This is a genomic window from Nonomuraea sp. NPDC050328 (assembly GCF_044459405.1).
Taxonomy (GTDB): Bacteria; Actinomycetota; Actinomycetes; order Streptosporangiales; family Streptosporangiaceae; genus Nonomuraea.
Genome location: NZ_JBITIW010000001.1, coordinates 1 through 56,164, shown reverse-complemented (window position 1 = coordinate 56,164; position 56,164 = coordinate 1). Strand labels below are relative to the sequence as shown.

Genomic DNA, 56,164 nt, shown 5'->3' with positions numbered 1-56,164 from the left:
GGCGGGCGCTGGCTTCCGGTGAGGTGCCCGGTGGGCCGGGGCGGGTGAGCAACGTCGTCTTCATGGGCATGGGCGAGCCGCTGGCCAACTACAAGGCGGTCATCGGGGCGGTTCGGCGGATGGTGGACCCGGCTCCCGAGGGGCTCGGCATGTCCGCGCGTAACATCACCGTCTCTACCGTCGGCCTCGTCCCGGCCATCGGCAAGCTGGCGGACGAGGGGCTGCCGGTGACGCTGGCGCTCTCGCTGCATGCGCCGGACGACGAGCTGCGGGACACGCTCGTGCCGATCAACACTCGGTGGAAGGTCGCCGAGGTGCTGGACGCGGCCTGGGCGTATGCCGCCAAGACCAAGCGGCGGGTTTCGATCGAGTATGCGCTGATCAAGGACATCAATGATCAGGAGTGGCGGGCTGACCTGCTTGGGAAGTTGATCAAGAACAAGCTGGTGCATGTCAACCTCATCCCGCTCAACCCGACTCCTGGGTCGAAGTGGACGGCTTCCCGGCCGGAGGACGAGCGGGCGTTCGTGCGGCGGCTGGAGTTCCACGGGGTGCCGGTGACGGTCCGGGACACTCGGGGGCGGGAGATCGACGGGGCCTGCGGGCAGCTTGCTGCGGCTGAGTGACCAGGCTGGGGCTGAGCTGCGGCGGATTGTGGCTGCTGGCTTGAGCTGGGCTCTGCCAACCGGGTGGCTCGGTGGTCCGTGCTCGGGGGCTCTCGTGATTCAGGGGAGTCCCTCGGCTGGGATCAGGGGCTGAGGTAGTGGTGGAGGAGGGCTGGTTCGCCGGCGGCGTTGAGCCAGGTCGCGCGGTGGCTGCCGATTCGGCGCCAGCCTAGGCGTTCGTACAGGGTGATGGCGGCCTCGGCTTCGGAGGAGACCTCCAGGCTGAGGGGGCCGGCCGTCGCAGTACGGGCGGTGGTGAGGAGGCGGGCGGCCAGGCCCCTGCCTCGGGCCGCCGGGGTGACGAACAGCCGGATCACCTCAGCGGCGGCCTGAGATGTCGCGGGTCGGTGGTGTGTCTCTGCTGCTTGGGTGGGCTCGGCGTGGCTGCGCATCAGAGCGTCGTAGCTGTGTGCGTGAGTGTCGAGACCGTGCACTTGAGTGGCGTGGCTGGGCGCCTGAGCACCGTGGCTCTGCACCTGGGCGATTTGGCTGGGCACCTGAGTGCCCTGGCTCTGCGCCGGGGCGGTATGGGTGTGCGCCTGAGCGGTGTGGGTGACCCGTGCCTGGCCGCTGTATCCCCTGGGTCCTTCAGCGGCGACCGCGTGGTGCTGCGCCTCCGTGGGTTGGGTTGCGCCCGAGTGGCGGTGTGTCTTCAGGCCCTCGGTGGCTTCGGTGTGGGCCGGGGTGAGGGCGATGTGGCCGAAGATGGTGCCTGACTCTTCCGCGATCCAGGCCGCCGTCAGTTTCGATGGGGTCAGCCAGGCTGCGGGGTCGGCGGGCCAGTCGACGGGGTAGCGGTCGACGGCTTGGACCAGGGCGAGGGCGGCGACGCAGGCGGGAAGGTCCTCGGGGGTTCTGGGGCGGATCCTCACCCGCGTTAGCGTAGGACAACCGGGCCCGGGCGATCACGCGGGGTGGCGGAGGATCTCAGCCCGAGTACGGCGAAGCGAGCCGGCCAGGTGGGTAGACGGGCGCCGTACGGTCAGGGGTGGGTAAGCGGGCGCCGTATGGTCGGGGGCGGGGACGGCGGGAGCCGTACGGCAGTCGGTGTGGTCGGGAGCTGTCCGCCCGCGGCGGGGAACTGGGCGGAGAGCCCGGTTAAGGCAGGGGTCAGGAGCGGGTACGGCGGAGCCAGGTGTACAGGGTGAGGCCCGCGAGGAGCCAGGCCAGTGACAGGGCGCCCAGCCAAGGCATCTGGGTGACCAGGGTGCCGGTGCCGGCGGCCTTCATCCAGGCGGTGAGCGGGACGGTGAGCCAGTAGAGGGCGGTACGGCTGAGGACGAGCATCGCCAGGAACCCGAGCACCAGAGCCATGATCGAGATGGCGGGTGAGGGGAGGATGGCGCGGCTGGTGAGGGCGCCCAGGGTGGTGCCGGTGAGGGCGGCCAGGACGTGCAGGGCGACGCCGGCCCACAGGACCGAGGCGGTGGGGAAGGCGGTCAGGCCGAGGAAGAGGCCCCAGAAGAGCGTGATGGCGGCGAACAGCAGGTTGACGGCGAAGGCGGCGAGGAGGCCGGAGAGTACTTCCCGGCTGCGGCTGCCGACGCTGGTGGCCGAGAGGATGCGCTGGGTGTCGGGCTCGGTGTCGAGCAGGCTGCGGGCGCTCCAGGCGAGGAACGGGATGACCAGGACGGCCGAGTCGGTGAGGGCGGAGGCTTCCTGGCCGGCGGGGGCTCGGGTGGCGTAGGAGATGGCCAGCAGGGCGAAGATCGGGAGCAGGGCCTGGTAGATCCGGTGGGAGCGGATGTAGGCGGCGATGCGGAAGGCGGTCAAGGCCATCAAGGCGGACAGGGCGGTCATGGAGGTCGTGGGGGTCATGGGGGCAGTGGGGGGCATGGCGGTCATGGCTGGCCTTCCTCGGCTTCCTGGGCTTCGAAGCCGGCCTGGCGCATCTGGGTGAGGAAGGCGTCCACCTCGGTGGCGGGGACGGTGACGTGCACGACCTTGGTGGGTGGACTCGACGGCTCCGAGGTGGCGGACGGGGTGGACTCCTTGAGGTGGCCGTCGTGGAGGGACCAGTGGCGGACGGCGGGCAGGTCGTCGAGGCCGCCCTGGTGGTCGCTGAGGATGACGATGGCGCCGCGGGTGCGGGCGGCGGTGATGATGGCGGGGAGTTGTGCTCGGGTGTCGGCGTCTAGGCCGGCGAAGGGTTCGTCGAGGATGAGCAGGCCGGGGTCGGGCATCAGTGCTTGGACCAGGCCGACCTTGTGGGCGCTGCCTTTGGAGAGTTCGGCCAGCCGTACGTCCAGGAGGTCGTCCAGGCCCAGGCGGGTGGCCCAGGGGCGCCAGGCGGGGTTGCCGCGGATGCGGGAGATGTGGGTCAGGTACTGGGTGACGGTGAACGGCTGGTCGACGGGGAAGCGGTCGGGGGCGAAGCCGACCACCCGGGGGCGGTCGGTGACGGTGCCGTGGGTGGGGCGGGTGATGCCGGCCAGGAGGCGGAGCAGGGTGGACTTGCCCGCGCCGTTCGCGCCGACGACCTCGATGACGTCGCCCGGGGCGAGGTCGGCGTCCACGTCTCGCAACACCGCGGGGGCGCGGCGGCGATAGGCGAAGGAGACGTTCGACAGGCGCATGAGGCGTAACGGTATAGGGGCGGCTCGCGGTCAGGCGAGGGAGCGGTCGACTCTAAGGCAGCCGGGCGAGGTGGGTCGGCGGGGGAGCGGTCGGGTCAAGGGCGGCCGGGCGAGGTGGGTCGGCGGGGGAGCGGTCCGGCGACGGGTAGGTGGAGGAGGGGAGAGTGCCTGGAGGGGCCAGGGGGTGGTTGTCAGGGGTGCGGTCAAAGTGTTGCGGACTGTTAAATCGCCTGACATGTAACCGTATTGGCACAACTCACCAGTAGCCTCCCCGCGACCGGGACAATGGCTGGAAAGCGGGAGGAGTCAGGATGTGAATCGCTTTCCGCGTGTCATGGGTCTGCGCTCAGGCTACGAGCCCGCGGAAGTCGACGCCCTCATCGCACGCATCGAGGCCACCCTCGGCCGGGGTACCACGCATCTCCAGCCGGTCACCGCGGATGAGGTGCGCGACGCCACCTTCTCCGTCCGCCGCGGCGGATATCGCGAGATAGCGGTGGATTTCGCGCTGGAGGCCTTCCTGGTGGCGCTGGAGACCAAGCAGCACGCACCGGTACGGCTGGCACTGACCGAGCCCACGGATGAGCTGCGGCGGGAGCAGTGGTTCGAGGCACAGGCGGCCCGGGTCGAGCGGGTGGGGTTCCGGCCGGGGCGGATGGGCGGGGGCTACAACGAGGACGTGGTGGACGCGTTCCTCGACCGGATCGTGGCCACGCTGCGCGGCACGACCGGGCAGCCGGTGACTGCCCAGGAGGTGCGGACGGCGCGGTTCCCCACGGTGATGGTGCGTCCGGGGTACCTGATCAAGGACGTGGACGGGTTCCTGCTGGAGATCGCCGAGGTGGTCGAGAAGCGGTCCCCACGGGTCGCCGCCTGGTGAGCCGCGCCTGGGCGGGGTGACGACGACGGTCAGACCGGGGCGGCGGTGACCTGGGCGGTGTTCTCCTGGCGGTTGCGGATGAGGGCGACGATCGCGGAGGTGACCGGTGCCGCGAGGAAGGCCCCGGTGATGCCGGCGAGCACGCTGCCCAGGGCGATGGCGACCAGGATGACCGCGCCCGGCAACTCCAGGGCCCGGCCGTAGATCTGCGGAGCCAGGACGTGCCCCTCGATCTGCTGCACCGCGATGGTCACCCCGACGACGATGAGCGCCACCACCCAGCCGTGCGCCGCGAAGGCGACCGCGGCGGCGAGCAGCCCGGCCAGGAAGGCACCGACCACCGGCAGGAAGGCGCCGATGAAGGTGAGTACGGCCAGCGGGAGCGCGATGGGCACCTTGAGGATCCACAACGCCAGGCCGATGAAGAAGCCGTCCACCAGCCCGACCAGCGCGACGCCGCGGATGTAGCGGCCGACGACGTCGAAGATGACGTGCCCGCCGTCCCGCACTCGGGGACGGACCCGCACGGGCAGCAGGTCCACGATCCAGGCGAACAGGCGGTCGCCGCCGTGGACGAAGTAGATGGCGAGGATGGCGGCCAGGACGGCGCCGACGAGGATCTCCCCGGCGACCTTGGCCCCGGACAGCGCGCCGGTGGCGATCTGCTCGCCCTGCTTGGTGAGGTACTCGCGGGCCTGGGTGACCATGTTGTTGAGCGTGGTGTCGTCGAGGCCGACCGAGATGGCGACGTTGTGGAGCTGGTCCATGGCGTCGCCGACGCTGTCGCGGAGCTGGGCGATGCCGCTGACCGTGGGCGGCACGAGCAGGGCGATGAACGCGCCGCCGAGCAGGAGGCCGCCCAGGCACACCACCGTGGTGGCCAGGCCCCGGCCCATGCCGCGGGAGCGGAGCCAGCGGGCCGGGGGGAGCAGGAGGGTGGTCAGGAAGACGCCCAGGATGATGGGCAGGGCCACCGTCCGGACGCTCCACAGGAGGTAGAGGATCACCACGACTAGGGCGATCACGCCTAGTGCTCGCCACGCTCTGGTCATGGTCGTCATGGGGCGATCTTTCCCAGGTTGACCTGAGACAACACTCTCCGTAGTCGGTTGGGCACGGGAGGGGAAGGTGTGCGCCGCACAGTCGAGCCCGCCGCTAGAAGAGGCCCAGCCCGTCTCCAAGAACAGGCCCCAAAACAGGCCCGAAGAACAGCCCGCAAGAACAGGTCCCGAAACAGGCCCCGGAAAACAGGCCCCCGAAACGGGCTAGACCGCGGGGAGTTGGTTCTGTTTGGCCGCGTCGTAAGCCGCCCGAAGCTCGCTCCCCTCGGCGATGGGCACGTCCCACCAGGCCTCCGACGACGGCGAGTCCACCGAAGGGTCGGTCCGCACGTACACGACGGTGGGCACGGTGGCCTCCCGCGCGGCGGTGAGGGCCTTGCGCAGCTCCTCCAGCGTCTCGGCCCGGATCACCGAAGCCCCCAGGCTGGCCGCGTTCGCCGCGAGGTCCACCGGCAGCGGCCCGCCGTCGTAGGCCCCGCTGCCGCGGTAGCCGTACGAGGTGCCCAGCCGGCGCGCCCCCACGCTCTCGGACAGACGCCCGATGGAGGCGAAGCCGGAGTTGTCGACCAGCACCACGATGATCTTGATCCCGTCGGCCACCGCGGTGACGAGCTCCTGCGCCATCATCAGGTACGACCCGTCCCCCACCAGCACGAACACCTCGCGCGACGGGTCGGCCAGCTTCACGCCGAGCCCGCCGGCGATCTCGTACCCCATGCAGCTGTAGCCGTACTCCACGTGGTAGCACCCCGGCCCGCTGGGCCGCCAGAGCTTGTGCAGGTCGCCGGGCATCGACCCGGCGGCGCAGACGACCACCCCGTCCTCGCCGGCCGCCGCGTTGACCGCGCCGATGACGGCGGTCTGCGGGAGCGGGCTGTTCTGCATGGGCAGCGGCGGCAGTTCGGCGCGGAAGGGCCCGGAGTCGGTGGTGACGGTGCCGAGGGAGTAGGCGGCCTCGACGGTGTCGTCCCAGCGCCGCACCAGCTCGGCGACGCGGGAGCGGTACTCGGCCGTGGTGCCGCTCCAGCCGGAGCAGGCCTCGTGGAGCTCGGCCAGGCCGGTGCGGGCGTCGGCGACGAGCTGGAGTCCGGTCAGCTTGGCGGCGTCGAAGGCGGCGATGTTGAGGTTGAGGAAGGGCGTGCCGGGCGCGAAGAGGGTGCGGGAGGCGGTGGTGAAGTCGCTGTAGCGGGTGCCGATCCCGATGATCAGGTCCGCGTCGCGGGCGAGCGCGTTGGCCGCCGTGCTGCCGGTCGCGCCGACCGCGCCGGCCGCGAGCGGGTGACCGTACGGCAGGCTGCCCTTGCCCGCCTGCGTCTCGCCGACGGGGATGCCGTACTGCTCGGCGAAGGCGGCCAGCGCCTCGGTGGCCTCGCTGTAGATCACCCCGCCGCCGGCGATGATCAGCGGCCGGGCCGAGCCGCGCAGCAGCGCGACGGCCCGGCGCAGGGTGGTCTCCTCGGGACGCGGCCGGGGGACGGCCCAGACGCGGCGGGCGAAGAGCTCCTCGGTCCAGTCGAACGCCTCGGCCTGCACGTCCTGCGGCAGCGCGAGGGTGACCGCGCCGGTCTCGACCGGGTCGGTGAGCACGCGCATGGCGGCCAGCAGCGCCGACGGCAACTGCTCGGGCCGGTTGATCCGGTCCCAGTACCGCGAGACCGGCCGCAGGGTGTCGTTGACGGAGACGTCGTAGGAGCGGGGGTCCTCCAGCTCCTGCAGCACCGGCCCGGCGGCGCGGGTGGCGAAGATGTCGCCGGGCAGCAGCAGCACCGGAAGCCGGTTGATGGTCGCGCCGGCCGCGCCGGTGACCAGGTTGGTCGCGCCGGGCCCGATCGAGGTGGTGCAGGCCAGCGTGGCCAGCCGGTTGCTGGCCCGGGCGTAGGCGGCGGCGGTGTGGACCATCGCCTGCTCGTTGCGCGCCAGGTAGTACGGCAGGTCGGCGTGGACCGCCAGCGCCTGGCCGAGCCCGGCGACGTTGCCGTGGCCGAAGATGCCGAAGACGCCGCCGAAGAAGGCCCGCTCGGCGCCGTCGCGCTCGGAGTGCTGGGCGGCCAGGAAACGGGTGACCGCCTGAGCCACGGTCAACTTCACGAGGTCCTCCCGAAGGGCAGCCGCGGGTCGATCTCCTGGTCCTGCCAGGTGGCGCGGATCCAGGCGTGGGCCGGGTCGTCGCAGAAGGCCATCGACCTGGCCTCCGCCGGCCCGGCCAGCACGTTGAGGTAGTAGAGGTCATACCCCGGCGCGGCCATGGACGGACCGTGGTAGCCGAACGGCACCAGCACCACGTCCCCGGACCCGACCTCGGCGAGGGTGTCGATGGCCCCGCGTTCGGAGCTGTAGACCCGCTGGTAGCCGGGCCCGCCCTCGAAGTAGTAGATCTCCTCCAGCTCCGCCTCGCACTCGCCAGCGGTGTCGTGCTTGTGCGGCGGGTAGGACGACCAGTTGCCGCCGGGCGTGAGCACCTCGACCGCGACCAGCTTGTCGCACTCGAAGACCTCGGGCGCGCAGAAGTTGTTGACCTGCCGGCTGGCCTGCCCCGCCCCGCGGATCTCGACCGGTACGGCTGCGGCCGGCACGTAGCGCGCGGGCAGGGCGCGGGTGGCCTCCGCGCTGGGGATGGCGATCCGCCCCGAGCCGGTCAGCGTGACCTCCGACCCGATCGGGAGGTAGGCGAAGTCGCTCGGCCCGGCGAAGACCGACTCCCGCCCGGCCAGCTCGAACCGCTCGCCACCGGCGGTGACCGTACAGGATCCGGCCAGCGGCAGCACCAGCGCCTCGGTGGAGCCGGTGGCGAAGCCGACGGGTGAGCCGTCGAGGTCGATCACCCGCAACCCCGAGTAGGTCCAGCCCGCGACCGAGGGGGTGATCTCGACCAGCCAGGGCGGCGCGGCCGCCTTGCCGAGGGGTAGGTAGGTCACAGCGCAGTCTCCCGGACCAGGGTGGCCGCGGCGTCCACCGCGGACACGACGTCGTCGTCTGGAGGGTAGAGCAGGGCCCTGCCCACGACGAGCCCCCGCACGCCCGGAAGGCGCAAGGCTTTGCCCCAGGTGTCCAGGGCGGCCTCCAGGGAGGACGGGTCGCCGCCGAGCAGCAGGGCGGGCAGGGTGGTGGCGGCCATGACCCGTTCCATCTCGGGCAGGGCCGGGATCTTGAGCCAGGTGTAGGCGGAGGTGGCGCCGAGGGACTGGGCGACGCTGATCGCGCGGATGACCGCCTCGGGGGACAGGTCGTTGCGCAGGGCGCCGCCGCTGCGGTGCGACCAGAAGGGTTCGACCAGGGCGAGGAGCTGCCGCCTGGCCAGCGAGGTGACCGCGTGCGCGCACGCCTCCAGGGTCGCGACGGTGGCGGGGTCGCCGGGGTCGATGCGGCAGAGCATCTTGCCGCCGTCGAGGCCGAGCGCGGCCAGGGCGGTGGCGTCGAAGCCGGTGAAGCGGTCGTCGGCCTCGAAGACGCTGCCCGGCAGCCCGCCGCGGTTCATCGAGCCGATGACCACCTTGGAGTCGAGCGCTCCGAGTAAGAGCAGGTCCTCGATCAGGTCGGGGGCGGCCAGGACGCCGTCGACGCCTGGCCTGGACAGGGCCAGCCGGAGGCGGTCGAGCAGTTCGTGCCGGCTGCCCATGGCCAGGGGCCGGTCGCGGACCGCCAGCGCGCCGCGGGCGGGATGGTCGGCCGCGATGAGGAAGAGCCGCTCGCCGGGCACGCCGCGGACGCGGGCGGCGGCGGCCTCGGCGATGAGCTGGGGCCGGCCAGCCCGGATGTCGGTGATCCGCTGGTACCCGCCCCTGGTGATCAGCTCGTCCAACGCGCCTCCCGTGTGATGGATACACATAATGTCATGACATCAGCATGTCCGCTATGTCCGAGATTTCAGCATGACCGAAACCCGCCACGGGTGGAATCGTTTACCGCACACGTAACCGCAGCGTACGCCAAGGCTGCTAGATGGTAACAAGTCTTTACGTCGTCTTCATGTCATGACATTGTGGGCCTGCTAATGCCTCCCATTTCGGACTCCCGGAGGACATGCATGGGAACGCGTAGGTTAGTCGCGGCACTCGCCGCTTCGGGGTTGGCTCTCGCCGCGTGCGGCCAGTCCGGGGGCGCCGGTGGGGGCGGCGACACGATCGAGATCACCATCACCCAGAACGCCATCGCCGGCGGCAAGAACGCCAACGCCGCCGACCACCTCACCAAGTGGGTCATCCCCGAGTTCGAGAAGAAGCACCCGAACGTCAAGGTGAAGTTCCTCCCGAACGGCGTGGACGACGAGCAGTACAAGACCAAGCTCGCCCTGGACCTCAAGTCCGGCAAGGGCGCCGACGTCATCGACATCGACGGCATCTGGGCCGGCGAGTTCGCCGAGGCCGGCTACATCAAGCCGCTGGCCGAGGTGGCGCCCGCCGCCGAGAGCTGGGACGGCTGGGCCCAGATCCCCGAGGCCGTCCAGGGCCTGACCACCTTCAACGGCAAGAAGTACGCCCTGCCGATCGGCACCGACGGCCGGGTCCTCTACTTCAACAAGACGCTGTTCGAGAAGGCCGGCCTGCCCGCCGACTGGCAGCCCAAGAGCTGGCAGGAAGTCCTCGACGCCGGCCAGAAGCTCAAGGACTCCGGCGTGCCGGTGCCCATCCAGATCAACGCCGGCACCGCCATGGGCGAGGCCACGACCATGCAGGGCGTGCTCCCGCTGCTGGCCGGCGCGGGCGGCGAGGTCTACAAGGACGGCAAGTGGAGCGGCGCGACCCAGCCGCTGAAGGACGCGCTCGGCCTCTACCAGAAGATCTACGGCGGCAGCGGCCTCGGCGACCCCAAGCTCCAGCAGGAGGCCAAGGGCCGCGACAAGTCCTTCGCCCAGTTCGCCGAAGGCAAGATCGGCATCCTGATGGAGGGCGACTACTTCTGGCGCGGCGTGGTCAACCCGACCGACGGCGTGGCCAAGATGGCCGACCGTGACACCGTCGTCGGCTACGCCAAGATCCCGGCGATCGAGCCCGGCAAGGGCATCCGGGGCCAGGACTTCGTCAGCATGTCCGGCGGCGCGCTGCGCGCGCTCAACCCCAACACCAAGCACCCGAAGGAGGCCTTCGAGCTCCTCGCCTTCACCCTCTCGCCCGAGGCGCTGAAGCAGGAGACGAAGAACGCCGTGCGCATCACCCCGCGCACCGACGTCAACAAGGAGATCCTCGCCGGCGACCCGTTGCTGAGCTTCATCTCCGAGAACGTGCTGCCGAACACCGCCTACCGCCCGCCGCTCGCGGTCTACCCGCAGGTCTCGGTGGCGCTGCAGGAGGCCAGCGCGGCGGTGATCAACGGCACCCCGCCCGACCAGGCGGCGGCCGAGTACGTCAAGAAGCTCGAGGGACTCGTCGGTGGCGCTGGAAACATCGCGTCCTGACGGCACGAAGACCGAGACCCCGGCCGCGCCGGTGCGTTCCTACAGCACCGACGCGGCCGGGCTCGGCACCCGCCGCGCCCTGGGGTTCGTCGCGCCCGCGCTGGTGCTGATCGCCCTCTTCCTGGTCTTCCCGGCCCTCTGGGTGATCGTCCTGGGCCTGACGAACTACAGCCTCACCGGCGCCGCCGCGGCCGATCCCGGCTTCGTCGGCCTCGACAGCTTCGTGCGCGCCCTGGGCGACGGCCGGTTCTACAACTCCACCTGGCTGACCTTCCAGTTCGTGCTCGGCTCGGCCGTCATCGGCCAGGCGATCCTCGGCTTCACGCTGGCCAAGGTGCTGCAGGGCCGGATCAAGCCGTTCGTCGAGGGCCTGGTCATCCTGGCCTGGATCCTGCCCGGCGCGGTCGTCGCCTTCCTGTGGGTGGCCCTGCTCGACCGCGACAGCGGCTCGCTCAACGCGCTGCTCGGCATCCCCGGCTTCGCCTGGCTGATCGACCACCCGATGTTGTCGATCATCATCTTCAACACCTGGCGTGGCACGGCCTTCTCGATGATGTTGTACGGCGCCGCCCTCGGCAACGTGCCGCCGAGCCAGCTCGAAAGCGCGCGGCTGGCCGGGGCCAGCGGCTGGCAGCAGCTCCGGGACGTGATCTTCCCGCACATCCGCGGGCACATCCTGACCAACCTGCTGCTGATCAGCCTCTGGACCTTCAACGACTTCTCGCCCTTCCTGCTGACCGCGGGCGGCCCGGACGGCAAGTCCGAGGTGCTGGCGGTCTTCGTCTACAAGGTGGCCCTGTCCGGCGGCGACCTGGGGTACGGCGCGGCCGTCTCCACGGTCATCCTGCTGATCAATCTGGTGGTGGCGGTGTTCTACCTGCGTCTGCTCAGGACGAGACGATGACCCGGTTCGTCCTTCGCCGCATCGGCTACTACACCTTCGTCGCGGTGGTGCTCGCCTTCTTCGCACTGCCGCTGCTGTGGCTGCTCACCGCGCCCTTCACCGACACGCCCACCTACCGGGTGGAGTGGCCGGACTTCACCTTCGCCAACTTCGCCACCATCTGGGAGCACCCCTACGCGCTCGGCTCGCTGCTGAACTCGGTGATCCTCGCCGGCGGCACGGCCGTGATCGTCGTCGCGCTCTCCGCGCTGGCCGCATACGCGCTCAGCCGGGTGCGCATCCCCGGCCGCGACGCGTTGCTCTACACGCTGCTGCTGCTGTCCTCGATCATCACCGGGACCGCCGCGATGGTCCCGCTCTTCCAGCTCGCGGTCACCGCCGGGCTGATCGACTCGCAGCTCGGCCTGGTGCTGATCATGACCGGCGGCCTGCTGCCCGCGGCCATCTTCATGCTCAAGGACTTCATGGACACCACGCCCAAGTCCTACGAGGAGTCCGCGCGCGTCTTCGGCGCCTCGCCGCTGCGCATCGTGTGGGATGTGGTGGTGCCCGTCGTCCGGCCCGGCCTGGCCACCATCGCCGTCTGGTCGGTGGCCAACGTCTGGGGCAACTTCCTGATGCCCTACCTGCTGCTGAGCGACGTGGAGAAGCAGCCCGCCGCGGTGATCATGTACACCCTGTACACCGAGGGCGGCTCGCCCAACCTGCGGCTGCTGTCCACCTTCGGGCTGCTCTACTCCGTCCCCGTGGTGCTCATGTACCTGTTCGTCAGCAAGAAGTACGGCTTCCGCTTCCACGGAGGGATCAAACGGTGATCGAGCTCAGAAGCCTGACCAAGGTCTACCCAGGCGGGGTCAAGGCGCTCGACGCCCTCGACCTGGAGGTACGGGACGGCGAGTTCTTCGCCCTGCTCGGGCCGTCGGGCTGCGGCAAGACCACGCTGCTGCGGACCATCGCCGGGCTGGAGACCGCCACCTCCGGGCAGGTCGTGATCGGCGGCCGGGACGTGACCAACGTGCAGCCGGGCGGGCGGGACGTGGCGATGGTCTTCCAGGACTACGCCCTCTTCCCGCACATGGACGTCACCGACAACATCTCCTACCCGCTGCGCATCAAGAAGGTGGCGCGGGCCGTACGGGCGGACAAGGCCCGGGAGGTCGGCGAGCGGCTCGGCCTGGAGCGGCTCATGGACCGCCGGCCCGGCCAGCTCTCCGGCGGCCAGCAGCAGCGCGTCGCGCTGGCCCGCGTGATGGCCACCCAGGCGCAGGCCTTCCTCTTCGACGAGCCGCTGTCCAACCTGGACGCGCGGCTGCGACTGGAGGCCCGCACCTTCCTCAAGAAGCTTCAGCGGGAGCTCGGCGTCACCACCGTCTTCGTCACCCACGACCAGGCCGAGGCGCTGGCCATGGCCGACCGCATGGCGGTCATGGACGCCGGGCACATCCGGCAGATCGGCACGCCGGCCGAGGTCTTCCAGCGGCCCGCCAACACCTTCGTGGCCGCCTTCATCGGCTCCACGCCCATGAACCTGCTCGACGGCGTGGTGCGGGGCGACACCCTGGAGGTGGCCGGCAGCTCCGTGCCCGTGCCCGCCTCCGCCGCCGGCCGGCTCACCGACGGCGAGAAGATCGTGTACGGCGTGCGTCCCGAGTACCTGACCTACTCGGCCGAGCCGGTCCCCGGGGCGCTGCGCGGCGAGGTCGTGCTGACCGAGAGCCTGGGCGCCAGCCATCTGGTCACGCTGGAGGCGGCGGGCGAGACTGTCCAGGTGATCGTGGCCGAAGGCAGCGAGCCGGAGCTCGGCGACCTCGGCCACGCCGTGCCACGGGCCGACCGGTCCCTGGTGTACCGAGACGGGGAGCTGGTGTGAGAGGCCGCTGGACGCTGGACGACCGGCTGGAGCAGATCCTGCGCGAGGTGCCGTTCGAGGTGCCGCCGGGCACCCGCTCGATCACCGTGCGGCTGGCCTACGACCGGTCCAAGGGCGTGCTCGACCTGGGCTGCGGCTCGCCGTACGGCTTCCGCGGCTGGTCGGGCGGCGCGCGCGACGAGTACACGATCACCGCGGAGTGGGCCACTCCCGGCTACCTGCCGGGCGAGCTCGAAGCGGGGGTGTGGCAGGTGTGGCTGCGGCTGCACCGCATCCCGCCGGAGGGCCTGGACTACACCCTCGACATCGACTTCGGCCCGGTCGCCCGACCGGTCGCCGCCCCGGCTCCGCCGATGGAACGGCCGCCGCGCCGCGACATCCCGGACGTCGAGGGGCTGCGCTGGTGGGCGGGCGACTTCCACGCGCACACCGTGCACAGCGACGGCGTGCTGACCGTCCCCGAACTGGCCGCACTGGCCGCCGGGCGCGGGCTCGACTTCCTGGCCGTCACCGACCACAACACCGTCAGCCACCACCCCGAACTGGCCGCCGTCCGCGGGATCACCCTGCTGCCCGGCCAGGAGGTCACCACCGACCGGGGGCACGCCAACGTCTTCGGCGACGTCGGCTGGGTCGACTTCCGCGAGCCCGCCGACCGGTGGGCCGAGCGCGGCCTGATGTCGATCAACCACCCGCTCGGCGGCGACTGCGCCTGGCTGCTGCCCCTGGCCAAGGAGCGGCCCCGGGTCGCCGAGGTCTGGCACTCCGGCTGGTGGGACCGGCGCTGGGGCGCGCCCCTGGCCTGGGCCGAAGCCTGGCGCGACGACGTGATCGCGATCGGCGGCAGCGACTTCCACCGCGAGGGCTCCGACGGGCTGCCCGGCGCGCCGACCACCTGGGTGCTCGCCGAGGACCCGGCCGCCGCCTTCGACGCGGTCCAGGCCGGCCGGACCGCGATCTCCGCAGGTCCCGACGCGCCGCTGCTGCTCCGGCTCGGCGCCGACCTGCTCGCGCTGGACGCCGACGGGCTGGTCCTGGTGCGTCCGGACGGCCGCCGCCAGGTGGTCCGCGGCGAGCGCGTGCACCTGCCGGCCGGGCCGGGACTGCACCGCCTGGAGACCCACGAGAACGAGGTGATGGCGCTGTGCGGCTAGAGACCCAGTGGCTCGTCGCGGGCGCACCGGTCAGCTTCGGCGTCTTCGAGGCGGGCGCCGCGCCGCTGCCCGCCGGTGAGATGGTCGCGATCCTGGCCGGGGCGGGCTACGCCGGCATCGATCTCGGCCCGCCCGGCTACCTCGACCTGGACCGGCTCGACGGGCTGCTGCTGGCCGGCGGCTGGGCGGACGTCCCGGCCGGGGACTTCGCCGACCTCGACGCCGTGCTCGACCTCTTCGACCGCGCCCCGGCCGCTCCGGCGGGCTTCGAACCCCGCCCGACGCTCGGGCCGCCGGGCCTGCCCGCCCGGTTCGCCGCGCCCGGCGGGAACGCGCCAGGACTCGGCCGCGCCGACTGGCCGGCCTTCGCCGCGCAGGTCCAGGCCGCCGCCGACCGGTGCCGCGAGCGCGGCTACGAGCCCGCGCTCCACCACCACCTCGGCCACGCCGTGGAGACCACGGAGGAGATCGACCGCCTGCTTGAGCTGACCGACGTCGGCCTCTGCCTGGACACCGGCCACCTGCTGCTGGCCGGCGGCGACCCGGTCGAGGCGCTGCGCGACTGGGCCGGCCGCATCACCCAGGTACACGTCAAGGACGGCTCCCACCGGCTGCTCGCCGAGGGCGGCACGCTGCGCGAGCTGATGGGCCGCGGCGTCTTCCCGCCGCTCGGCGCCGGTGACCTCGACCTGCCCGGCGTGCTCGGCGCGCTGGACGGCTACCGCGGCTGGATCGTCGTCGAGCAGGACACCCTGCCCGCGCACCGCCCCACCGCCGACATCGCCGCCGACCAGGCGGCGAACCTGAGGAAGCTGAAGGAGCTCGGACTGTGAAGATCGCGCTGATCGGGTGCGGCGCTGTCACCCAGGCGGTCTACGTGCCGTTGTTGTCGCGCCGCCGGGAGCTGTTCGAGGTGAGCGCGGTCTGCGACCTGTCGCCGACGCTCGCCGGGGCGGTGGCCGACCGGCTGGGCGCCGCCGGGCGCTTCACCGACGTGGGCGAGATGCTGGCCGCGGGCGGCTTCGACGCCGTGCTCGTGCTGGCCTCCGGCTCGCACGGCGAGACGGTACGGCAGGCGCTCGACGCGGGGTACGCGGTGCTGTGCGAGAAGCCGCTCTCGCTGACCAGGGCCGAGGCCGCCGCGCTGCCGCCGGACGGGCGGCTGATGGTCGGCTACATGAAGCAGTACGACCCGGCGGTCCTGCGCGCCGAGGCCCTGCTGGACGGGGTGCGGATCCGGTCGGTCGAGGTGACCGTGCTGCACCCGAGCGGCGAGGCGCAGCTCGCCTTCGCCAACCTGGTCCAGGCGCGCGACGCCGACCTCACCCAGGTGCGCAAGGCCGAGGCGGCCCTGCTGGACGCCGCCCTGGGCGCCGACGCCCCGGAAAGCCTGCGCAACCTGTACAACGTCACCCTCGGCTCGATCTGTCACGACCTGTCGTTGCTGCGGCGCTTCACCGGCTCGCCCGAGCGCATCGACCACGTGGCCGCCTGGGGCGAGGCGCCCGGCTCGATCGAGATCTCCGGCACGCTGCCCGGCGACTCCGGGCGGTTCGCCATCCGGTGGCACTACCTGGAGGACTACCCGGCCTACCGGGAGACCGTGGCGATCCACCATGACCAGGGGACGCTGGAGCTGGCCTTCCCCTCGCCCTACCTGATGAACGCGCCCACCGTGCTCACCGTCGTGGCCCCCGGCGAGGCCCGCACCGAGTGGCGGGAGGTCACCGAGGCGTTCGAGACGCAGCTCCTGGCCTTCCACGCCTTCGTCACCACGGGCGAGACGCCGCGCACCGGCAGGGACGGGGCGCTGGAGGACATCGTCACCGCGCAACGCATCGCCGCCCGCTACGCCGTACAGCACGGGTTGCCGCTGGGAGGAGAGGCACGTGAGCTCTGAGATCGTCGTCGTCCCGCACACGCACTGGGACCGCGAGTGGTACGAGCCGTTCCAGCGCTTCCGGCTGCGGCTGGTGGCGCTGCTGGACGAGGTGCTCGACCGGATGGAGCGCGAGCCGGACTACCACTTCACCCTCGACGGGCAGCTCGCCTGCGTGGACGACTACCTGGAGGTCCGGCCGGAGCACCGCGCCCGCATCGAGGCGCTGGTGGCCGAGGGGCGGCTGGCGATCGGGCCGTGGCAGATCCTGCTGGACGAGTTCCTGTGCTCCGGCGAGACCATCGTGCGCAACCTGGAACTCGGCCTCGACCGGGCGGACAAGCTGGGCGGGGCCATGATGGTCGGCTACCTGCCCGACATGTTCGGCCACGCCGCGCAGATGCCGCAGATCCTGCGCCAGGCCGGGCTGGAGCACGCCTGCGTCTACCGGGGCGTGCCGGCCGCGGTGACCACCTCGGCCTTCGCCTGGGTCGCGCCCGACGGCACCGAGATCCGCACCCAGTACCTTCCGGAAGGCGGCTACGGCAACGGCGCGCACCTGTTCGAGGAGCCGTCGAGGCTGGCCGAGCGGGCCGCCGAGTTCACCGAGCGGATGGGCCGCTGGGGACCTGGCCCGTTCCTCGCGATGTACGGGGCCGACCACTCCGCGCCGGTCGCCGGGCTGCCGGCGATGGTGCGCGAGCTCGGCGCCCGCATGGACACCCTGGACGGCTTCATCTCCGGTACCACCGACGGCCTGCCCCGCGTCGAGGGCGAGCTGCGCTCGCACGCCCGCGCCAACATCCTGCCCGGCGTGATCTCCGTCCGGGCGCACGTCAAGCAGGCCATGAGCCGCGCCGAACGCATGGTCGAGCGGTACGCGGAACCGCTGGCCGCGCTCTGGGGCGCCGAGTGGCCCGGCCGCTTCCTCGACATGGCGTGGTGGCGGCTGGTCGACGCCAGCGGCCACGACTCGGTCACCGGCTGCGGCGTCGACGAGACCGCCCAGCAGGTCGCCGCGCGCATCGCCGAGGCCGAGCACCTCGGCCAGGCGGTCCGCGACCTGGTCACCGCCAAGCTGGCCGCCACCGTGCCGGCCGGCGGCGTGCTCGTGCTCAACCCCACCCCCGCGCCCCGGCGCAGCGTCGCCTTCTTCGAGGTGGGCGGCTACGACGGGCTCGGCGTCCCGGCGCAGACCCTGGAGTACGCGCCCACGCTGCTGTTCGACGAGGAGATCGACCCGGCGGTCGCGCTCTCCTTCATCCACGGCACCGAGCTGTACGGCAGGCACGTCACCGGCTGGGAGGTCGAGGACGGCGTGCTCACCTTCACCGTCGCGCGCGAGTCGGCCGTGCCCTTCAACCGCGCCGACCTCGACGGCTCGCTCGACGGCGTCAACCGCGTCCGCATCCTGGCCGAGCCCCGCCGTACCGTCGCCGCGCTCGTGGAGGTGCCCGCGCTGGGCCACCGCGCGCTCGCCCCCGGTGGCGCACCGGCCGGCGACTTCGTGCCGGTCGTGGCGAGCGGGCAGGCCCTCGACAACGGCCTGCTCCGGGTCGAGGTCGCCGAGGACGGCACCCTCACCCTCGTCGCGCCCGGCGTGCGGATCGAGGGCGCGGGCCGCATCGTGGACGGCGGCGACGTGGGCGACACCTACAACCACGCCCCGCCCGCCCACGACCTGCTGGTCGAGCGGCCCGAGTCGGTCGAGGTCGAGCCGGTGTGGTCCGGGCCGGTCGTCGCCGCCCTCGACGTGCGCCGCACCTACCGCTGGCCCGCGCACGGCGGCCACCGCACCGGCGAGCCCGACCCCAGGGCCTGGGCCGACGCGCCCCCCGAGGACGGCCCGCGCGCGGTCGAGGAGACCGTCGTCACCACCCGCGTCGAGCTGCGGGCCGGTGAGCCGTTCGTCCGGCTGGCGGTCGAGTTCGACAACCGCTCCACCGACCACCGGGTCCGCCTGCACGTCCCGCTGCCCGCGCCGGCCACCGGCTCGCTGGCCGAGGGGCAGTTCGCCGTGGTGGAGCGCGGCCTGAGCGCCGAGGGCGGCTGCGGCGAGACCCCGCTGCCCACCTTCCCGGCCTCCGGCTGGGTCGCCGCGGGCGGCGCGGCCGTGCTGCTGGAGCACGTCACCGAGTACGAGGTCACCGGCGGCGAGCTCGCCCTCACCCTGCTGCGCTCGGTCGGCTACCTGTCGCGCAACCGCAACGGCCTGCGGCCGGAACCGGCCGGGCCGCAGCTCCCCACGCCCGCCGCCCAGTCCCGTGGCGTGCGCCGGGTGACCCTCGCGCTCATGCCGTACGGCCCCGCCGTACCCGAAGCGGCCGAGCACTTCCGCCACGACCTGCTCGCCGTCCCCGGCGCCGGCCCGGCCGATCTGCCGCTCCCGGACGAGGCCACCGGCCTGGAGGTGCGCGGCGCGGTCATGACCTCGCTGCGCCGCCGCGACGACTGGCTCGAACTGCGCGCGGTCGCCCACGAGGCCGGCACCGTGCGGGTTGAGGGCGCGTTCACCGAGGCCCGCCGGGCGGACCTGCGCGGACGCCCGGGGGAGCGGATCCCGGTCACCGGCGGGACGGCCGAACTCCCGGCCGGCGCCTGGGAGATCGTGACCGTCCAGCTCCGCTGACTAGCGGGTGCCCCACGAATAGGTCTGCTTGCGAAGCTTGAGGTAGACGAACGACTCGGTGGCCCGCACCGCGGGAATCGCGCGGATCTTGCTGAGGATCTCCAGCAGGTGCGGGTCACCCTCGCAGACCACCTCGACGATGACGTCGAACGAGCCCGCGGTGAGGACGACGTAGTCGATCTCCTCGATCGCCGCGAGCTCGTCGGCGACCGCCTCCAGGTCGCCCTCGCAGTTGATGCCGATCATCGCCTGCCGGGGGAAGCCCAGGGTGAGCGGGTCGGTGACCGCGACGATCTGCATGACCCCGGTCTCCTGCAGCCGCTGCACCCGCTGGCGCACCGCCGCCTCCGACAGGCCGACCGCCTTGCCGATCGCCGCGTACGGCATGCGCCCGTCGCTCTGGAGCTGCTCGACGATCTGCTTGGAAAGGTCGTCGAGCACGACGGATCCCGCGAGAGCGGCGTTCGCGCGGCGGGCCTTCGGCGGGGTAGTCATGGATCACCTTCCGCGAGCGTCTTTGGTGCGACATGTTGTCAGTTCTTCCGGGGGTGTCAAGCGAATTCGTAGCAATTTGATATCTTCACCACGAAATCCCTTGTTCAGAGCTGACGGCTCTGTCAGAGTCGCGGCAATCCAGCCACCCTCACCAGGAGGTCAGATCTTGACCCGTCTGCAGAACTTCATCAACGGTGAGTTCGTGGATGCCAAGAGCGGCCGGTTCTCCGACGTCATCGACCCGTGCACCGGCGAGGCCTATCTCCAGGCTCCCGTGTCCGGGCAGGAGGACGTCGACGCGGCCTACGCCGCCGCGGCCGCCGCTTTCGAGACCTGGGGCGCCACGACCCCGGGCGAGCGCGCGAACCTCCTGCTCAAGGTCGCCGACGCGATCGAGGCCAGGGCCGACGAGATCAACGAGGCGGAGTGCCGCAACACCGGCAAGCCGCGGGCCCGCATGGCCGAGGACGAGACGCCGGTGGCGGCCGACCACTTCCGCTTCTTCGCGGGCGCCGCGCGCACGCTGGAGGGGCCGACGGCCGGGGAGTTCCTGGCCGAGCACACCAGCGTCATCCGGCACGAGCCGATCGGCGTCATCGGCCAGGTCACGCCCTGGAACTACCCGATGATGATGGCCGTGTGGAAGATCGCCCCGGCGCTGGCGGCGGGCAACACCGTCGTCCTGAAGCCGAGCGACACCACCCCGGTCTCCACCGTCAAGCTGGCCGAGATCATCGGCAGCGTGCTGCCGGCCGGCGTCTTCAACGTCGTCACCGGCGACCGCGAGACCGGCGCGCTGGTCGTCAGCCACCCGACCGCGGCGATGGTCGCCATCACCGGCTCGGTCGGCGCGGGCATGGCCGTCGCCAAGAGCGCCGCCGACGACCTCAAGCGGGTCCACCTGGAGCTCGGCGGCAAGGCGCCGGTCGTGGTCTTCGAGGACGTCAAGAACATCGCCGACGTCGCCGAGAAGATCGCCACCGCGGGCCTGTACAACGCCGGCCAGGACTGCACCGCCGCCTGCCGCGTGCTGGTGCACGAGAGCATCCACGACGAGTTCGTGGCCGCCCTCACCCAGGCCGCCGCGGACACCGTCACGGGCGACCTGGGCAACGAGGACGCGCTGTTCGGCCCGCTCAACAACGAGAACCAGCTCGCCCGGGTCAGCGCCTTCTTCGAGCGGCTGCCCGCGCACGCCAAGGTGCTCACCGGCGGCCACCGCGTCGGCGACAAGGGCTACTTCTTCGCTCCCACCGTCGTGGACGGCCTCCAGCAGGACGACGAGATGGTGCAGAACGAGATCTTCGGCCCGGTCATCACCGTGCAGACCTTCTCCGACGAGGCCGACGCCCTGGCCAAGGCCAACGGCGTGCAGTACGGGCTCTCCGGCTCGGTGTGGACCTCCGACCACGGCCGCGCCATGCGCATGTCCAACCGGCTCGACTTCGGCGTCGTCTGGGTGAACACGCACATCCCGTTCGTCAGCGAGATGCCGCACGGCGGCTTCAAGCACTCGGGTTACGGCAAGGACCTGTCGGTCTTCGGCCTGCACGACTACACCCGGGTCAAGCACGTCATGCACTACATCGGGGAATGACCGATACTCGCGACTCAGCACATATGGAGTCTGCATTGCACGCGATCCAGCTTGACGGCGTCGTCAAGGAATACACGTCGCACGGCGAAGTCGTCCAGGCTGTGAAGGGCGTGACGCTGGACATCGCCGAGGGGGAGTTCTTCTCCCTCCTCGGCCCGTCCGGTTGCGGCAAGACCACGACCATGCGGATGATCGCCGGGTTCGAGGAGCCCACGCGCGGCGTGGTGCGGCTCTACGGCCAGGACGTCACCAACGTCCCCCCGAACCGGCGCGACGTGAACATGGTCTTCCAGTCCTACGCGCTCTTCCCGCACATGAGCGTGTGGGACAACGTGGCCTTCGGGCTCAAGCAGAAGAAGGTCCCGGCCGCCGACATCAAGCGGCGCGTCGGGGAGATGCTGGAGATCGTCGACCTGACCGGGCGCGAGAAGCGGCGGCCGCGCGAGATGTCCGGCGGCCAGCAGCAGCGGGTCGCCCTGGCCCGCGCGCTGGTCAACCACCCGCGCGCCCTGCTGCTGGACGAGCCGCTCGGCGCGCTCGACCTCAAGCTCCGGCAGGCGATGCAACTGGAGCTCAAGCGCATCCAGCGCGAGGTGGGCATCACCTTCGTCTACGTCACCCATGACCAGAGCGAGGCGCTCACCATGAGCGACCGCATCGCGGTGATGAAGGACGGCCTGGTCGAGCAGCTCGACTCGCCCAGGGAGATCTACGAGCGGCCCGCCACGGCCTTCGTAGCCGGATTTATTGGGACATCTAATCTTCTGTCCGGGCCGGTGAGCGGGGGCGAGCTCAAGATCGGGAACGGCAGAGTGCTCGTGACCGGGCACGAAGGGGACGTGACGGTCACCGTACGGCCCGAGAAGATCACCATCGGCACCGACGAGCCCGTCTCCGGGCTGAGCGCCGTGCCCGGCCAGGTGGCCGAAGTGGTCTATCTAGGGACGTATAACAGCTACACCGTCCGCCTGGCGGACGGCGCCGAGGTCACGGTGTTCCAGCAGAACGCGGTCGACGCCACGACCACGGCGGAACGGGGCGACTCGGTGTGGCTGTCGTGGCAGCCGCAGCACTCGTACGTAATCAGCACGTGATTGGAACTTGATGGATCCCCTCATGCTTCGCGGGATGACCCAGCCCCGCACCCGGCGAAATGTCCTGAAGCTTGCTGGTTTGTCGGCCGCCGGTCTGGCGCTCGCGGCCTGCGGTGTCCAGGGCCAGAAGGCGCAGAACAGCCCCAAGCCCGAGGCGGTCAAGGACTTCTGGTCCCAGCAGAAGAAGAACGGCAAGGTCGTCTTCGCCAACTGGCCGGAGTACATGCCCGAGGGCCAGGCGCCGCTCAAGCAGTTCCAGCAGGCCACCGGGATCGCCTACGAGTACAAGGAGGTCATCCAGGAGAACGCGGAGTTCTTCGGGAAGGTCCGCCCGGTGCTCCAGGCCGGCCAGTCGCTGGGCTACGACATCGTCGTCATGACCAACGGCGTGCAGCTCCAGCACATGATCGACCTCGGCTTCGTCGTCGAGCTCGACCACAAGCAGCTGCCGAACTTCGCCGCCAACGCGGGGGAGAAGTACAAGAACCGGGCCTACGACCCCGGCAACAAGTACACCGTGCCCTACACCAGCGGCATCACCGGCATCGCGTACAACACCAAGTACGTCAAGGAAGACATCACCAGCATCCAGTCCCTGTTCGACCCCAAGTACAAGGGCCGGGTCGGGATGATGGCCGACGCCCAGGAGATCGGCAACTTCGGCTGCTTCGCCATCGGCGTCGACCCGGAGAAGTCCACCGAGGCCGACTGGAACAAGGCCGGCGAACTGCTGAAGAAGCAGCGTGACGACGGCCTGGTCCGCAAGTACTACGACCAGGGCTACATCGACGCCGTCGCCAAGGGCGACGTCTGGCTGACCATGGCCTGGTCGGGCGACGTCTTCCAGCGCCAGCTCGCCGGCGAGCCGGTCAAGTTCATCGTGCCCCAGGAAGGCGGCACGATCTGGACCGACAACATGCTCATCCCCAAGGGCGCGGCCAACCCCGTCGACGCGCTGATGCTCATGGACCACCTCTACCAGCCGGCGGTCGCCGCCGAGCTGGAGGAGTTCATCCAGTACATCTCCCCGGTCAACGGCGTGGTGGACATCCTCAAGCAGAAGGCCGCCGAGGCGAAGGGCGAGGACAAGGAGGCGCTCGACCTGATGATCGAGAGCCCGCTGATCTTCCCCTCCGAGGAGGACTACGCCAAGCTGCGCTCCTACCGGACGCTGACCACGGCCGAGGAGCAGGTCTACAACCGCGTCTTCCAGTCGATCACGCAGGCCTGACCCATGCGGCGCCGTCTCACCCCCTACCTGCTCGCCCTGCCGGCCTGGCTGTGGCTCGCGATCTTCCTGGTCGTGCCGCTGGCCGCGATGGCCTCCGTCTCCACCCAGACGGGCAACGTCATCGACGGCTTCCAGCAGACCTTCACCTTCGCGAACTACACCGACGCGATCAGCCGCAACAGCCCCCAATTGCTCAGATCCCTGTGGTACGGCGCGGCCGCCACGGTGGCGATGCTGGTGCTGGGCTATCCGGTGGCCTACTGGATCGCCTTCAAGGGCGGCGCCCGCAAGTCCGTCTACCTGTTCCTGCTGCTCCTGCCCTTCTTCGTCTCGTTCGTGCTGCGGACCATCTCCTGGGGATTCCTGCTGGCCGACGACGGCATCCTGTTCGGGACGCTGAAGGGCTGGGGGCTGCTCCCCGCCGACTTCCACGTGCTGGCCACCTCGTTCGCGGTGATCGCGGGGCTGACCTACAACTGGCTGCCCTTCATGATCCTGCCGATCTACGTGGGCCTGGAGCGCGTGGACCCCCGGGTGATCGAGGCCTCCCAGGACCTCTACGCCACGAAGACCACCACCTTCCGCAAGGTCGTGCTCCCGCTCTCGCTGCCGGGCGTCTTCGCCGGCGTGCTGATGACCTTCGTCCCGGCGGTGGCCGACCCGATCAACGCGGCGGTGCTCGGCGGCACCCAGAACACCATGATCGGCAACATCATCCAGACCGAGTACCTGACCAACGCCCAGTACCCGACCGCCTCGGCGCTGTCCTTCACCCTGATGGCCGTGCTGCTGATCGGGATCTTCACCTACGCCAAGGCGCTGGGCACCGAGAACGTGCTGGAGGCGGCGGCCCGATGAAGAACGGCGGCTTCCTCAAGCTCTACACCTGGCTGATCATCATCTGGCTGTCGTCGCCGATCGCGGTGATGGTCCTGTTCGGCTTCAACGACAAGCAGAGCAAGTCCAACACCACCTGGCAGGGCTTCACCCTCAAGTGGTACGGCAAGCTCTTCGAGATCGAAGGCCTCACCGGCGCGCTGGTCAACTCCCTGCTGATCGCGCTGGCCGCCACCGTCGTCACCGTCGTCATCGGCACCATGCTGGGCCTGGCGCTCGGCCGCCACCGCTTCCGCGGGCAGGGCGCGACCAACTTCCTGGTCTTCGCCGCCATCTCCACGCCGGAGCTGGTGATGGGCGCCTCGCTGCTGTCGCTGTTCGTCTCGGCCAACCTGCCGCGCGACGCGGTCACGATCATCATCGCGCACGTGCTGTTCTCGCTGTCGTTCGTGACGGTGACCGTACGGGCGCGGGTGCTGACCCTCGACCCGTCGCTCGAAGAGGCGGCCAAGGACCTCGGCGCCTCGCCGTGGGGCACCTTCCGGCAGGTCACCCTGCCCGCGATCCTGCCCGGCGTGGCCGCCGGAGGCATGCTCGCCTTCGCGTTGTCCATCGACGACTACGTGGTCACCAGCTTCGTCAACGGCTCGACGATGACCTTCCCCCTGTGGATCGTGGGTTCGGTGAAAACCGGCATCCCGCCCCAGGTCAATGTGATGGGGACGCTAATCTTTGGTATCGGGGTGCTGATCGCGGTCGCCAACTCGATCGCGGCTCGGCGCAGGGCCTGACAGCCGGGCCCCAAGGCGGGTCCGTGGATCGCCACGGGCCCTCACCCAGGCAAGGAACAGGGAGGCGAGATCGGATCCAGGCGGGGGGAACCCGCGCGCGGTCAACTGACTGATCGGGCAATCAACGAAAAAACTTTCTTTTACTCACGACAGGGATGTGAGATTTGTGGATCCGCTGAAGGCTCTTGCTGACGCGGAGCGCAAGCCGTACTGGCTGGATGAGGATCCGGCCGAACCCGAGACGTTGCCCCGCTTGTTCGGGCCGACGACCGCCGACCTCGCCGTCATCGGCGGCGGCTTCTCGGGACTGTGGACCGCGCTACTGGCCAAGGAGCGCGACCCGTCGCGCGACGTCGTCCTGCTCGAAGCGCAGACGGTGGGGTGGGCGGCCACGGGCCGCAACGGGGGCTTCTGCCACGCCAGCCTCACCCACGGCCTGGAGAACGGCCTCGAACGCTGGCCGCAGGAGATCGGGCAGCTCTACCGGATGGGCATCCAGAACCTCGACGAGATCGAGGAGACCATCCGCCGCTACGACATCGACTGCTCCTGGGAGCGCACCGGCGAGATGAACGTCGCCACCGAGCCCTGGCAGCTCGACGGCTTCGAAGAGGCGTACACGATAGGGCGCGAACTGGGCATGGACATCTCGCTCCTGAGCGCCGAGGAGGCCAGGGCCGAGGTCAACTCGCCCACCTACCTCGGCGGCCTGTGGGAGCGCGGCGACTGCGCCATGCTCGACCCGGCCCGGCTGGCCTGGGGCCTGCGGCAGGCGTGCCTGTCGCTCGGGGTGCGCATCTACGAGCACTCGGCCGTCCTCGGCCTCGACCGCTCGGCCAACTCACTGGAGCTCACCACCCAGTACGGCAAGGTCCGCGCCGCGCGCGTGGCCCTCGGCACCGGCGTCTTCTCCCCGCTGCTCAAGCGGCTGAAGTACTACGTGGTGCCGGTGTACGACTACGCCCTGATGACCGAGCCGCTCACACCCGAGCAGCGCGCGTCGATCGGCTGGGAACACCGCCAGGGCATGGGGGACAACGCCTACCAGTTCCACTACTACCGGATCGCCGACGACAACAGCATCCTGTGGGGCGGCTACGACGCCGTCTACTACTCCGGTGGCCGGATCAAGTCCGCCTACGACCAGCGCGACGAGACCTTCCGCAAGCTCGCCGGGCACTTCTACGAGACCTTCCCGCAGTTGGAGGACGTGCGCTTCTCCCACCGCTGGGGCGGGGTCATCGACACGTGCAGCCGCTACTCGGCCTTCTACGGCACCGCCTACAACTCCAGGCTGGCCTACGCGGTCGGTTACACGGGCCTGGGCGTGGCCGCGACCCGGTTCGGCGCCAACGTGATGCTCGACCTGCTCGACGGCAAGGAGACCGAGCGCACCCGGCTGCAGATGGTGAGGGAGAAGCCGGTGCCCTTCCCGCCCGAGCCGCTGCGGTCGGCGGCGATCCAGCTCACCCGCTGGTCCATCGCCCAGGCCGACCGCCGGGAGGGCAGGCGCAACCTGTGGCTGCGCACGCTCGACCGGTTCGGGCTCGGATTCGACTCCTGATCCGGGATCGAGGGGTACGGCAGGCGGCTCACCCCGCCTGCCGTACCCCGGCCTAGGGGGTCAGCACCGGTCGAGCGGTCGGCTGGCGGTCACCGGGGAGGGCTCCGGCGGCCGGGGCCGCGGCCGGCTCTCGCGTTCCGGCGACAGGCTGGGCAGCGGGGTCGGCAGCGGCGCCAGCTCACGGACCGGCCCGCCGTACAGCTTGACGTCGGTGGTCTGCACCTTGCCGGGGGCGAGCCTGAGCCCGGCGGCGGTGCGGCGATGGCCGTAGACGTCGCGCACGCGCAGGTCGAAGCGGTCACGGCCGACCCCTTCCGCGGTGACCCAGTAGTTGTCGCTGCCGCGCGTCAGGCCACGCCAGCCGTCGCCGTCGCGCAGCTCGACCGCGCTGATCGGATTGCCGTGGTCGAGCACCTGGATCGCGGTCCAGCCGCGGCTGGAGCCGCTCTTGACGCGGAAGGCCAGCGCCCGGCTGGGGGCCGGGTCGCGGATCTGCCGGTAGGCGATCTTCGCCGTGCCCGTGCTGCGGTCGGTGAGGCGCGCGAAGGCGGCGCTGTTCAGGTCGAGGTCGCCCACCCGGCAGCCGGGACAGCGGTCCACCACCTGGACGCGGACGATGCCGCGCGGCCCGGCGACCGCCAGGTAGGTGCCGCAGGCCAGCGAGCCCGCGTATTCGCCCGACGCCACCGAGGCGTACAGGCCGCCGCGCGCCTGCTCGCCCAGCGAGCAGTTCCCGCTGCCGGTGCCCGGGTGATAGACGTAGGCGTTGCCCGAGCGGGCCGGCGGTTCCGGGTCCGCGCACGCCGAGTCGCGATCGAGCGCGAAGAGCGTCACCGAGACCGCGGTCAGCACCGCCAGCCCGGTCAGCCCGCGCCGGCGCCAGTCGGGCCGTCTGGTGTGATCCCCCATGGACGATACATAGGGGAATCAGATGGCTACGTTACGTACTTTCGCTCAGCAGATTGGAACGCCAGGTTCCGGCCCTGCATGCTGGTGCCCATGAGAGTGGACTTCACGAGCGACGGGATCGGGCTCGCCGGCGAGCTGCGGCTGCCCGAGGGCGAGGGCCCGCACCCGGCGCTGGTCCTGACCGGACCCTTCACCGGCGTGCGCGAGCAGGTCACCGGCCGCTACGCCGAGCTGCTGACCGGCCACGGCTACGCGACGCTGGCCTTCGACCACCGCACCTGGGGCGAGTCGGGCGGCGAGCCGCGCTGCCACGAGGACCCGCAGGGCAAGCTGCACGACCTGCGCGCGGCGGTCTCCTTCCTGCGCGGACGCCCCGAGGTCGACCCGGAGCGGATCGGCGCGGTCGGCATCTGCCTCGGCGCCGGGTACGCGCTGAAGTTCGCCGCCTTCGACCCCCGGGTCAAGGTCTTCGCGGGCATCGCCGGGGCCTACAACAACCCCTACGGCATGCGCGCCGGCATGGACTACCAGGCGGCGTTGCGCGAGTTCACCGAGGTGCTCGAACGCCAGGACCGGGGCGGGCCGGTGGAGTACGTGCCGGCCGTCGCCGAGACGGGCGAGGCGGCCATGCCCGGCGACGAGCCCTACGCCTACTACGGCACCGAGCGCGGGGCCGCGCCCTCCTGGCGCAACCAGGTCACCCGGGCTAGCATCCGCGAGCTCGTCACCATGGACAACATGATGGGCGCCGACTTCCTGTCGCCCAAGCCCGCCCTGATCGTGCACGGCGTGATCGACCGGTTCTGCTCGCCGGAGGGCGCGGAGGAGGCCTTCAAGCGGCTCGACGAGCCCAAGCGCCTGGTCTGGCTGGACGCCCGCCGGCACATCGACCTGTACGACGCCGAGCCGTACGTCACCCAGGCGGTGACCGCGACCGCCGACTTCCTTCGCGAGCACCTCTGAAGTGTGACAAGTCCCCAGGTGGGGAAGTGATCACCTGACCCCCGGAATGAGATCGTTTCGGGGGGTACGGCATGCGTGCTCGGCACGTCGCGGCGTTCGCCGCCTGGTCCGTCGTGGCCACGGCCTGCGGCACCCAACCGGCCACGCCGGTGGGCTTCCTGGTGCGCGAGGTCAAGGCGCCCTGCTTCTGGTCCTACCGCGACGCCGCGGCCGAACGGGCGGCGGCCGCGAAGCTGGCCCGCGACCTCGACCGCTACGTGGCCCGCCAGCCGGGCCGGGTGGTCTTCAGCGCCCACGACCTGGTGACCGGCGCGAGCTTCGGCCACCGGGAGCACGAGAACGGCATGATCACCGCCAGCGGCGCCAAGGTGGACATCCTGAGCGCGCTGATGACACGCCGCGACCGCCTGGCCGGCCACGAGCGCGACCTGGCCGAACGCATGATCCGGGAGAGCGACAACCACGCCGCCGACGCGTTGTGGTGGCGGGTGGGCGGCGGTTCCGGCATGGGCGCCTTCTACCGGCGCGCGGGCCTGCGTGAGACCGTGCCCGGGCCCTCGCGGTTCTGGGGCGGCACCAACACCAGTCCCGCCGACCGGATCCGGCTGCTGAAGCTGCTGGTCAAGGGCGGAGGCGGGCTCACCGGCAGCGATCGCGCGCTGATCCTGTCGCTGATGAGCAAGGTCGCCCGCGACCAGGCGTGGGGCGTGAGCGCCGCGGCCCGGCCGGGCGATCGGGTGGCGCTCAAGAACGGCTGGACGCCCCGGCCCTTCGTGCACCACACCTGGGCGGTCACCAGCTACGGCCGCATCACCGGGCCCGGCCGCGACCTGCTGCTGGCGGTGCAGACCGACCTGCAGCCGGGCGAGGGCCGCGGCATCCAGGCGATCGAGGGCCTGGCCCGGCTGCTCGGCAGCCGCCTGGACGGGCTGCGCCAGCCCCGCACCCGCACCTGCCCCGCCCGCCCCTGACCCTGACCCGGGCAGGCTGGTGCCCCCTGGGTGGCGGGCCACCCGGTGGGCTGGCACCCCCCTGGGTTGCGGCCACCCCCTCCCCAGGTCGGGTCTTTTGGGCGCCCGGGATGACTTCTGTAGACTGATGCGTTGTCCTGATTGACCGCAAGGCGGCCGACGTTTCGGTATCTACCCCGGTCTGTGATCTCACGAGGGGTAGAGATGAAGTCCTATCTGAACGTCCTGCGCACGCCCGGAGCCTGGCGCTTCCTGGTGCCCGCGCTGATCGCCCGGCTGCCGTACGCGATGGTCCAACTGGGCATCCTGCTGCTGGTCGAGTGGTCCACCGGCTCCTACGGCGCGGCCGGCATCGCCTCGGCCGCCGCGGCGGTCGCCCAGGCGCTGGTCGGTCCGCAGACCGGCAAGCTGGCCGACCGGTTCGGCCAGGCTCGGGTGCTGTTCCCGCAGGTGGCGGTGCACGCGCTGGCCTTCGGCTCGCTGCTGGCCCTGGCCGCCGCGCACGCCTCCGTCCCGTTGCTCGTGCTCGCCGCCGCGCTCGCCGGCGCCTCGGTGCCGCAGGTCGGCGCGATGGTCCGGGCCCGCTGGTCGCACACGCTGAGCGGCTCGCCCCTGCTGGGCACCGCCTTCGCGGTGGAGTCCATCACCGACGAGCTGACCTTCACCCTGGCCCCCGTGCTGCTGGTGGCGCTGTCCACCGGCTTCTCGCCCGTGGTGGCGCTGCTGGCCGCCGTGGTGCTGGTGGTGGCCGGCACGGTGATCTTCGCGTCGGTCCGGCTCGGCGCGCCCGAGCCGATGCCGGTCAAGGTGCGCTCCAGCGGCGGCGTGCTGCGCCTGCGCGGCGTCGCCCTGCTCGCCGCCGCCTTCCTGGCGATGGGCTCGGTCTTCGGCAGCCTCCAGGTCGGCATCACCGCCACCGCCGGCGCCCAGGCGGGCACCGTCTACGGCAGCTTCTCCGGCGCCAGCGTCGTCGGTGGCCTGCTCTACGGCCTCATCCGCTGGCGGATCCCCGCCCACGTCCGGCTCGGCGCCGGTCTGCTCCTGCTGGCCGCCGCCACCTCCGCGCTGCTGGTCGCCAACACCGGTGCCCTGCTGTACGGCGGAGCCGCCCTGGCCGGCTTCGTGATCGCCCCCGTGGTGATCACGGGCTACACCATCATCGACGGCCTGGTCCCCGACGAGGTGCGCACCGAGTCCTTCACCTGGCTGAACGGCGCCATCGGCCTGGGCATCGCGACCGGCGCGGCGCTGGCCGGCCAGCTGGTGGACCACTTCGGGCCGTCGGTGGCCTTCGTGGTGCCGCCCGCCATGACCGGCCTGGCCGCCCTGCTGGTGCTGCTGCGCCGCCGCTCGCTAGTGGGACAGCAACTCCTCCGGGATGACCTTGGGCACGCCGCGCAGGCCGAAGTACGCCAGGAGAGCCACGCCGGCCAGGATCGCGGCGGTCACTAGCGCGGTGACGTGCATGCCGTCGACGAACGCCTGCCGCGCCATGGTCAGCAGCGGCCCGGCCTGCTCGGCGGGCAGCGTCGCGGCCACCTCGATCGCGCCGGCCAGCGACTCCCTGGCCGCCTCCGGCCCGGTCATCGCGCTGGTGTAGGCGGTGTTGAGCACCGTGCCGAGCACCGCGATGCCCAGCGCGCCGCCCAGCTCGAAAGAGGTCTCCGAGATCGCCGCCGCGGCCCCGGCCCGCTCGCGGGGCGCGGTCGCCAGCACGTTGTCGTTGTTGACGGTGAAGATGAAGCCGATGCCGATGCCGCCGAGCATCATCGGGCCGACCAGGAGCAGGTAGTTCAGCTCCAGCCCGAGCGTGTAGTAGTAGGCGAAGGAGGCGGCCGCCAGCAGCAGGCCGGCGGCCACCAGGCCGTTGCGGCCCAGCCGGGCGATCAGCACCGGGGCCAGCGCTCCGCCGCCGGCCGCCGCCAGCGCGCCGGGCAGGCTGCCGAGGCCCGCCTGGAGCGGGGACCAGCCGAGCACCATCTGGAAATACCAGACCGAGACCAGGTTCATCGCCATCATCGCGAAGATGGCCAGCAGGTTGGTGGCGATGGAGGCGCTGAAGGCGCGGCGGCGGAACAGGCGCAGCTCGATCAGCGGTTCGGCGAGCCGTACCTGGCGCAGGCAGAACAGCACCAGGGCCACGACGCCGACGACCGCCGCCACCTGGCCGGGGAAGTGGCCGAGGCCGCGGTCGGCGAGCTCCTTGATCGCGTAGATGACGCCCACCACGCCGGTGACCGACAGCAGCACGCTGAGCAGGTCGATCCGGCCCGGACGCGGGTTGCGCGACTCGGGCAGGATCAACGCCCCCGCCACCACCAGCACGGCGGTGACCGGCACGTTGACCAGGAACACCGACCCCCACCAGAAGTGGTCCAGCAACACCCCGCCGATGACCGGCCCGAGCGCGAAGCCGCCGGCGGCCATGCCGCTCCAGATGCCCACGGCCATGGTCCGCTCGCCGGGCTCGGTGAACACGTCGCGCACGATGGAGAGCGTGGACGGCATGATCGTCGCCCCGGCCACCCCGAGCAGCGCGCGGGCGGCGATGAGCAGTTCGGGGTTGGGGGCGTAGGCGGTCACGACGGAGGCCACGCCGAAGGCGACGGTGCCCAGGAGCAACAACTTCTTGCGGCCGATGCGGTCGCCCACGTTGCCCATGGTGATCAGCAGGCCGGCGAGGGCGAAGCCGTAGATGTCGCCGATCCACAGGAGCTGGGTCGAGGTCGCGCCCAGGTCGCCCACCAGCCGGGGGAGCGCTAGATGGAGCACGGTCAGGTCGATGGACAGCAGCAGGGTCGCGGTGCACGCGATGGCCAGGACGGCCCATTTGTTTCGCATGTCCTCAGCGTCGGGCGCACCGCTGACCGGCCGCCTACCGCCCGCTGACCGCCCGCTCACCGTCCTTCCGGAGGCGGAGCAGGGCCAGGGCCTCGGCGGGGGAGAGCTGCGGCAGCCGCGCGGCCAGCTCGGCGTCGCCGCAGGCCTCCACCACCTCGCCGAGCCGCTTCATGGCCAGCACCGCCACGCCCGCGTTGCCCGCCACCCCCCAAGCCAGCACGTCCACGCACCGCCGCAGCGCGGTCCGCGGCTCGCCGTCGGCCAGGTCGGCGCGGGCCAGCGCGAGCTGGGCCCGCTGCTTGAGCTCCTCCGCGCTGTACCAGGCGTCCGGGCACTCGGCCAGCGCCTGCTCCAGCAGCGTCCGACCGGCCTCGCTGTGCCCGGCGGCCAGTTCCACCTCGCCGAGCCCGATGAGCGCCCGGGCCAGGCCGTCGGCCGCGCCGGCCCGCCTGGACAGCTCCACCGACGCCTGGAAGCTCTCGCGCGCCTGCTCCAGCTCACCCAGCAACAGCAGGCAGTCGGCCTTGCGTGCGAGGTACTCGGCCTCGTCCGCCCCCGAGCCGAGCTCCCTGGCCAGCACGCCGCCCCGTTCGGCCAGCCGCAGCGCCTCGGCGTGGTCGCCGCTCTGGAAGGCCAGGTCGCCCAGCCCGGACAGCGCCAGCGTGGTGCCCCAGCGGTCGCCGATCTCGGTGAAGGCGGCCAGCCCCTCGCGCAGGGCCTGCTTGGCCAGCTCGGTCTCGCCCGTGTTGACCCAGACGAAGGCCGGCCCGATGTGGGTGAGCGCGCAGATCCACGGGCTGAGCCCCTCGCGCGGGTAGTTGACCAGGTCGTCCACGACCAGATCGTCCGGCGGCCCGGTGAACATCGACAGGAACATCGACAGGAACTCCACCCGGTACGGGAAGTTCTTGATCGACACCTCGGCCCGCAGCCGCCGCAGGCGCTCGGTCAGCTCGGGCGTCGGCCGGCCGGTCCAGCCCGCGATGAGCACGCACATCGCGTACTCCTCCCACAGGCCCGGAGGCGGCTCGGGGCCGACCAGGCCGAGCAGCTCGCCGACGAGTTCGGCGCTGATCAGCCGGTGCCCGCGCAACCACCAGTAACAGGCCACCGCCGTCACCAGCCGCAGCCCGAACGCCACCTCCCCGGCGGAGATCGCCCAGCCCAGCGCCGCCCGCAGGTCGTCGCTCTCGGCGTCGAGCAGCGCCAGCCACTCCAGTTGCTCGCCCCCGCGCAGGTGCGGATCGGCGCGCTGGGCCAGCTCCAGGTAGAAGGCGGCGTGCGCGCGCCGGGTCGCCTCGACCTCACCGGCCTCGGCCAGGTGCTCGGCGCAGAACGCGCGGATCGTCTCCAGCATCCGGTAGCGGCCGTCCACCTCCGCCACCAGCGACTTGTCCACCAGCGAGTGCAGCAGCTCCTCCGGCAGCCCGCAGACCCGCTCGGCCGCCTCCAGGCTCGCGCCGCCGACGAACACGGTCAGCCGCCTGGCCAGCGCCTGCTCCTCCGGGTCGAGCAGGTCCCAGCTCCACGCCACCACCGCGCGCAACGTCTGGTGCCGGGGCAGGGCGGTACGGCTGCCGCGGGCCAGCAGCCGGAAGCGGTCGTCGAGCCGTCCGGCCAGCTCGCCCAGCGGCAGGGTGCGCAGCCGCGCGGCGGCCAGCTCGATCGCCAGCGGCAGCCCGTCCAGCGCCCGGCAGATCCGCGTCACGTGCTCGACGGTCGCCTCGTCCACCGCGAACTCGGGCCGGACCGCGGCGGCCCGGTCGGCGAACAGCCGCACGGCCGGGTAGGTGAGGGCCTCGGCCGCGGGCAGCCCGGGCGGCGGCGGCTTGAGCGGCGTGACCGGGTGCACGGCCTCGCCGGTGATCGCCAGCGCCTCCCGGCTGGTGGCCAGCACGCGCAGGTCGGGACAGGTGGCCAGCAGCCGGTCGGCCAGGCCGGCGGCGGCGTCGACGACGTGCTCGCAGTTGTCCAGGACCAGCAGCAGCCGCCGCCCGGCCAGGGCCGTGATCAGCCGCGCGGCGGGGTCGGGCGTGGGCACGTCGCTGCGCAGCGACTCGCGCACCCCGAGCGCGTCCAGCACGGCAGCGGTGAGCTGCGAACCGTCCGGCACCGGGGCCAGCTCGACCAGCGTGACGTCGCCCGGCTCCGCCGCCGCGGCCTCGACGGCCAGCCGGGTCTTGCCCGCTCCGCCCGGCCCGATCAGCGTGACCAGGCGGCTGGTGGTCAGCAGCGTCGCCAGCCGGGCCAGGTCGCCGGAGCGGCCGACGAAGCTGGTGAGCTGGGCGCGCAGGCCCACCCGGGCGGGCGGGACGGGAGCGTTCCGGACGGGGCCGAGCGCGGGATCGGCCCGCAGCACGGCGAGCTGCGCGGCGGCCAGCTCGGGGCCGGGCTCGACGCCCAGCTCCTCGTCGAGGATGCGGCGGCCCTCCTCGAAGACGGCCAGCGCGTCGGCCTGCCGCCCGCTGCCGTACAGCGCGCGGATCAGCAAAGCGCGCAGCCCCTCGCGCAGCGGGTGCAGCCGGACGAGCTCGCTCAGCCTGGCGACCAGCTCGCGGTGGCCGCCCAGGTCGAGCCGGGCCCGCACCTCGTCCTCCACCGCGGCCAGGCGCAGCTCCTCCAGCCGGGTGGCCTGCGTCTCGGGCACTTCGGGACGGCCACGCCACAACGCCAGCGCCTCGCCGAGCAGCGCCGCCGCCCGCTCGGGGTCGCCCTCGCCCCGGGCACGGCGGCCCTCGGCGGCCAGGTGCTCGAAGCGGTGCAGATCGACCTCCAGCGGGTCGACGGCCAACCGGTACCCGGCGGGGTGGTGCTCGATCAGCTCCCGGCCCAGGGCGCGGCGCAGCCGCGAGACCTGAGACTGGAGCGCGTTGGCCGCGTCCTCGGGGGGACGCTCGCCGTACAGGCCGTCGATGAGGCGGTCGGCGGGCACGATCCGGCCCGCCTCCAGCGCCAGGAGCACCAGCAGGGCCCGCACCCGCGGACCGCCCACCTCGGCCTCACCGGCACGGACGGGACCCAGGATCTCCAGCCGCATGCCCCGATTATCGCGGTTCGGCGAGCATCCGCACGATTTCCGCGGCGGTGGGCAGGGCGGGCGCGGGCTCGCCCCTCAGCTCCAGTACGGTCGCCAGCGCGGTGCGCAGGGCGGCGCGGTACAGGAGCGAGCCCATGCTGATCCGCGCCGCCCCGGCCGCCGCGAGCTCGGCCACCGAGGGACCGCCGGGCTGGTAGAGCACGTTGAGCGGCCGGGGCGTGGCCGCCACCACGGCGGCGACCGCCTCGGGGTCGGTCAGGCCGGGCACGAACAGGCCGTCGGCCAGGGCGTAGGCCTCGGCGCGCTCCAGGGTGTCGCCGGTGCCCAGCCAGCAGGTGTCGGTGCGGGCGTTGACGAACACGCCCTGACCGCAGGCGGCGGCGAGGATCTCGCGCTGGTGCCCGACGTCGCGCAGGGTGCCGTCGGGCTTGCCGTCCTCCAGGTTGACCCCGGCGACGCCCAGGTCGCGCAGGGTCGCGACCAGCTCGGCCACCTTCGCCGGGTCGTCGCTGTAGCCGTTCTCGGCGTCCACGGTGACCAGCACCGGCAGCCTGGTCAGCAGTCCGGCGAGGGCGACGGCCTGGTCGCGGGTGGCCTCCTGGCCGTCCGGCAGGCCGTGCACGGCGGCCACACCGAGGCTCGTGGTGGCGACCGCCGGGAAGCCGTGGGCGGCCAGCAGCGCGGCCGAGGCGTAGTCCCAGGCGTTCGGCAGCACCAGCGGGTCACCGGGCCGGTGCAGCAGCGCGAACGCCTGCGCGGGAGAGGCGGCGGTCATCGGCTCAACGACCTTTCCGGTGTAGGGGTGGCGGTGGCGTGGGTAGGGCTCATCGGCTCAGCCAGCCTTCGGCGATGGCGCGGGCGTGGGGTTGGCCAGGGCAGGCGCGCGGGCCGTACCCGAAGGTGAGGCAGGGGCCGTCCTGGTTGGCGGCCGGCACGTCGATCTCGACGCCCTCGCGCCGCAGCACCCGCACCGGCGGGTCGTCGCGCAGGACCTCGTCGAGGTCCCGGCCGGCCGCGACGGCCAGCAGGGCGCCGGTGGCGGCGTGCGCCTGGAGCAGGACGGTCAGCTCGGCGATCGGGAGGCGGCCGATGAGCTCGGCCACCGCCGCGTCGGCCTCGGCGTCCGCCTCGCCGGACAGGTAGCCCCGCGCCGCCGCCGCGACCTGACCGGCCAGCGTCTCCAGGTCCTCGACCCCGAGGGCCGCACCGAGCACCAGCACCGCCACCCGCTCCGGCGGCTCGTGCGCCAGGCGCGCCGCGGCCTTCCGAAGGTCGTGCGGGTCGAGCCGGTCGAGCACCGCGGTGACCGCGGCCCGGCGTTCGGCGTGGGCCGCGCCGGAGGAGAACCGGGAGACCTGGCCGCGCAACCAGGCCAGGGTGCCCCGGGGCGCGCCCGCCTCGACCGGGGCCGGCGCCCGCAGCGGGTCGGACAACACCGCCAGGGCCTCGGAGTTTCGGGTGATGAGCATGCGTCCACGGTAGGACGGAGAGGTTTCGACCCCCGTCGAAACGTGCCCGCCGCCCCAGATGACAGGGGAGGGACTGCAAGGGACGGGCGCGGCGGTCTAGGCGACGAGGCGGAGCGGGCTGGGCTCGTCGGCGTCCGGCTCGGCGGGTTCCGGGGCAGCGGTGCGGGCGGTGGCGGTGGCGCCCGTGGCGATCGCCATCCCGACCAGGAGCACCAGGTCCACCCCGACCAAGGCCCGCTCCAGCAGCCCGTAGTAGGCCGCACCGTCGATCCAGCCCGAGATGAAGCTCGCCGGGTGCGCCAGCAGGTAGGCGGCCAGCACCAGTCCGGCCCCGCCGCTCAGCACCCGCACCGACCCCCAGCGCGCCCCCGCCTCGCGCCCGCGGGCCAGGACCCAGCCGGCCACCGGCAGGGCGGTGAAGAAGACGGCGGCGGCCCAGCGGTGGATCTCCCCGCCCAGGGTGTCGGCGCCGCTGTGCGGATCGGTCGGGAAGATCGCGCTAAGCATCAGCCCGCCCCCGGCCGCCATCAGCAGCACCCGGGCCGCCGCGCTCCGGTTCGGCTCGCGCAACGTCAGCCCGTAGGCCAGGCTGAGGCACCCGCCGGCCAGCGCCAGCATGCCGAGCATCACCGGCAGCATGCCGCCGGGCAGCAGGGCGTAGTCGCTGAGCAGGGGCTGCATCGGCAGGGCCACGTGCACGTAGATCATCCCCGCCAGCGCGGCGCCGCAGCCGGCCACGACCCCTTTCGTCATCGCGCCACCTCGTCGTAGATCTGCTCGAACCGGGCCAGGGAGGTCTGGTGGTCGTGGGTGAGCGCGAGCTCTCGGCTGGCCTTGCCCAGGCGCTCGCGCAGCGCCTCGTCGGTGAGGATCGAGGTCAGGTGCCGGGCCAGGGAGATCACGTCGCCCGGCTGGTAGAGGTAGCCGTTGCCGTCCACCAGGTGCGGCAGGGCCATCGCGTCGGCGGCCACCACGGGCAGCCCGCTGGCCATCGCCTCCAGGGTCGCGATCGACTGCAGTTCGGCGACGCCCGGCATGCCGAACGCGTCGGCCGCGGCGAAGGCCTGCGGCATCTGCTCGTCCGGCACGAACCCGAGGAACCGCACCCGGTCGCCCACGCCGATCCGGCGGGCGAGCTGCTCCAGCTTGCCGCGCTGGTTGCCCTTGCCGACGAAGGCGAGCTGCGCGTCGGTCGTGTTCAGGATGTACGGCAGCGCCCGCACCAGCTCGTCCAGCCGCTTCTCCTCGTCCAGCCGCCCGACGAACAGCACCGTGGGCCGGTCCTCCAGGTCGAAGAGCTTGCGCGCCCACGCCTTGGGTTCGGTGTGCGGGTGGAAGCGGGCCAGGTCGATCCCGCAGGAGACCGCCTCGACCTCGCGCTGGAAGCCCTGGTCGGACAGCAGCTCGGCGGCCAGCCGGGTGGGCGTGGTGATGTGGTCGGCCTTGGCGAAGATCCGGGCGAAGTCGCGCCAGGCGATCCGCCCGGCCTTGATCCGGAGCCGGTCGGGGATGTGCGCGAACTGGAAGAGGTTGTCGGGCATGAAGTGGTTGGTCGCCACCACCGGCACCCCGCGCCGCCGGGCCGCGGCGATGGCCGCCCGGCCGACGACGAAATGCCCCTGGGTGTGCAGCACGTCCGGCTCGATGGCCGCCATCAGCCGGTCGAGCCGGCCCGGCACCGTCACCCGCATCGTCGGGTGCACCAGCAGCGGGGCCGACCGCAGCCGGTGCACCACCACGCCGTCCACCAGGTCGGTCTTGCGCGGCCCGTCCTCCGACTGGCAGATCACGTGCACCTGGTTGCCGCGCTCGGCCAGTCCGGTGGCCAGGCGGTGGGTGAAGTAGGCGGCCCCGTTGACGTCCGGCGGGTAGGTGTCGGTGGAGATCAGCACGCGGCGCGGCCGGGCGGGCGCCGGGGCCGGGGCGAGCTGCGGTGTCAAGGTGTGCATCGGGGTGGCCATCAGAGGGTCCTTTCCAAGGGGCGTGCGTCAAGGGGGGTGGTGCGCGCGAGCGCGACGGTGCCGGCCGCGGCGAGCGCGGCGGCGAGGACCGGGAGGACCCCGGTGGGCAGCGGTTCGCCCAGCAGCAGAGCGCCGAAGGCGACCGCGGTGAGCGGGTCGGCGATCTGCAACGAGGCGAAGGAGACGCCGAAGTGGCCGAAGGAGTAGGCGCGCTGCAGCATCATCAGGGCGAGCAGCGCGGGGATCGGAAGAGCCAGGGCGTACCACCAGTTCCAGCCGCCGTCGATCAGCACGCGGACCAGGGTGGCGGTCGCGCCGTACAGCACGCCGGAGCTGGTGGCCAGCAGGGCCGCGCGCCCGGCCGGCGAGGCCACGCGCGAGCCGGCCCACAGCAGCACCGCGGCCACGCCGGACACGCCCAGCAAGGTGACGGCGCCCTGGGGGCTGAGGTGGGTGGGGCCGGTGTGCTCGGGCATGAGCAGCACGAGCCCCATCAGGCCGATGGCGACCACGGCCGCCGCGGCCAGTTCCTGCCGCGCGGGCCGGCGCCCGTGCAGCCCGGCGGCGATCGGGAGGGCGAACAGCAGGCTGGCCACGCCCATCGGCTGGACGACGGTGAGCGGTCCGAGTCCGAGGGCGGCGATGTGCAGGCCGCCTCCGGCGAGGATCGCGGCGCCGCCGATCAGCCAGCGCGGCCGGCGCAGCAGCGCATGCAGGCTCGGCTTGGCGACGCTGGCCTCGAACTGTTGCAGGGCGGCACCGAGGGCGAAGAACAAGGAGCCCGCCAGTGCCACCGCGGCGGCCAGGACCGTCATGCGCACTCCTTTCAGGTGGATGGTCTCCGTGGTGGGTGACCGCCGCGTGACGGCGGGCCGAACAGGTCAGAAGTCTTGGTGGGCGTTCTGGGTGGCCGGGACGAGTTCCCGGGCCGCGCGCCGCTTGCGGATCCAGCGGACCACCTCGACCACCGCGGTGATCGTGACGGCGATGCCCAGGCCCAGCAGCAGGCCCTTGATCGGGTCGTTCTCGAAGGCCATGCCGCCGAAGAAGCCGATGAGGGCCGAGTAGACCGCCCAGGAGGCGGCGGCGATGGCGTCGAAGAAGGTGAACGAGCGCAGCGGATAACGGACCGCACCCATGGTCAGGGTCGTGGCCGTCCGGCCGCCGGGGATGTAGCGGGCGATCACCAGGACCAGGCCGCCACGCTCCTCCAGCGCGCTGCGCGCCCAGACGAAGGCCTTCTTCTCCCGCAGCCGGTGCCCGGTCTTGCGGCCGATCAGGTAGGAGATGTGGTCGCCGGCGAAGGCGCCGAGCGCGGCGACCGGGATGAGCAGCGCCAGGCTGGTGTCACCGGTGGCGGCGAAGACGCCCGCGGTGATGACCGAGGTCTCGGCGGGGACGATCGGGAAGAACCCGTCCAGCACCGCCAGCGCGAAGATCGCGACGTACAACCACGGTGACGCCATCACCTGGTGGATCAGGTCGAGGATTGCCTGCGACAACGTACTGCTCCGATCGACATGGGGAGATCGCTCCCAGCCTGTCCGCACCGGCCTGGTGCGGGCCATCGGGAACAACCCCGGTCAACCATGGGCCCGCCCCCGAGTCCCGTCAGGGACGTCTCCGACGCTAGGGAAGGGGCGGATGCGCCCACATCGGCCGTTCGGCAGGGCGTCACCCTGACTTTCGTCGTGCTCACGATGACGATCCAACCGGTCGCGGGCTCGCCGATCAGTAGTGCTCAAGCCGCTTTTCGCGGTGGTCCTGGCTCCACCCCGCAGGGGAAGGGAGCGCCACCGCTAGGGTCGGACCGGTGAAGCGCACGCTCGTCGCCGACCTGGTGTGGTGGCTCGTCCTGTCCGTTCTGGCCGCCGCCGGCGGCCCTGACCCTCTCAGGGATCTCCCCGCCTTCCTCCTGGTGACCGGGGGGCGGATCGTGCTGCTCGGCGTCGTGGTGGCGGTGGGCCGGCGCCTTCCGCCGCTCGCGGTGGTGCTGCTGCTCGGGGCGGCGCCGTGGAACCTGGCGGAGGGGCTGGCGACCACGAGCCTGTTCGCCTCGATCGATCCCGCGCTCGTCCAGATCAAGCTGGTTCCCATCGGGCTGCTGCTGCCCGCGGTGGTCTGGTACGCGTACCTGTGCGGCCGGCGGATGCCGGGGCGCTGGTCGCTGGCCGCCTTCGCGGTGGTGGCCGTGGCGGGGGTCTGGACGGTGCTGGCCGCCGGGGGCGGCGTGGCCAGGTGGATCACCATGATCTCCGGGCTGCTGGGCAGCTACGCCCTGCCGTACACGCTGGGGGTGTTGCGGCGCGGGCTGCTCCAGCAGCGGGAGCGGGCGGCGAGGTCCGCCGAGGAGCAGGCCAGGCTGCGTGAGCGCACCCGGATCGCGCACGACATGCACGACTCGCTCGGGCACGACCTGGCCCTGATCGCGGTGCGCGCGGCGGCGCTCGAACTCGCGCCCGGGCTGGCGCCGGAGCAGGCCAGGGCGGCGGGGGAGGTGCGGGCCGCCGCCGCGGAGGCGACCGAGCGGCTGCGGCAGATCGTCGGCTTCCTGCGCGAGGAGGGCGAGGCGCCCTCGCTGACGCCGTCCGGGGAGAGCGTGGCCGAGCTGGTCGAGCGGGCCCGCGAGTCGGGCATGGACGTCCGGCTGGAGCAGGAGGGGCCCGCACCCGAGCTGGCCCACCGGGTGGTGCAGGAGGGGCTGACCAACGCCGCCAAGCACGCCCCGGGCGCGCCGGTGCGGGTGACCGTCACGCCCACGCTGGTCTCCGTCCGCAACGGCGCGCCCGCCCGCCGCGCCACCGTCCGGCCCGGCGGCCTGGGACTGGCCGGCCTGCGCGAGCGGGTACGGCTGGCCGGCGCCACCCTGGAGGCGCGGCCCGACGGCGACGGCTTCCTGCTGGCGGTCCGGCTCGATCCCCCGTGAGGGGGAGGCGCTTCCCCGGCTCGCGGGAGGCCCGCCGGAGCCCTGCCCGGCACGCTTGAGGCATGCGAAACGACACCGGCCGGATCGTCGCCGGCACCGTGGCCATCGCCGCGATCCTGCCCTACCTGACGCTGAAGACCCTGTGGATGACCGGCAACCCGGTCGGCGTCCACGAACCCGACCTGATGGCGGGCTCGGAGATGACCGGGCTCAACGCCATGACGCTCGGCCTCGACCTGGTCGCGCTGGTCCTGGCGGTCGGCTTCACCTTCGGCTGGGGCCGGCGACTGCCCGCCTGGCTGGTCCTGCTGCCGCTGTGGGTCGGCACCGGGCTGCTGGTCCCGATCGTCGTCGGCCTGCCGGTCACGCTGGCGCTGGACGGGCCGGGCGCCTTCGCCACCGGGCCGCTGGAGAGCTGGGTGTACGTCGTCGTCTACGGCGGCTTCACGGTGCAGGGCCTGGCGCTGGGGGCCTCGCTGGTCATCTACGCCCGCGACCGCTGGCCCGCCGTCTTCGCCGGCCGGTACGGCGGAGCCGTCCCCGCCCTGATGACGCTGCTCGCCCGGGGCGCGCTGGGCCTGTGCGCGGTGATCGGTGGCGTGCGGCTGTACTGGGCGCTCGGCGGCACCGCCGGGCTCGACCCGGCGATGGCGGCCGGGCTGAGCCTGTCGGGCGCGGTGCAGCAGGCCTTCACCGCGCTGCTGACCATCGCCGGCGGGGTGGCCTTCCTGGCGCTCGTGCGCGGGGCGCGGCGCGTGCCGTACCTGTTCGTGGCCTGGCTGGGCACCGGCTCGCTGTTCGCCTGGGGCCTGTACTCGCTGATCCTGCTCGCGGTGGGCGGCCCGCTGCGGCCGGAGGGTGTCGAGACCGCGGTGCCGAGCCTGGTGGACCTGTTCTCGACGATGACCGGCCTGGTGATGGGCGTGGCCGGGGCGGTGGAGCTGGTCTCAGGCGGGCGCGTGGTGCAGCCGGCGCAGGACCCGCTTGAAGGCGATGATCGAGACCGTGATCGCGCTACCGCTGATCAGGGCCACCACTGAGGTGCGGATCAGCAGGTAGCCGCCGAGGGTGTCGTGCAGCAGCAGCCAGATGCCCAGGGTCGAGTTGGTCAGCAGCACCAGCGCCCACAACAGCGTGACGCGGACGAAGAACTGCCGCACCCGCTCGTTCTGGAGCACGGCCTTGGGCAGGTGGATGTAGTCGAGCGCGAGCTTCTCCGCCAGCGGCTTGTTGAGGCCGATGGAGATGAGGAAGGCGATGCTGATGCAGACCGTGCCGAGCTCGGGCGGCAGGAAGAAGAACTTGGGATCGCCCAGGAAGACCGAGATGACGGTGCGGGCGGTCGCGGCCAGTGCCGCCAGGAACATGGTGGCCGGCACCTTGGAGCGGCGGACCAGGCGGATGCCCACGCACAGGTAGACCCAGCTCGTCGCGGCGATCATCGCGCCCAGCTCGCCCAGCGTCACGAGGGTGAGGTAGAAGACGGCCAGCGGCGCGACCACGCCTTCGAGCAGGCGGGGTGTCGCCTGCTTCAACAACGTGGTCAGGCGGGGGAGGGTGACCTGGTGCTGGTTCAAGGACTGCTCCGCGGATCGTCCGGTGGGCAGCCGCTACCCACACATCACCCGATCAGTCGGGAAATGTCTGTTTTTGGGGATTGCCGGCTTACCCGGGGAGGTGGCTTACGGTACCTGACGGTCCCGACTGCCACTGTCGCTTTGTACTCGTTCGGACTTGCCGCTCACTTACAACCCGGCGGTGGCCAGCTTGGCGCTGAAACCCAGGAAGATCGCCCCGACCGCGGCGGTCAGGCCGGAGGACAGCTTCTGCCTCGACCGGAACTGGGTGGCCAGATACGTGCCGCCGAAGATGAGCAGGGTGAGGTAGAGCACGCTGAAGACCTGGATGATCGCGCCCAGGATGAGGAAGGAGATCGCCGGGGCCGCGTAGTTCGGATCCACGAACTGCACGAAGAAGGAGACGAAGAAGAGGATCGCCTTCGGGTTCAGGATGCTCACGATCAGCGCCTTGCGGAACGGCCGGCCCGCCGGCGTGCGCGCCTCGGCGGTCCCGGCGGTCCCGGCGGCCTCGGCGGTCCCGGCCGCCCGGCGCCCGCGCAGCGAGCGGATCGCGCCGCGCAGCATCTGCACGCCGATCCACGCCAGGTAGACCGCACCGGCGTACTTGACCACGGTGAACGCCAGCGGGCTGGCCTTCAGCAGCGAGGCCGCGCCCGCCGCGGTGAGCACCATGAGCACGGTGTCGCCGACGAACACCCCGGCCGCCGCCCGGTAGCCGTCGCGCACGCCCCGCTGCGCGGCCAGCGACAGCACGTACAGCGAGTTGGGCCCGGGGAGCAGGATGATGAAGATCGCACCCACGATGTAGGCCCAGATGTCGGTGATGCCGAAGAACATGGCGTCATGATACGAGGGCGGCTTGTGCCCCGGTACGGCGGAGCGAGCTAGTCGGGCCGGTACCAGAGCGAGCCTGCCTGCCGGTGGCCCAGCGCCCGGTAGACCGCGTCGACCAGCGCCTGCCCGCGCGGGTTGATGCCCAGCCCCGGCCCCTGCTTGTTCATCGTGTAGCCGAAGGCCAGCCGCGCCGGCGGATCGCAGAAGCCCACCGAGCCGCCCATCCCGGGATGGCCGAACGCGGTCTCGGTGTAGCCGATGCCCTCCCGGTCGGCCGGCGGCAGGTAGCCGTTGTCGACCGCCTTGGCGAACCCCAGCGAGAACCGGGTCGGCACCTGCAGCACCGCGTCGGTGCCCGCCGAGACGGCCGGGGCCATCAGCGCCAGCCGCTCGGCGCTGACCAGCCCGCCGCCGCCCAGCGACAGCGGCCGGTAGAGCCCCGCCAGCCCGCGCGCGTTGGTGATCGCGCCGACCGCGCCGATCTCGGCCGCGTGCGCCGCCCGGCTGTCGGACTCGCCGGGGGTCAGCAGGTAGCCGCCGTCGTTGCCGATCAGCAGCGCGGCCGTCGAGGCCGGGTCGGCGAAGGCCGTGCGGTAGAAGGCCGGCAGGTCGGCCGAGGGGTCGGCCGGGATGGTCGGCGCCACCCGCCCCTCGTGCTCCTCCGGCAGCCCCAGCCAGAACTCCAGGCCCAGCGGCTCGGCGATCTCCTCGCGGAAGAAGGTGCCCAGCGAGCGCCCGCTGACCCGGCGCACCACCTCGCCGACCAGGAAGCCGAAGAGCAGCCCCTGGTAGCCGTGCCGCGTGCCCGGCGGCCAGAACGGCTCCTCGGCGGCCAGCGTCTCGGTCATCTGCTTCCAGTCGTAGAAGGCGCCCTTCGGCAGCGGCGTGCGCACGACCGGCAGTCCGGACTGGTGGGCCAGCAGGTGCCGGACCAGGGTGCCTTCCTTGCCGTTGGCGCCGTACTCGGGCCAGTAGCGGGTCACCGGCGCGTCCAGGTCGAGCTCGCCCCGGTCGGCCAGCAGGTGCGCGCACAGCGCGGTGGCGCCCTTGGTGCACGACCAGACGTGCCCGACGGTGTCGCGCCGCCACGGGCGGTCCGGGGGTACGGCGGAGCCGCCCCACAGGTCGACGACGGTCTCGCCGTCCACGATCACGCAGACCGAGGCGCCGACCTCGCCCCGCTCACGCAGATTCCGCTCGAACTCCTCCGCGACCTCGGTGAAGCGAGGCTCGCACGTGCCTTCCACTGTCATGGACCGAATCCATCATCCGGCTGGCCGACCGTCCAGTCTGTCCGCCGAATTCGCGCTTTACCTATAATTCCCACTGGTTTACTATGAATTCAGCGAGCCCTCCGCCCGCGCCGTGGCTGGCGGTGTGCGGGCGGGCCTCGCCGGCGGAGGGGGTACGGCTCGCGCGGCTGGGGTGGTCGCGCGAGCCGTACCCGGCCGGTCGCCCCCGGCGGCGGCCAGGGGCAGCACCCGGTGCGGGACGACGGTCGAGAGCGTGATCACGGTGCTGCTGCGCCGTACGCCCTCGATGGTGAGCATGCGGTCGATCACCTCCTGGATGTGCTCGTGATCGCGGCCCGCGATGCGGCACCACACATCGCCCGGCCCGGTGACGATGTGCGCCTCCAGGAGTTCGGGGATGGCGTCCAGGGCGGCGGAGATCACCTCGCGCGAGGCCTGCTCGACCTCCAGCGTGGTGAACGCCTGGACCGGGTGGCCGAGCGCGCGGGGGGAGAGGTTCGGGCCGAAGTCGGTGACCACGCCGTCCTGCGTCAGCCGGTCGAGGCGGGCCTGGACCGTGCCACGCGCCACGCCCAGCAGGCGGGCCAGCTCCAGCAGGCCGCTGCGCGGGCGGTCACGCAGCAGGTGGAGCAGGCGCAGGTCGAGCTCGTCGAGGCCGGAGCGGCGTGCTGGCATATTCGACACCTATCCCACGAGTTTTCACGATATTTCGCAGCATAGAGGGGTGGGTGTTGTCAGGATTGGCACCCGCCTCCGAGACTTTGCGAGCATGAACGAGCAGAAGCACCGCCACCCCTTCGTCCCCTACCGCCCGGAGCGCTACGAGCCCGAGGAGATGCTCCGCCGGGGCCGCGAGTTTTACTCCCTGGTCGACCGCCGGCGCAGCGTGCGCTTCTTCTCCCCGGAGCCGGTGCCGCGCGAATGCGTGGAACTGGCCGTCATGGCGGCCAACACCGCGCCCTCCGGCGCGCACCAGCAACCGTGGAAGTTCATCGTCGTCGGCGACCCCGAGACCAAGAAGCGCATCCGGGAGGCCGCCGAGGTCGAGGAGCGGCAGAACTACGAGGGCGGGCGGCTGACCCCCGAGTGGCGCGAGGCGCTGGCCCCGCTGGAGACCACCTCCGACAAGGCCTACCTGGAGGTCGTGCCGTGGCTGGTGGTCTGCTTCGCGGAGAAGTACGGCGTGCGCCCGGACGGCTCGCGGGTCAAGCACTACTACGTCAACGAGAGCGTCGGCATCGCCTGCGGGCTGTTCATCACCGCCCTGCACGCGATGGGCCTGTCGACGCTCACCCACACGCCCAACCCGATGGCCTTCCTCACCGAGATCTGCGGCCGGCCCGGCAACGAGCGGCCCTACATCCTCTTTCCGGTCGGCTACGCGGCGGCCGACGCCGAGGTGCCGGATCTGCGGCGCAAGCCGCTTCCCGAGGTGCTGGGGTGACCTGCGGTTCTTGAGGTTTTGATCTTCCCTTCGGCAGACAAGGCCGCCGAATACCAGGATTTGGGCCTTGTGAGGCCCTGATGTCAAAGCTACGATCGCGACAACTCTTAGGAAACTTTCCTAAAAGAAATCATGGATTGGGACTCCAGATGTCTCTGTCACCCCCCTGATCCCACCGGACAACCTGCACAAACAGTCGCCGCCCAGCGTCACGCGCGCCGCCCCGCGCGAACCACCCCCCGAAGTTCCCTCACCATGGGAGCGATCATGCAGCGCGACCTTCCCTTACTCGTCCTGACAGCCCCGGCAAGCCTTTTCTTCACCGCCGATCCCGAGTGGCGGCCAGGACCCCCTCCGCACCAGAGCCCGCGGGCCGGCAGCCGGGCCAGACCGGCGCCGCCCGCCCCGCCAGACCCGCCTCCGGCCGCCCCGGTCCGCGAGCCCCACGGCTCCCCGACCGCCGCACCGGCCGCCGGTCTGCGCTGAGCCCCTCCACAACGACCCTCGACGCGCCTGCCGACGAGGGTCCGGCCGTACGGCTTGCGTCGCCTCACACCCCCCGCGCAAGCCGTACGGCCCTTCGGCCACCCCCGCGCCTGCCGTACGGCGTCACAGCCCGCCTTTGCCAGACGGAGACTCCATGAGATATCGCGCCTCAGCCGCCCTGGTCCTGGGACTCGTCCTCGGACTCGGCGTCACCCCAGCGCACGCCCAACCCGCCCACTCCGCCGCCGTCCAGCTCGCCGCGGCGTGGGCGCCGTACACCACCTACGCCGTCGGTGCGGTGGTCACCTACAACGGCACCGACTACACCGCGATCCAGGGCCACACGTCGTTGCCCGGCTGGGAGCCGCCGAACGTCCCGGCGTTGTGGAAGGCGGGCGCGACGCAGGGCAACGCCCCAGGCCAGCCCGGCACCGCCACGGTGACCTCGACCAACAACTCGATCTCGCTGTCGTGGGGCGCCTCCAGCGGCACGGTCACCGGCTACCGCATCTACGAGGGCTCGACCCTCAAGACCACGGTCACCGGAACCACAGCCACGATCAGCGGCCTGGGCACGTGTGAGTCGCACACCTACACGATCAAGGCGTACAACACCACCGGTGAGTCGACCGGCCGCGACGCCTCCGGTACCACGACCGGCTGCACCACCGGAGCTCCCGGCCAGCCCGGTGCGGCCACGGTGACCAGCACCAACAACTCGATCTCGCTGTCGTGGGGCGCCTCCAGCGGCACGGTCACCGGCTACCGGGTATACGAGGGTTCGACCCTCAAGACCACGGTGACCGGAACCAGCGCGACCATCAGCGGCCTGGGCACCTGCGAGCCGCACACCTACACGATCAAGGCATACAACGGCAACGGCGAGTCCACCGGCCGCGACGCCTCCGGCACCACGACCGGCTGCCAGAGCGGCGGCGGCCTGCCCAAGCACTTCCTCACCGGCTACTGGCACAACTTCGTCAACCCCGCCACCGAGCTGAAGCTCTCCCAGGTGCCGAACGAGTACGACCTGATCGCCATCGCCTTCGGCGAGGCCACCTCCACCCCGGGTCAGGTCGTCTTCGCCCTCGACAGCGCCCTGGCCACCGCGGTCGGCGGCTACACCGAGGCCCAGTTCAAGGCCGACATCGCCGCGCTCAAGCAGCGCGGCAAGAAGGTCATCCTGAGCGTCGGCGGCGAGACCGGCCGCGTCGCGGTCGCCTCCTCCTCGGCCGCCACCGCCTTCGCCTCCAGCGTGCACGGCCTCATGCAGAGCTACGGCTTCGACGGCGTCGACATCGACCTGGAGAACGGCCTCAACGCCACCTACATGGCCCAGGCGCTGCGTGACCTGCGCTCCCGCGCCGGCTCCGGCCTGATCATCACGATGGCGCCGCAGACCATCGACATGCAGTCCACCGGGATGGAGTACTTCAAGCTCGCGCTGAGCATCAAGGACATCCTCACCGTCGTGCACATGCAGTACTACAACTCCGGCTCCATGCTCGGCTGCGACCAGGCCCAGGCCTACTCGCAGGGGACGGTCAACTTCATGACCGCGCTGGCCTGCATCCAGCTCGAGAACGGCCTGCGGCCCGACCAGGTGGCCCTCGGCCTGCCCGCCGGACCCGGTGCGGCCGGCGGCGGCGTGGTCTCGCCCACCCTGGTCAACCAGGCGCTGACCTGCCTGGCCACTCGCACCAACTGCGGCAGCTTCGTGCCGCCGCGCGCCTACCCCGAGATCCGCGGCGCGATGACCTGGTCCATCAACTGGGACGCCAGCCACAACTGGTCCTTCTCCAAGACCGTCAAGCCTCACCTGCAGGGGATGCCATGAGACTCCGAATCCTCGCGGCCACGGCCGCCGTGTGCGCGATCGGGCTGCTGAGCGCCGCCCCCGCGCAGGCCGTACCGACGAGCGCGGCCGTGATCCAGCTCGCCCCCGCCTGGGCGCCGTACACCACCTACGCCGTCGGTGCGGTGGTCACCTACAACGGGACCGACTACACCGCGATCCAGGGCCACACCTCTCTGCCCGGCTGGGAGCCGCCGAACGTCCCGGCGTTGTGGAAGGCGGGCGCGACGCAGGGCAACGCCCCCGGCCAGCCCGGCACCGCCACGGTGACCTCGACCAACAACTCGATCACCTTGTCGTGGGGCGCTTCCAGCGGCACGGTCACCGGCTACCGGGTCTACGAGGGTTCGACCCTCAAGACCACGGTGACCGGCACCTCCGCGACGATCAGCGGCCTGGGCACGTGTGAGTCGCACACCTACACGATCAAGGCGTACAACACCACCGGCGAGTCGACCGGCCGCGACGCCTCCGGCACCACGACCGGCTGCACCACCGGAGCCCCCGGCCAGCCCGGCGCGGCCACGGTGACCAGCACCAACAACTCGATCTCGCTGTCGTGGGGCGCCTCCAGCGGCACCGTGACCGGCTACCGGGTATACGAAGGCACCACCCTCAAGACCACGGTGACCGGCACCTCCGCCACGATCAGCGGCCTCGGCGCCTGCGAGTCGCACACCTACACGATCAAGGCATACAACGGCAACGGCGAGTCCACCGGCCGCGACGCCTCCGGCTCGACCACCGGCTGCCAGAGCGGCGGCAAGATGGACGGCGCGCCGTACCTCTACATGGGCTGGGGCAACCCGCCCAACCCGGCCACCGTCATGGACGCCACCGGCGTGAAGTCCTTCACCATGGCCTTCATCCTCGCCCAGAACGGCTGCAACCCCGCGTGGGACGGCAACCGGCCGCTGACCGGCGGCGCCGACCAGCAGGCGATCAACACCATCAAGTCGAAGGGCGGCAACGTCCAGATCTCCTTCGGCGGCTGGTCGGGCAACAAGCTCGGCCCGAACTGCGCCACCCCGCAGGCCTTCGCCGGCGCGGTGCAGCAGGTCATCAACGCCGTCGGCCCCGCGGTCGTCGACTTCGACATCGAGAACACCGACGAGTTCGAGAACTACACCGTCCAGGACCGCATCCTGAACGGCCTGAAGATCGTCAAGCAGAACAACCCGAGCGTGAAGGTCGTCGTGACCTTCGGGACCACGCGCACCGGCCCCAACGCGCACGGCGTGCGCCTGATCAACCAGGCCAAGGCGCTCAACGTGCCGATCGACAACTTCACCATCATGCCGTTCGACTTCGGCGGCTCGAACATGTACACCGACACCGTCAACGCCTCCGAGGGCCTGAAGACCGCGCTCAAGAACGCCTACGGCTGGACCGACGCGATGGCCTACTCGAAGATGGGCATCTCGGGCATGAACGGCCTGTCCGACCAGCAGGAGCTCACCAGCACCGCCACCTGGACGCAGATCCGCGACTGGGCCAAGTCCAAGGGCCTGACCCGGCTGGCGTACTGGGCGGTCAACCGCGACCGGCCCTGCCCCGGCGGCGGCGTGACCTCCAACTGCAGCGGCATCGCCCAGCCCGAATGGGAGTTCACCCGCATCACCGCCGGCTTCTGACCGGGCGGCCGGCACTCGAAGGCTCACGGCCCCCACCGGACAGGGGGCCGTGACGGGTGGTCCGCACCCCAGCCCGGATCACCACCTCAGATGAGGAGCGGCGAGGGAGCCGTGCCGGCGGCTTAGCTCCCCATCCCGCGATCCGCGGTGCCGGGCGCCGGGGTCCGGCACCGCGGACCGCCTGCGAGTTCCCTGTGAATTCGCAGGCCGTTCCCATGCCCCCGCCGAACCGCCTGACCTGCCACTTCATAGTGATCCCTGATTCGCCGACCAGGTGGCGGGCCACTTCCCGGGTACGGCAGGCTAGTGCCCACCATGGAATACGCAGTGCTCACCGGCATCGTTCTCGTCAGCGGCGTCCTGCTCGCCCTGTTCGCGCAGTGGCGTGACTGGCGGCCCTCGCTCACCACAGCCATCCTCGTGGGCGTCGCCGTCCGCGTCCTCCTGCTGATCACCTCGGCGAACGACGCCTGGCAGCCGGTCGATTTCATGGAGAGCTTCAAACCCGCCGGCGAGGCGGTGCTCAACCGGCAGGACCCCGTGCTCGGCAGCGAGGGCGGCTGGCACTTCCTGCCCACCATCCCCTACGTCTACGGCATCCTGCTCTGGCTCGGCATCCCCTGGGAGTACGCCGGCCGCCTGGTCACCGTGGTCGCCGACATCGCGCTCATCCCGCTGGTCGCCAAGCTCGCCGGCGGTCCCCGCGCGGGGCTGCGCGCCTTCCAGTACGCGCTCAACCCGCTCGCGCTGCTGGTGGCGTGCATCCACGGCCAGGTCGAGCCGGTCGCGCTGGCCTTCGGCGTGGCCGCCTTCGTCGTCGCCCGCGGTCCCGGCGACCCGGAGCGCACCGGCTTCACGCTGCCGGTGCTCGACCGCGTCCGCCACTACGGCGCCTCCGACGTGGTGCACCGGGTGGTCGCCAAGGTCCGCCGCGAGCTCAAGCCCGGCATCGACGACCGCGCCACGCTGCGCCGCGGCATCCTGGCCGGCGTGCTGATGGGCCTGGCCCTGTGCGCCAAGAGCTGGCCGATCTGGCTCATCCCGGGCATGCTGCTGCTCCTGCCCAACCTCCGCGCGCGCATCGCCTCGCTGGTGCTGACCGGGGCGGTCCCGCTCTTCTTCCTGGTCACCCTGCCGATCTTCGCCGGGACCGCGCTGAGCGAGATCCCGGCGGTGATCAAGGAGATCCAGAACATCCGGCCGATCGTCGGCGAGTGGGGTTGGACCCCGTGGTTCACCGAGGGGAGCTGGGCCCTGGAGCCCGAGCTCGCCAAGTTCGGCACCTACCTGATCTACGCCAGCGTGCTGGTCGTGATCTTCCTGTGGCGGCGGGCCGACCCCATCGACCTGACGATCGCGATCCTGCTCGTCTTCATGGTCGTCACGCCGCGGCTCGGCGCGCAGTACCTCCTGTGGTTCATGCCCTTCCTCATCGCCCGCCCGACCCGCTTCGCCTGGCCGGCGATCATCGGCGTCAGCCTGTGGGCCGGGTACGGCTACCTCTACATGACCCAGTTCGACGTGGACACCTGGTGGTGGCTGCACTCGCTGTGGTCGCGGGCCTCCATCGTGCTCCTGCCGCTGCTGGTGCTGGCCATGCCGTGGGAGCGCCGCGTCCCGGCCGCGGTGCGGACCGCCGACTCGCGGCCGCTCATCCCCTCCCGCTGACCTGCCAGGGGGTACGGCTGAGCCGTACCCCCTGATCCGTCACCGGTGCAAGGCGTGGAACAACGCGACCCACTGGTCGGGATGGACGAACGCCACCACCGCGTCCCGGGGGATCCCGGCCACCGCGAACGCGGCGTCCAGCCCGGGGTGGTGCCCGCGCAACGTGGCGTGGAGCGTGCCGCCGACGCCGGTGAAGCCGAGCTCCACCAGCTCTGTGTACGCCGCCTCGTCAGCGCGGGAGACCAGCGGCTCGGCCCGCCGCTCGATGCGCAGGACGCCGGAGTCGACCGACGGCACCGGGCGGAAGCTCTCCCGACCGATCCGCCCGGTGAGCTCCCAGCCGAACCACGGCCAGGCCGAGACGGTCAACCGGCTCCAGCGGCCGAAGTCGCCCGACCGCTTGCGCGCGTACTCCAGCTGGGTGAGCAGCGTCGCCGAGGTCAGCCGGTCGGCGTTCAGGCACCAGCGCACGATCGGCGAGGTGATCGAGAACGGGATGTTGCCGGCCACCGCGAACGGCTCGGCCGGTGGACGGACCGTGGTGAAGTCCGCCTTGACCACCTGGATGCGCGGATTGTCGCGGGTGCGGGCCTTCAGCTTCGCCGCGTAGAGCGGGTCGGCCTCGTAGCCGATCACCTGGGCGCCGGCCGCAGCCAGCGCGAAGGTGAGCGCGCCCTCGCCGGGTCCCGGCTCCAGGATCAGCCCCGCCGGGGCCGCCACCTTGACGATCTGCTCGATCGCCTGCGGGTCGGTGAGGAAGTTCTGCGACAGCTCGCGCCTGGCCCGGTCGCGGGGCGTGCGCCCGCCGCTGGTCCGGGTGGTCTTCTGCTGAGTGTGGGAATAGTTGCCGAATGCGTAGGACTGCGCCACAGCAGTTGCCCTTCTGGGTCTTCGAGAGGAAACAGGTCTCGAAGGGCCCTGGGCACGCCGGCGGAGACGAGGTCAGATCCGCCCGCGGGCCAGAGCCCGGCCGCGGCGGATGCGGATGAAGCAGGTGCAGAATCCACTCATGCGGAGCACGGTACGGAACGCCCCGTCTCGTTGCAACGGATTATCGGTCCGGCCCGATAAGCAATCATGAAATATCGGGCTCCGGTGGTGATCGCCCTGCTCGCCGGCTGCGTGCTCGCCCTGACGGCCGGCTGCACGGCCGCCCCGGCCCCCAAGGCCGGGCCCCCGCCCGTCGCCTCGTCGATCCCGCCCGCGCCGCCCGTGCGTGCCGAGGCCGAGGGCCTGGTCGCGGCCGGCTCGCCCGGCGCGGTCACCTACGTCCTGGACGGCGACCGCGTCTGGCAGGCCGCCGCCGGCGAGGCCGAGCCGGGCTCGCCGATGCGGACCGACCACCGCTTCCGCATCGCCAGCATCACCAAGACCTTCACCGCCGCCCTGATCGCCCGCCAGGTGCGGTCCGGCCGGCTCAAGCTCACCGACCGCGCCCGTGACCTGCTGCCGAAGGCCACCACCTCCCGCGCGACCGTCGCCGACCTGCTCAAGCACACCAGCGGGATCCCCGACTACCTGCGCGGCGACCGCTTCACCGAGGCCGTGGCGCGCGGGAACCGCCACCTCGACGAGTGGCCGCCCGCCAAGCTCGTCGCCTATGCCGGCGAGCCCGGTCCTCCCGGCGTCTACCGCTACTCCAACACCAACTACATCCTGCTCGGGCTCGTCCTGGAGAAGCTCGGCCGCCGGCCGTACCGGGCGCAGATCGCCGACCTCGCGCTGCCCGACACCGAACTGCCCGCCGTCCCCTTCCCCGACCGCCTCGCCCGCGGCGTGCACACCGACGGCTCGCCCGGCTCCACCGAGGCCAGCGCCTCGCTCTTCTGGAGCGCCGGCGGCCTGGTCTCCACCGTCGCCGACGTCGCCCGCTTCTACCGCGCCCTGTTCAGCGGCGAACTGCCCGAGGGCGCCCTGGTCCGCGAGAAGAACGGCGTGTACGGCGAGCGCCTGTCCTGCGGAGTGCACGTGCTCACCCACTCCGGACTTCTCCACGGGTACGGCGGAGCCGCCATGTCCACCGAGGACGGTTCGCGGGTGGTCGTCGTCGAGGTCAACTCCAGCAACGCCGGCGACGCCATCGCCGCCGCGAGCCGCCTGATGTGCGCGACGTGACCGAGGGAGGTCAGGTCTTCCCGGTGGCCTGTGCTTCCTTGGGCACCTCGCCCGAGATGAGCGCGGCCGCCCATTTGGCCGCCGGATCGCTGTCCACCAGCAGGGCCCGCGCCAGCAGGCTAAGCGGGATGGCCAGCAGCGCCCCCAGCGGCCCGAGCACGAACGCCCAGACGATGAGCGACAGGAACGTCATCGTCGTGGACAACCCGACGGCGTCGCCCAGGAACTTCGGCTGGATGAACGACTGGATGACCACGTTGATCGCCACGTAGGCGGCGATGACGAGGAGCATCTGCTTCACGCCCCCGTCCAGCAGGGCGAGCAGCGCCGGGGGGATCAGCCCCATGATGAAGCCGATGTTCGGGATGTAGTTCGTGATCAGCGCCAGCACACCCCAGAGCAGGGGGAGCGGCACCGACAGCAGGTAGAGCGCGGCGACGTCGAGCGCCGCGCAGACCAGCCCGAAGGCCGTGGAGACGAGCAGGTAGCGGCGCGTCTTGCGGGCGAAGGTGGCCAGCGCCTCCACCAGATCGGGCCGGCGCGCGCTCCCTGAGGCGAGGATCCGCCGGGTGGCCGGGGCGTCCAGGCACATGGCCAGCAGCAGCACGACGATCAGGAAGATGCTGGAGAAGACGCCGACGACCCCGCTCACCAGCCCCTGCGCGAGCCCGATCAGCTTGCCGGGGTCGAAGGACTGGATGGCCTTGTTGATCACGTCGTTGCTCGCGCCGAGGCTGGTGAGCCAGTGGTGTGACTCGTCGACGAGCTCGTCGAACTCGTTGGCGTACGAGGGGAGCAGCGCGGCGAGCTGCCCGGTGGACAGGCTGAGGATCGCCACCATGGCCAGCAGCACGAGCAGCACGATCAGGAACGGCACCGCGACCTGGATCCAGCCGGGCGCACCGGCGCGCTCCAGGCGCGACCGCACCGGCGAGACGGCGATCACCAGGACGAGCGCGAGCATGATCGGCCCGACGATGCTCGCGACCTCGCGGATGCCGAACAGCGTCACCACCGCGCCGGCCGCGCCGACCAGCACGATGAAGGCCCTGGGTACGCCTTGATCAGTCACGCAGCGTTCATACCCGTGAAGTGGGCATTCACGACTAAGCACCAAGTTCTGGGGGATTGTTGGCGCTGGACGGACCCTTGTGATCATTCTGTGGCCGGTCTCTTCGCGCGAACGCGTTCAGAGCACTCCGGGGCGCTGCTAATCTTTCTAAGCCGACGTCGGACGGCGCAACCCCACACCATCGCTCGCAAGAGCAAGTGTGGCGTGCGCGGGCAGAAGTCGGAGATCCCTTTCTGGTTTGGCGGTCCAGAAGATCGGTTCGCGGACTGGTCAGAAGGCTGGTAAGTTAGAGGGGTTGCCCCGGAGACGGGGCGGTCTGAATTTCCGCAGATTTCGCCGGGCCGGTCAATTTGACTCGGAACGGACGGTCTGAAAGAATAAAGACACAACGAACGAAACGAAAAAGCGCCACCGGGCGGTACGACGGTGAACGCGTCCGTTTCTTGAGAACTCAACAGTGTGTTAAAAGCCAGTGCATGATTTACACATCATGCAACACCTCGTCTATAGACGATTGATTGTTGCTG

The 56,164-nt window shown here is 71.6% G+C and carries 49 protein-coding genes (1 of these 49 cut by a window edge); 26 read left to right on the top strand and 23 right to left on the bottom strand.

Annotated features, from left to right (window positions below):
* Positions 1-626 carry the 3' portion of a 23S rRNA (adenine(2503)-C(2))-methyltransferase RlmN gene (rlmN, locus tag ACIBG7_RS00245; RefSeq protein ID WP_357918176.1) on the top strand. It extends 499 nt beyond the left edge of the window, so 626 of the gene's 1,125 nt are visible here — the last part of the coding sequence; the start codon falls outside the window, past its left edge; the stop codon is at positions 624-626.
* Positions 627-748: 122 nt separating this feature from the next.
* Here rlmN and ACIBG7_RS00240 read toward each other — a convergent pair whose 3' ends face one another.
* The 3 genes from ACIBG7_RS00240 to ACIBG7_RS00230 all read right to left on the bottom strand — a co-directional run bounded on the left by ACIBG7_RS00240 (position 749) and on the right by ACIBG7_RS00230 (position 3,241).
* A complete protein-coding gene (locus ACIBG7_RS00240; protein WP_397334682.1) occupies positions 749-1,537 on the bottom strand; it encodes a GNAT family N-acetyltransferase in 789 nt (262 codons plus the stop codon).
* A 238-nt stretch (positions 1,538-1,775) separates the two neighbouring features.
* Positions 1,776-2,483, bottom strand: a complete 708-nt coding sequence (locus ACIBG7_RS00235; protein WP_397334681.1) for a hypothetical protein — start codon at positions 2,481-2,483, stop codon at positions 1,776-1,778.
* A 23-nt stretch (positions 2,484-2,506) separates the two neighbouring features.
* A complete protein-coding gene (locus ACIBG7_RS00230) occupies positions 2,507-3,241 on the bottom strand; it encodes an ATP-binding cassette domain-containing protein (protein WP_397334680.1) in 735 nt (244 codons plus the stop codon).
* Between the two features lie 334 nt (positions 3,242-3,575).
* On the opposite strand from ACIBG7_RS00230, the gene ACIBG7_RS00225 reads away from it, so the two are divergent.
* Positions 3,576-4,121 carry a DivIVA domain-containing protein gene (locus ACIBG7_RS00225; RefSeq protein ID WP_357918187.1) on the top strand — a complete coding sequence of 182 codons (546 nt, stop codon included), beginning with the start codon at positions 3,576-3,578 and terminating at the stop codon, positions 4,119-4,121.
* 29 nt (positions 4,122-4,150) lie between these two features.
* Here ACIBG7_RS00225 and ACIBG7_RS00220 read toward each other — a convergent pair whose 3' ends face one another.
* From ACIBG7_RS00220 to ACIBG7_RS00205, 4 genes are all read right to left on the bottom strand, one after another.
* Positions 4,151-5,182, bottom strand: a complete 1,032-nt coding sequence (locus ACIBG7_RS00220; RefSeq protein WP_397334679.1) for an AI-2E family transporter — start codon at positions 5,180-5,182, stop codon at positions 4,151-4,153.
* 204 nt (positions 5,183-5,386) lie between these two features.
* Positions 5,387-7,270 carry a 3D-(3,5/4)-trihydroxycyclohexane-1,2-dione acylhydrolase (decyclizing) gene (gene iolD / locus ACIBG7_RS00215; RefSeq protein WP_397334678.1) on the bottom strand — a complete coding sequence of 628 codons (1,884 nt, stop codon included), beginning with the start codon at positions 7,268-7,270 and terminating at the stop codon, positions 5,387-5,389.
* A complete protein-coding gene (gene iolB / locus ACIBG7_RS00210; protein WP_357918196.1) occupies positions 7,267-8,097 on the bottom strand; it encodes a 5-deoxy-glucuronate isomerase in 831 nt (276 codons plus the stop codon). The genes iolD and iolB overlap by 4 nt, the downstream gene beginning before the upstream one ends.
* A complete protein-coding gene (locus ACIBG7_RS00205) occupies positions 8,094-8,981 on the bottom strand; it encodes a deoxyribose-phosphate aldolase (RefSeq protein ID WP_357918199.1) in 888 nt (295 codons plus the stop codon). Before ACIBG7_RS00205 ends, iolB begins: the two co-directional genes overlap by 4 nt.
* A gap of 225 nt (positions 8,982-9,206) precedes the next feature.
* Between ACIBG7_RS00205 and ACIBG7_RS00200 the strand changes: the two genes are divergently transcribed.
* From ACIBG7_RS00200 to ACIBG7_RS00165, 8 genes are read left to right on the top strand one after another with little or no spacing between them, the layout of a single operon-like run.
* Complete coding sequence (locus tag ACIBG7_RS00200) at positions 9,207-10,574, top strand: extracellular solute-binding protein (RefSeq protein ID WP_397334677.1); 1,368 nt, start codon at positions 9,207-9,209, stop codon at positions 10,572-10,574.
* Positions 10,549-11,478 (top strand): sugar ABC transporter permease, encoded by a 930-nt coding sequence (locus tag ACIBG7_RS00195; protein WP_357918205.1) that lies wholly within the window; start codon positions 10,549-10,551, stop codon positions 11,476-11,478. Before ACIBG7_RS00200 ends, ACIBG7_RS00195 begins: the two co-directional genes overlap by 26 nt.
* Positions 11,475-12,293, top strand: a complete 819-nt coding sequence (locus ACIBG7_RS00190) for a carbohydrate ABC transporter permease (protein WP_357918208.1) — start codon at positions 11,475-11,477, stop codon at positions 12,291-12,293. Before ACIBG7_RS00195 ends, ACIBG7_RS00190 begins: the two co-directional genes overlap by 4 nt.
* Positions 12,290-13,348 (top strand): ABC transporter ATP-binding protein, encoded by a 1,059-nt coding sequence (locus ACIBG7_RS00185; protein WP_397334676.1) that lies wholly within the window; start codon positions 12,290-12,292, stop codon positions 13,346-13,348. Before ACIBG7_RS00190 ends, ACIBG7_RS00185 begins: the two co-directional genes overlap by 4 nt.
* On the top strand, positions 13,345-14,502 hold the full coding sequence (locus ACIBG7_RS00180; protein ID WP_397334675.1) for a CehA/McbA family metallohydrolase: 1,158 nt from the start codon (positions 13,345-13,347) through the stop codon (positions 14,500-14,502). Before ACIBG7_RS00185 ends, ACIBG7_RS00180 begins: the two co-directional genes overlap by 4 nt.
* Entirely contained in the window at positions 14,493-15,335 is an 843-nt protein-coding gene (locus ACIBG7_RS00175) for a sugar phosphate isomerase/epimerase family protein (RefSeq protein WP_397334674.1), read from the top strand. The genes ACIBG7_RS00180 and ACIBG7_RS00175 overlap by 10 nt, the downstream gene beginning before the upstream one ends.
* A complete protein-coding gene (locus ACIBG7_RS00170; RefSeq protein WP_397334673.1) occupies positions 15,332-16,402 on the top strand; it encodes a Gfo/Idh/MocA family protein in 1,071 nt (356 codons plus the stop codon). The genes ACIBG7_RS00175 and ACIBG7_RS00170 overlap by 4 nt, the downstream gene beginning before the upstream one ends.
* Entirely contained in the window at positions 16,392-19,010 is a 2,619-nt protein-coding gene (locus ACIBG7_RS00165; protein WP_397334672.1) for an alpha-mannosidase, read from the top strand. Before ACIBG7_RS00170 ends, ACIBG7_RS00165 begins: the two co-directional genes overlap by 11 nt.
* Here the strand turns inward: ACIBG7_RS00165 and ACIBG7_RS00160 are convergent, their stop codons facing one another.
* Positions 19,011-19,505, bottom strand: coding sequence for an Lrp/AsnC family transcriptional regulator (locus tag ACIBG7_RS00160; protein ID WP_357918225.1), 495 nt, complete (start codon positions 19,503-19,505; stop codon positions 19,011-19,013).
* A gap of 163 nt (positions 19,506-19,668) precedes the next feature.
* On the opposite strand from ACIBG7_RS00160, the gene ACIBG7_RS00155 reads away from it, so the two are divergent.
* The 6 genes from ACIBG7_RS00155 to ACIBG7_RS00130 all read left to right on the top strand — a co-directional run bounded on the left by ACIBG7_RS00155 (position 19,669) and on the right by ACIBG7_RS00130 (position 26,619).
* Positions 19,669-21,102 carry a gamma-aminobutyraldehyde dehydrogenase gene (locus ACIBG7_RS00155; RefSeq protein ID WP_357918404.1) on the top strand — a complete coding sequence of 478 codons (1,434 nt, stop codon included), beginning with the start codon at positions 19,669-19,671 and terminating at the stop codon, positions 21,100-21,102.
* Positions 21,099-22,196 carry an ABC transporter ATP-binding protein gene (locus tag ACIBG7_RS00150; protein ID WP_397334671.1) on the top strand — a complete coding sequence of 366 codons (1,098 nt, stop codon included), beginning with the start codon at positions 21,099-21,101 and terminating at the stop codon, positions 22,194-22,196. Before ACIBG7_RS00155 ends, ACIBG7_RS00150 begins: the two co-directional genes overlap by 4 nt.
* A 34-nt stretch (positions 22,197-22,230) precedes the next feature.
* Entirely contained in the window at positions 22,231-23,427 is a 1,197-nt protein-coding gene (locus ACIBG7_RS00145; RefSeq protein WP_357918229.1) for a spermidine/putrescine ABC transporter substrate-binding protein, read from the top strand.
* 3 nt (positions 23,428-23,430) lie between these two features.
* Positions 23,431-24,285: an ABC transporter permease gene (locus ACIBG7_RS00140; protein ID WP_357918232.1), complete on the top strand. Its 855-nt coding sequence runs from the start codon at positions 23,431-23,433 to the stop codon at positions 24,283-24,285.
* On the top strand, positions 24,282-25,055 hold the full coding sequence (locus ACIBG7_RS00135; protein ID WP_357918235.1) for an ABC transporter permease: 774 nt from the start codon (positions 24,282-24,284) through the stop codon (positions 25,053-25,055). The genes ACIBG7_RS00140 and ACIBG7_RS00135 overlap by 4 nt, the downstream gene beginning before the upstream one ends.
* 166 nt (positions 25,056-25,221) lie before the next feature.
* Positions 25,222-26,619 (top strand): FAD-dependent oxidoreductase, encoded by a 1,398-nt coding sequence (locus ACIBG7_RS00130; RefSeq protein WP_357918238.1) that lies wholly within the window; start codon positions 25,222-25,224, stop codon positions 26,617-26,619.
* A 60-nt stretch (positions 26,620-26,679) separates the two neighbouring features.
* Here the strand turns inward: ACIBG7_RS00130 and ACIBG7_RS00125 are convergent, their stop codons facing one another.
* The gene (locus ACIBG7_RS00125; RefSeq protein WP_357918241.1) at positions 26,680-27,528 is read right to left on the bottom strand and encodes an expansin EXLX1 family cellulose-binding protein; all 849 of its coding nucleotides are present in this window, start codon (positions 27,526-27,528) and stop codon (positions 26,680-26,682) included.
* A 90-nt stretch (positions 27,529-27,618) separates the two neighbouring features.
* Between ACIBG7_RS00125 and ACIBG7_RS00120 the strand changes: the two genes are divergently transcribed.
* The 3 genes from ACIBG7_RS00120 (at position 27,619) to ACIBG7_RS00110 (ending at position 30,914) form a co-directional block, all read left to right on the top strand.
* On the top strand, positions 27,619-28,491 hold the full coding sequence (locus tag ACIBG7_RS00120; RefSeq protein ID WP_357918244.1) for an alpha/beta hydrolase: 873 nt from the start codon (positions 27,619-27,621) through the stop codon (positions 28,489-28,491).
* A gap of 71 nt (positions 28,492-28,562) precedes the next feature.
* Entirely contained in the window at positions 28,563-29,462 is a 900-nt protein-coding gene (locus tag ACIBG7_RS00115; RefSeq protein ID WP_357918246.1) for a serine hydrolase, read from the top strand.
* A 204-nt stretch (positions 29,463-29,666) separates the two neighbouring features.
* The gene (locus ACIBG7_RS00110) at positions 29,667-30,914 is read left to right on the top strand and encodes an MFS transporter (protein WP_357918248.1); all 1,248 of its coding nucleotides are present in this window, start codon (positions 29,667-29,669) and stop codon (positions 30,912-30,914) included.
* Here ACIBG7_RS00110 and ACIBG7_RS00105 read toward each other — a convergent pair.
* The 8 genes from ACIBG7_RS00105 to ACIBG7_RS00070 form a co-directional block, all read right to left on the bottom strand.
* Positions 30,816-32,303, bottom strand: coding sequence for an MFS transporter (locus ACIBG7_RS00105; RefSeq protein WP_357918250.1), 1,488 nt, complete (start codon positions 32,301-32,303; stop codon positions 30,816-30,818). The genes ACIBG7_RS00110 and ACIBG7_RS00105 overlap by 99 nt on opposite strands.
* Positions 32,304-32,337: 34 nt before the next feature.
* Positions 32,338-35,340, bottom strand: coding sequence for a BTAD domain-containing putative transcriptional regulator (locus ACIBG7_RS00100; protein WP_397334669.1), 3,003 nt, complete (start codon positions 35,338-35,340; stop codon positions 32,338-32,340).
* A gap of 7 nt (positions 35,341-35,347) precedes the next feature.
* Positions 35,348-36,115: an isocitrate lyase/phosphoenolpyruvate mutase family protein gene (locus tag ACIBG7_RS00095; protein WP_397334668.1), complete on the bottom strand. Its 768-nt coding sequence runs from the start codon at positions 36,113-36,115 to the stop codon at positions 35,348-35,350.
* Positions 36,116-36,164: 49 nt separating this feature from the next.
* Positions 36,165-36,809 carry a hypothetical protein gene (locus tag ACIBG7_RS00090; protein WP_397334667.1) on the bottom strand — a complete coding sequence of 215 codons (645 nt, stop codon included), beginning with the start codon at positions 36,807-36,809 and terminating at the stop codon, positions 36,165-36,167.
* 96 nt (positions 36,810-36,905) lie between these two features.
* Positions 36,906-37,562, bottom strand: a complete 657-nt coding sequence (locus tag ACIBG7_RS00085) for a DUF998 domain-containing protein (protein WP_357918262.1) — start codon at positions 37,560-37,562, stop codon at positions 36,906-36,908.
* Positions 37,559-38,770: a glycosyltransferase gene (locus tag ACIBG7_RS00080; protein WP_397334666.1), complete on the bottom strand. Its 1,212-nt coding sequence runs from the start codon at positions 38,768-38,770 to the stop codon at positions 37,559-37,561. The genes ACIBG7_RS00085 and ACIBG7_RS00080 overlap by 4 nt, the downstream gene beginning before the upstream one ends.
* Positions 38,770-39,585 carry a DMT family transporter gene (locus tag ACIBG7_RS00075; protein ID WP_397334665.1) on the bottom strand — a complete coding sequence of 272 codons (816 nt, stop codon included), beginning with the start codon at positions 39,583-39,585 and terminating at the stop codon, positions 38,770-38,772. Before ACIBG7_RS00075 ends, ACIBG7_RS00080 begins: the two co-directional genes overlap by 1 nt.
* 66 nt (positions 39,586-39,651) lie before the next feature.
* Positions 39,652-40,272: a DedA family protein gene (locus ACIBG7_RS00070; protein ID WP_357918268.1), complete on the bottom strand. Its 621-nt coding sequence runs from the start codon at positions 40,270-40,272 to the stop codon at positions 39,652-39,654.
* A gap of 311 nt (positions 40,273-40,583) precedes the next feature.
* Between ACIBG7_RS00070 and ACIBG7_RS00065 the strand changes: the two genes are divergently transcribed.
* Positions 40,584-41,696, top strand: a complete 1,113-nt coding sequence (locus tag ACIBG7_RS00065) for a sensor histidine kinase (RefSeq protein WP_397334664.1) — start codon at positions 40,584-40,586, stop codon at positions 41,694-41,696.
* 62 nt (positions 41,697-41,758) lie between these two features.
* Complete coding sequence (locus tag ACIBG7_RS00060) at positions 41,759-42,736, top strand: hypothetical protein (RefSeq protein WP_397334663.1); 978 nt, start codon at positions 41,759-41,761, stop codon at positions 42,734-42,736.
* Here ACIBG7_RS00060 and ACIBG7_RS00055 read toward each other — a convergent pair.
* The 4 genes from ACIBG7_RS00055 to ACIBG7_RS00040 form a co-directional block, all read right to left on the bottom strand.
* Complete coding sequence (locus tag ACIBG7_RS00055; protein ID WP_357918277.1) at positions 42,644-43,273, bottom strand: VC0807 family protein; 630 nt, start codon at positions 43,271-43,273, stop codon at positions 42,644-42,646. The two genes, ACIBG7_RS00060 and ACIBG7_RS00055, sit on opposite strands and share 93 nt — an antisense overlap.
* 168 nt (positions 43,274-43,441) lie before the next feature.
* Complete coding sequence (gene leuE / locus ACIBG7_RS00050) at positions 43,442-44,113, bottom strand: leucine efflux protein LeuE (protein WP_397334662.1); 672 nt, start codon at positions 44,111-44,113, stop codon at positions 43,442-43,444.
* Positions 44,114-44,160: 47 nt separating this feature from the next.
* Positions 44,161-45,363, bottom strand: a complete 1,203-nt coding sequence (locus ACIBG7_RS00045) for a serine hydrolase domain-containing protein (RefSeq protein WP_397334661.1) — start codon at positions 45,361-45,363, stop codon at positions 44,161-44,163.
* A gap of 81 nt (positions 45,364-45,444) precedes the next feature.
* Positions 45,445-46,038, bottom strand: coding sequence for an Lrp/AsnC family transcriptional regulator (locus tag ACIBG7_RS00040; RefSeq protein WP_397334660.1), 594 nt, complete (start codon positions 46,036-46,038; stop codon positions 45,445-45,447).
* A 94-nt stretch (positions 46,039-46,132) separates the two neighbouring features.
* On the opposite strand from ACIBG7_RS00040, the gene ACIBG7_RS00035 reads away from it, so the two are divergent.
* From ACIBG7_RS00035 to ACIBG7_RS00020, 4 genes are all read left to right on the top strand, one after another.
* Positions 46,133-46,807: a nitroreductase family protein gene (locus tag ACIBG7_RS00035; protein ID WP_397334659.1), complete on the top strand. Its 675-nt coding sequence runs from the start codon at positions 46,133-46,135 to the stop codon at positions 46,805-46,807.
* Between the two features lie 640 nt (positions 46,808-47,447).
* Positions 47,448-49,130, top strand: coding sequence for a chitinase (locus ACIBG7_RS00030; RefSeq protein WP_397334658.1), 1,683 nt, complete (start codon positions 47,448-47,450; stop codon positions 49,128-49,130).
* Positions 49,127-50,782 carry a carbohydrate-binding protein gene (locus tag ACIBG7_RS00025; protein WP_397334657.1) on the top strand — a complete coding sequence of 552 codons (1,656 nt, stop codon included), beginning with the start codon at positions 49,127-49,129 and terminating at the stop codon, positions 50,780-50,782. Before ACIBG7_RS00030 ends, ACIBG7_RS00025 begins: the two co-directional genes overlap by 4 nt.
* 315 nt (positions 50,783-51,097) lie before the next feature.
* Complete coding sequence (locus ACIBG7_RS00020; RefSeq protein WP_357918297.1) at positions 51,098-52,450, top strand: hypothetical protein; 1,353 nt, start codon at positions 51,098-51,100, stop codon at positions 52,448-52,450.
* A gap of 39 nt (positions 52,451-52,489) precedes the next feature.
* Here the strand turns inward: ACIBG7_RS00020 and erm are convergent, their stop codons facing one another.
* The gene (gene erm, locus ACIBG7_RS00015; RefSeq protein ID WP_397334656.1) at positions 52,490-53,320 is read right to left on the bottom strand and encodes an ErmE/ErmH/ErmO/ErmR family 23S rRNA (adenine(2058)-N(6))-methyltransferase; all 831 of its coding nucleotides are present in this window, start codon (positions 53,318-53,320) and stop codon (positions 52,490-52,492) included.
* Positions 53,321-53,527: 207 nt separating this feature from the next.
* Between erm and ACIBG7_RS00010 the strand changes: the two genes are divergently transcribed.
* Entirely contained in the window at positions 53,528-54,565 is a 1,038-nt protein-coding gene (locus tag ACIBG7_RS00010; RefSeq protein WP_357918302.1) for a serine hydrolase domain-containing protein, read from the top strand.
* Between the two features lie 10 nt (positions 54,566-54,575).
* Here ACIBG7_RS00010 and ACIBG7_RS00005 read toward each other — a convergent pair whose 3' ends face one another.
* Positions 54,576-55,637, bottom strand: coding sequence for an AI-2E family transporter (locus ACIBG7_RS00005; RefSeq protein WP_397334655.1), 1,062 nt, complete (start codon positions 55,635-55,637; stop codon positions 54,576-54,578).
* Positions 55,638-56,164: the final 527 nt, after the last annotated feature.

What these genes read in the sequence shown, in the direction of transcription:
- ACIBG7_RS00010 (WP_357918302.1), top strand. Translation starts at nt 53,528, where the DNA reads ATGAAATATCGGGCTCCGGTGGTGATCGCCCTGCTCGCCGGCTGCGTG.
- ACIBG7_RS00230 (WP_397334680.1), bottom strand. Translation starts at nt 3,241, where the DNA reads ATGCGCCTGTCGAACGTCTCCTTCGCCTATCGCCGCCGCGCCCCCGCG.
- ACIBG7_RS00190 (WP_357918208.1), top strand. Translation starts at nt 11,475, where the DNA reads ATGACCCGGTTCGTCCTTCGCCGCATCGGCTACTACACCTTCGTCGCG.
- ACIBG7_RS00095 (WP_397334668.1), bottom strand. Translation starts at nt 36,115, where the DNA reads ATGACCGCCGCCTCTCCCGCGCAGGCGTTCGCGCTGCTGCACCGGCCC.
- ACIBG7_RS00105 (WP_357918250.1), bottom strand. Translation starts at nt 32,303, where the DNA reads ATGCGAAACAAATGGGCCGTCCTGGCCATCGCGTGCACCGCGACCCTG.
- ACIBG7_RS00020 (WP_357918297.1), top strand. Translation starts at nt 51,098, where the DNA reads ATGGAATACGCAGTGCTCACCGGCATCGTTCTCGTCAGCGGCGTCCTG.
- ACIBG7_RS00090 (WP_397334667.1), bottom strand. Translation starts at nt 36,809, where the DNA reads ATGCTCATCACCCGAAACTCCGAGGCCCTGGCGGTGTTGTCCGACCCG.
- ACIBG7_RS00125 (WP_357918241.1), bottom strand. Translation starts at nt 27,528, where the DNA reads ATGGGGGATCACACCAGACGGCCCGACTGGCGCCGGCGCGGGCTGACC.
- ACIBG7_RS00075 (WP_397334665.1), bottom strand. Translation starts at nt 39,585, where the DNA reads ATGACGGTCCTGGCCGCCGCGGTGGCACTGGCGGGCTCCTTGTTCTTC.
- ACIBG7_RS00140 (WP_357918232.1), top strand. Translation starts at nt 23,431, where the DNA reads ATGCGGCGCCGTCTCACCCCCTACCTGCTCGCCCTGCCGGCCTGGCTG.
- ACIBG7_RS00145 (WP_357918229.1), top strand. Translation starts at nt 22,231, where the DNA reads ATGACCCAGCCCCGCACCCGGCGAAATGTCCTGAAGCTTGCTGGTTTG.
- ACIBG7_RS00100 (WP_397334669.1), bottom strand. Translation starts at nt 35,340, where the DNA reads ATGCGGCTGGAGATCCTGGGTCCCGTCCGTGCCGGTGAGGCCGAGGTG.
- ACIBG7_RS00225 (WP_357918187.1), top strand. Translation starts at nt 3,576, where the DNA reads ATGGGTCTGCGCTCAGGCTACGAGCCCGCGGAAGTCGACGCCCTCATC.
- ACIBG7_RS00060 (WP_397334663.1), top strand. Translation starts at nt 41,759, where the DNA reads ATGCGAAACGACACCGGCCGGATCGTCGCCGGCACCGTGGCCATCGCC.
- ACIBG7_RS00220 (WP_397334679.1), bottom strand. Translation starts at nt 5,182, where the DNA reads ATGACGACCATGACCAGAGCGTGGCGAGCACTAGGCGTGATCGCCCTA.
- ACIBG7_RS00135 (WP_357918235.1), top strand. Translation starts at nt 24,282, where the DNA reads ATGAAGAACGGCGGCTTCCTCAAGCTCTACACCTGGCTGATCATCATC.
- ACIBG7_RS00235 (WP_397334681.1), bottom strand. Translation starts at nt 2,483, where the DNA reads ATGACCCCCACGACCTCCATGACCGCCCTGTCCGCCTTGATGGCCTTG.
- ACIBG7_RS00025 (WP_397334657.1), top strand. Translation starts at nt 49,127, where the DNA reads ATGAGACTCCGAATCCTCGCGGCCACGGCCGCCGTGTGCGCGATCGGG.
- ACIBG7_RS00040 (WP_397334660.1), bottom strand. Translation starts at nt 46,038, where the DNA reads ATGCCAGCACGCCGCTCCGGCCTCGACGAGCTCGACCTGCGCCTGCTC.
- ACIBG7_RS00030 (WP_397334658.1), top strand. Translation starts at nt 47,448, where the DNA reads ATGAGATATCGCGCCTCAGCCGCCCTGGTCCTGGGACTCGTCCTCGGA.
- ACIBG7_RS00085 (WP_357918262.1), bottom strand. Translation starts at nt 37,562, where the DNA reads ATGACGAAAGGGGTCGTGGCCGGCTGCGGCGCCGCGCTGGCGGGGATG.
- leuE (WP_397334662.1), bottom strand. Translation starts at nt 44,113, where the DNA reads ATGTTCTTCGGCATCACCGACATCTGGGCCTACATCGTGGGTGCGATC.
- ACIBG7_RS00115 (WP_357918246.1), top strand. Translation starts at nt 28,563, where the DNA reads ATGCGTGCTCGGCACGTCGCGGCGTTCGCCGCCTGGTCCGTCGTGGCC.
- ACIBG7_RS00200 (WP_397334677.1), top strand. Translation starts at nt 9,207, where the DNA reads ATGGGAACGCGTAGGTTAGTCGCGGCACTCGCCGCTTCGGGGTTGGCT.
- ACIBG7_RS00045 (WP_397334661.1), bottom strand. Translation starts at nt 45,363, where the DNA reads ATGACAGTGGAAGGCACGTGCGAGCCTCGCTTCACCGAGGTCGCGGAG.
- ACIBG7_RS00120 (WP_357918244.1), top strand. Translation starts at nt 27,619, where the DNA reads ATGAGAGTGGACTTCACGAGCGACGGGATCGGGCTCGCCGGCGAGCTG.
- ACIBG7_RS00110 (WP_357918248.1), top strand. Translation starts at nt 29,667, where the DNA reads ATGAAGTCCTATCTGAACGTCCTGCGCACGCCCGGAGCCTGGCGCTTC.
- ACIBG7_RS00035 (WP_397334659.1), top strand. Translation starts at nt 46,133, where the DNA reads ATGAACGAGCAGAAGCACCGCCACCCCTTCGTCCCCTACCGCCCGGAG.
- ACIBG7_RS00080 (WP_397334666.1), bottom strand. Translation starts at nt 38,770, where the DNA reads ATGGCCACCCCGATGCACACCTTGACACCGCAGCTCGCCCCGGCCCCG.
- ACIBG7_RS00150 (WP_397334671.1), top strand. Translation starts at nt 21,099, where the DNA reads ATGACCGATACTCGCGACTCAGCACATATGGAGTCTGCATTGCACGCG.
- ACIBG7_RS00160 (WP_357918225.1), bottom strand. Translation starts at nt 19,505, where the DNA reads ATGACTACCCCGCCGAAGGCCCGCCGCGCGAACGCCGCTCTCGCGGGA.